This window comes from Halorussus salinisoli, from assembly GCA_005239435.1.
GTDB lineage: Archaea > Halobacteriota > Halobacteria > Halobacteriales > Haladaptataceae > Halorussus > Halorussus salinisoli.
Genome location: SZNP01000006.1, coordinates 226,789 through 282,019, shown reverse-complemented (window position 1 = coordinate 282,019; position 55,231 = coordinate 226,789). Strand labels below are relative to the sequence as shown.

The window sequence follows — 55,231 nt, the reverse complement described above, 5'->3', positions numbered from 1 at the left end:
CGGTGTTGACGGCGATGATGGTGTCTGAACCCTTCATCCCGGCGACGTGCTGGACCGCGCCCGAGATACCGATGGCGAGGTAGACGTCGGGCGTGACGACCTTGCCGGACTGGCCGACCTGCCGGTTCTTGGGAAGCCAGCCGTTGTCCACGATGGGCCGCGAGGACGCGAGCGTCGCGTCGGTCGCCTCCACGAGGTCCTCGATGAGCGGGAGGTTGTCCTCCTCCTCGATACCCCGACCGATGGAGACGATGAAGTCCGCCTCGCTGATGTCGACGTCGCCGCCGCCGACCTCTTCGAAGCCGGTGACGGTCGAACCGGTGTCGGTGTCGATGTCCGCGTCGAACTCCGAAATCTCCGCGTCGCCGACGCCCTCGGCAGTGGGCCACTCCGCGCCGCGGATGGTGACGGCGTACTGGTCGCCGCCGACTTCGACGGTGGTCTCGACCTTCGACCCGTACATCTCGCGGGTCACGGTCAGACCGCCGTCGTACTCGAAGTCCACGGCGTCGGTCGCCAGCGAGAGGTCGAGTCGGTTGGCGACTGCGGGCGCGTAGTCGAGACCGTTGACGCTGTTGGGCATCACCAGCACTTCGGGGTCGAGTTCGGCGTGCAGGGCCTCGACGGCCTGGGCGTAGACGTCGTGGTTGAACTCCTCGCCCTCGGAGACGGTGTGAACGTAATCGACGCCCTCGCGGTTGAGTTCGTCGGCGAACGCCTCGGTGTCGCCGCCGACGACGGCGACGTGGAGGTCGCCGCCGGTCTCGTCGGCGAGTTGACGGCCCGCGGTGACCAGTTCGTAGCTCACGTCGCGGAGGTCGCCGCGGCGGTGTTCGGCGACGGCCAGAATGTCACTCATTCTGCCACCCCCTTCTCGCGGAGGACTTCGGCGATTTTCCCGGCCGTCTCGCTGGCGTCACCCTCGAAGATTTCGGCGTCGCTCTCGCTCTCGGGTTCGTACATCGAACTCAGTGTCAGGTCGCTCTCGACGGCTTCGGCGTCGAGACCGATGTCGTCGAGGCTCTTGGGCGCGATCTCCTTGCTCTGGGCCTGTCTGATGCCCCGGAGGCTGGCGTACCGCGGTTCGTTGATACCGGTCTGAATCGTGAGGACCGCGGGCAGGTCGATGTCGGTGAGTTCCTCGACACCGCCTTCGAGTTCGCGATGGACGTGCGCGACCTGCTCGTCGTGGTCGTAGTCGAGCGCGTTGACGACCGCGCCCCACTGGAAGCCGAGTTCGTCGGCCAGCGAGACGCCCGTCGCACCGAAGGCGTCGTCGCCCGCCTGCACGCCGGTCAGTACGAGGTCGGGGTCTTCCTCCTCGACGACCGCTTGGAGCAGGTTCGTCTTGGTCTCCACGTCGAGCAGGTCGGGTTCCTCCAGCGCGTCGTCCCAGACGCGGACGGCGCGGTCGGCCCCCTTGGCCAGCGCCATCCGGATGGTCTCTTCGGACCGCTCGGGACCGATGGTAACGGTCACGACCTCCTCGGCCGGGCCGTCCTCCTTCAACTGGACGGCCTCCTCGACGGCGTAGTCGTCCCACTCGTTCAGGTCGTACTCGAGGTAGCGCTCGCCTACCTCGGTCCCCTCTATCTCGAAGTCGTCCGCGACTTCGGCGACCTCCTTCACAGTCACCAGGACCTTCATGCGCGAAGAATCGCCGTCTTCGGGGTAAACGTTTACGAAACGCGCGACATCGGGTTGTGGGTTTCCGGTTCGGTCACTCCACGTCCGTAACGTCCTCGTCGGGGAGTATGATGAGGTTCTCCCGGCCGATGCGGAGTTTGTCCACGTCGTCGTTCTCGTCCATCTTCGAGAGGAGTTGGGACACCTTCGCGTTCGACCAGTTGGTCTCCTTGACGATCTGACCCTGCTTCATCCGTCCGTCGTTGCCCCGGAGAAGGCGCAGGACGCGCTCTTCGTCGCTGAGCAGTTCGGTCGCGGGTTCGTCGTCTTCGTCGTCCTCGTCGGTCTCCGGGGGTGCATCGTTCTCGGCGTCCTCCGTGGTCGGGACGGCGGGCGACGACCCGTGGGTTTCGTCGTCGGACTCCCCGACCGGGTCCGGGTCAGCGCCGCGGCGCTGTGCCAGCGCGTACGCACCGAACCCGCCACTGAAGAGGAGGAGTACGGCGAGGAGTCCCCACGTACTCGAAATGTCGGGGAAGTCGGACCCGGTCGGGTTCGTCGTCGGAGTCGCTTCGACGCGGAGCTTGTACGTCGCCGACAGTTCGCTGGCTTCCAGCGACCGGGGTCCTTCGTACCGCAGCATGGTCCCGTTGACGACGCCCTGCGGCGAGTTCCAGACGACGTACCCCGTCGGGGCTTCGACGACCAGCGACTGGTCCTCGGCTAGCGTCGGAAGCCACGTTCCCGACTCGGTACCGAACACGTCGCCGAGGACGATTCGACTCCCGTCGACCTGCGTGAAGTTCGTCCACGTGAACGAAAGCGAGAGGACGCCCACGCTCGCGTTGTCGAACGTGCGTGCCGACCGGTTGACGCGCCGAAGTTCCATCGGGCGGTTTGTGTCCTCGGACGCGCGCTCGACCACGCGCTCGAACGTCGCTTCGCTGAGTCCGGCGTTAGCGTCGCCGTCTTCGTAGTCCGTTGCCAGTCGCTGGAACGCCCGGGTTTCGTTCTCGTCACGGAGAACGAACTGCGCCGTGACGGTCCATCGAGCGCTTCCGTCGTCTCGGAGGGAGACGTACATCTCGGTGCCGTCGCTGACCGTCGCGTTCGAGGCCGTCGCGTTGGCCGCGCCGAGGACTGACGGGGTCTCCGAGACGGCGCGCGCGGCAGGCGCTCGGTCGTCGGCGGAGTGGCCTGCCCCGACTCCGGCGACGGAGCTGACAACGAGGAGGACGACGAGGAGGGCGGCAGATGACCGCATACAATCGCGTGAATGCGCCGACAAGAAAATACTTTCCATCGCGGGATAAAACGTGAGAGCGGTCCGTAAAACGTCTCGACCGTTCTCGGTCGCTCGTCCCTCGTTTCATATTTCCAGGAATATTTTAATGATGGGTGTCCGAATACGTGATGTAATGCGATTCATCCCCGTTATGCTGGCATTACTGCTCGCCCTCTCCCCCGGAGCAGTCGCGATGCAGGCGTCGGCCCCGACCGCGTCCACACCGGTCGAGAGTACGCCCTCGCTCGCCGAAGCCGAGAGTGCTTCGCCCGCCGAAAACAGGACCCTCCGAATCGACGCGAACGGGAACACGACCGCCGTAATGACGCTCGGCATCGAACCCGACCGCGAGGCGATAGACTCGCTGTCGCTCGCGCTCGGTAGCTCACTCGCCATGGACCGCGGCGAGTTCCGAACTCGACTCGACACGACTTCGCTCAATCAGCAGGTCGAGGACGCCGAGTCCGTCGAGAAACGAAAGCAAGTCTTGAACCGGTACCGGTACCGCATCGAGAACCGCATCATCTCCCTGAAAGCCCAGGAGCGTCAGGCCGCGAGAGCGTTCTCGAACGGAACGATATCCGAACGCGAGTTCCTTCGAACGCTTGGCGAGATACACTCGGAAGTCGCCCAGATTCACCGCGCCATCGACGCACTGAAGCGCCACGCGGGCGAGACGAGCTTCGGCTTCGACGACAAGTCGATGAAGACCAAGATGGCTTCGCTCGAAGGCCCCGTCCGCAACGAGGTCAGGAAGGCGTTGCAGGGCCGCACGCAGTCGATTCGGGTTTACGCTGCGACCGCCGATACCGGCGTCGTCCTCGCGACGATAAAGAACGGACAGTACATCCGCGAGGTGTACCGGACCGACAACCGGGACCCGAGCGAAAGCGGCAAGATGTCCTACGAGGAGGCCGAGTCGAAGATAATCGTGCCCGAGTTCTCGTGGGTGACCGAGAGCGAGAACATCATCTCGGGGCGACAGCGACAGTACCCGTCGCTCAACGTCCTCCGCTTCATGTACTTCCACTCGCACGGTAACCTCACGGTCTACGTCGATACGGGGACCGAGAAAATCTATCGCACGTCGCAGTACAAACAGTTGACCGGTGAAACGCCGCTCCCGACGGGACCGTCGGTGAGCAACACCTCGGAGAACGTCACGGTCACGGTCAACCGCACGTACCCCGGTGGACCGCTCCGCGTGAAACTCACGAACGCGACGGGCGCGCCGGTCCAGGGTGACGTTACGGTCGCCGGAGACCACGTCGGCCGGACGAACTCGGACGGCGTCCTCTGGACGCTCGCTCCGGCCGACCAGTTCCGCGTGAGCGCGACCTACGACTTCACGACGGTCAACGTGACGGCGACGCCGGTCGAATCGTCGTAGCACCAAATTCGACTCGTTTTATCCTTTTTAGAGACGCCTATCCCCGTGTTAGAGACGGGGTAATGTTTCTTATCCGACGATATACGCGTCTTCAGGTCGGATCTCCCTCGCGGCCGAAGGTTGAAGGCCGAAGCCGGGACGAACCCTTCCCGTGCCGGACCGCGCCACCTCCCCAGTTCTCGGTATCGTCCTCCTGCTCGTCGTCACCGTGGCGCTCGCGGGGACCGTCGGCAGTGTCGCGTTCGGAACGACGCCGCCGTCGGAGTCGCCGCGCGCCGCCATCGACCTGCGTCTCGACGCCGACGCGAACCGACTCACGCTCGTCCACCGCGGCGGCGACACGTTCGACGTGCGCGACCTGTCGGTCCGGATCCGCATCGACGTCACCGCGCTCGACGCCCAACCGCCGGTTCCGTTCTTCTCGGCGACGGGGTTTCGCCCGGGTCCGACCGGGCCGTTCAACACCGCGACCGATTCGCGGTGGGAGGCGGGTGAAACCGCGAGTTTCGAGCTTGCAGAGACCAACGACCCGCTGATTTCGCCGGGGTCGGAGGTCGTGGTGACGCTTTCGGTGGACGAGTCGGTTATCGCGGAGGTGGACGGAACTGCGTGACTGGCTATCTCGGCCGGGCCGCGCCGTGAAGAAGTCGGAGAAGCTAGCTGCTGTTCGGCCCGGAAGACGGACTACTGTTTGGTCTATTGGACGTGGAGAACTACTCCTCGAGCCAATCGTACCGCGACCGCACAGCACCACACCGGACCGCGATAGCCTCGAACCTCTCCACCCTCCTGCGGTCCTCGTTACACTGCGGTCCTCGTCCGTGGTCAGAGGCACGCTCTGACGAGTCTGCACTCGCTTCGCTCCTGAAGACCTCGCGCGGTTGGCGCGACCTCACACAGCGAGGTCCGCCAGCGCGCGCCGGGAGGTCGGTAGAGGTTGCGCTACGTCAGAAAGGCGGACTTTTCCCGTTCGTCTACTCGTCTTCCGGGGCGCGTGCGACCGTCGTGATGGCGATGTCCGGGTCGTACGTGGGGCCCATCTCGTGGTGTTCGATGTCCACGTACCCCGCCTCGCGGAACATCCGGTCGGCCTCCTCCCGGTCGTAGAACAGCATGATGGCGTTGGCGACCTTCTGCATGACCGAGGACTTCGGGTTGTTCGGGCCGACCACGAGGACCTTCCCGCCGGGCTTGACCACCCGGCGCATGTCCCGGAGGGTGGCGACCGGGTCGGGCCAGTACTCGATGGACCCCGACGACCACACCACGTCGAACGAGTCGTCCTCGAACGGCAGTCGCTCGGCGTCCCCGCGGTAGAAGCTCACGGGGTCGTGCTTGCCGAGTTTGGCCCACGCCTTCTCCAGTTGGTGGACGCTCTGGTCGAGTCCGTGGACGTTCCGGGTGTGTTCGAGGATGCCCTCGGTGGCGAACCCGGTGCCACACCCGACGTCCAGCACTCGGTCGCCCTCCTGAATGTCGAGCATCGCCAGCGCCTCGTCGCGCATCTCCTCGTTCCAGATGAACGGGTTGACGGTGTCGTACACCTTCGAGAGGTACTTGTAGAAGAGCCGCGCCCGGCTCTTGTCTTCGAGGATACCCATTGAGTGACAGTTAGTACCGCCAGCCAAATAATCCTGCCATTCCGTCTCCCGCTCGAAGTGTCGCTTTCCGATGCAGTCGAGAGTGGGTTGTGAACGTACGACATGGCTACAGCGTAGACGAGAAAGTTCGCAAGTAGTTTATAGCCGCTTGCGCAAGATTCGGACGATTAGTATGCCGAGGCCAGAGGTTCTCGAACGAATCAAGGAGGCCGAACAAGAGGCCGACGATATCGTCGCCGAGGCCGAGGAGGAGCGCGAGCAGCGCATCTCCGACGCTCGGAAAGAGGCGGAGGAGATCCGCCGCGAAGCCGAGGACGAGGCGTCCGAGCTTCACGACGAACGTCTCGCCGAGGCTCGCGAGGAAATCGAGGCCGAGCGCGACGAGATTCTCGCCGAGGGCGAGCAAGAGCGTGAGGAACTCGAATCGCGAGCGCGCGAGAACGAGGAGGAAGTAACCGACTACGTGGTAGACCTGTTCGAGGAGGCGGTGCATGCTCAGACCTGAACGAATGAGCAAGGTGTCCGTGACGGGGTCGCGCGCCGTCATGGACGACGTCATCGAGACCGTCCACGAGCTGAATCTGGTTCACCTGTCCGACTACGACGGCTCGTGGGAGGGCTTCGAGCCGGGTGACCCGGTCGAGGGTGCCGAGAAGGCGTCCGAGAAGCTCGTCACCGTTCGCTCCCTCGAGAGCATCCTCGACATCGACGAGGAGGACGCCGGACCGAACCGAATCGTCACCGACGAAGCTCTCGAAGACGAACTCGAATCCGTCCGCACGGAGGTCAACGAACTCGACGACCGCCGGAGCGAACTCGAGAACGAACTCCGCGACGTCGAAGACCGACTCGGATCGGTGAAGCCGTTCGCGGACCTCGGTATCGACCTCGACCTGCTCTCGGGCTACGAGACGCTACAGGTCGCGGTCGGCGAGGCCGACGAGGAGGAAGTTCGCCAGACGCTCGCCGACGCCGACGCCATCAGCGAGTTCGGCACGTTCTCGGGAGACGGCACCGTCGCCGTCTTCGCCTATCCCGAGGACGCCACCGACGACGACGCTCTGGACGAGGTGCTGGTCGGCGTCGATTTCGCCTCGCTGGAGATTCCCGACGCAGAGGGAAGCCCCGAGGAGTACGTCGAGGAACTCGAACACGAGCGACAGAAGCTCGTATCCGAACTCGACAGCGTCGAGAACGAAGTCGAGAACGTCAAACTCGACACGGCCGGCTTCCTGCTCGCGGCCGAGGAGAAGTTGAGCATCGACGTCCAGAAGGCCGAAGCGCCGCTCAACTTCGCCACGACCGAGAACGCGTTCGTCGCCGAAGGCTGGATTCCGACCGACCGATACACCGAGTTGGCCAGCGCCCTCGGCGACGCGGTCGGCGACCGAGTCGAGGTCGACGAACTCGAACGCGCCTCGTACGACGCACACGAGGCTCACGGCCACGAGGAACCCGCGGCGCACGACGAGACTGCCGAGGGAGAGGTCGCCGCCGACGGTGGTACCACGATGGACGACGACCAACCGCCGGTCGTGCAGGACAACCCCGGCGCGGTCAAGCCCTTCGAACTGCTGGTCGAGACCATCAACCGACCGCGGTACTTCGAGTTCGACCCGACGGTCGTCCTGTTCCTGACGTTCCCGGCGTTCTTCGGGTTCATGATCGGTGACCTCGGGTACGGGCTGTTGTACGTGGGCATCGGCTACTGGCTCTACCGTTCCTTCGACAATCCGGCGTTCAAGAGCCTCGGCGGCATCGCGCTGTGGGCCGGTGGCTTCACGGCGCTGTTCGGCGTGCTGTACGGCGAAATCTTCGGCTTACACCTGATTGCCACCCACTTCTGGGAAGGCGCACTCGGCTTCGGAGGCCCGCCCATCAAGAAGGGTCTCCAGCCAGTCAACGCCGACTTCGCGCTGTCGTGGATGACCCTCTCCGTACTCGCGGGGCTGGCCCACATGACGGTCGGATACATCTTCGGCTTCGTCGAGGAAGTCGGCCACGACCCGGTCGACGCCGTCCTCGAAAGCGGTTCGTGGGTCCTGCTGTTCGCGGGTATCTGGACGTGGATATTCAGCACGCAGGTCAGCGGAACGAAGCCGGACTTCCTGTACACCGTGTTCGACGGCGAGCCGTTCGCACTCGGCTTCAGTGGCTTCTCGCCCGAAGTCGGGACCCTCGGTCTCGCCCTCGGCGGCGTCGGGTTCCTTCTCTACCTCGCCGGTGAGGTCAAGCACTTCGGCGGTCCCGGCGTCGTCATCGGAGCGTTGGAGAGCCTCAGCGTCCTCTCGGACGCCCTCTCGTACACTCGGATTGCGGCCGTTCTGCTGGCGAAGGCGGGGATGGCCTTCGCGGTCAACCTCCTCTTCTTCGGGGTCTACGTCACCGGAGAAGGCAGCCACGCGGAGTGGCACTTCGGTCTCGGTCACATGCCCGAGGTCGGCACGATGTACCACGGCCACGAGGTGACGAGTCACATGTTCGGCGGGCTGGTTCACTCCGGCATCGGCGGACTGCTCGTCGGTCTCCTCGTGCTGGTCATCGGTCACCTGCTGGTGCTGGCGCTCGGTATCACCAGCGCCGGTCTGCAGGCGGTCCGTCTCGAGTACGTCGAGTTCTTCGGCAAGTTCTACGAAGGCGGCGGCGAGGAGTACGAACCGTTCGGCTACGAGCGGTCGTACACGACCGAAGACTGACGCTCTGATCGCTTTCCTATTTCGGACGGTACTCCCGACGAAGTGGCTACTTCACGGATTTCGTTTTCCTTTGGTATTTGCTACCACGAGTTGGGGTTTACGGCCCTTCGACGGCCATCCGTCGAACTCTTTTGGGAAGCTTTATGACTCCAGTAGCGGGAAATAGGACTGTCCGGTTACGAGAGCTATAGGAGAACTCCAAACCATGCTCGAACTTGCACCTACATTCGTCGACGCTGTAGCATTGCTCGCACAAGAAGGCGCGGCATCCTCGCCCGCCATCCCGAACAAGGCCGCGGCCGCGCTCGCAGTCGGTCTCGCGGCCCTCGGTGCTGGCTACGCGGAACGCGGTATCGGTAGCGCCGCTATCGGCGCTATCGCGGAGGACGAGAGTCTCTTCGGTACGGGCCTCATCATGACGGTCCTGCCCGAGACGCTCGTCATCCTGGCGCTGGTCGTCGTGTTCCTCGTCCCGCAATAGACCCCTTTCCCCCTCTTATCAATGAGTTTGGACACAGTAGTTGAGGATATTCGAAACGAGGCCCGCGAGCGCGCGAAGGAAATTCGTTCGGAGGGCGACGAGCGCGCAAACGAAATTATCTCCGAGGCAGAGAGCGACGCCGACGAGATTCTCGCGGAGCAAGAACGGGAAACCGAGCAGACAATCGCCCAAGAGCGCGAGCAGAAGCTCTCCAGCGCCAAGTTGGAGGCCAAGCAGAAGCGCCTCGAAGCCCGACGTGACGTGTTGCAGGACGTTCGTGCTTCGGTCGAAGATCGCATCGCCACCCTCGAAGGTGACGACCGCGAGGAACTGACGCGCGAACTGCTCGACGCCGCCAGCGAGGAGTTCGAGGACAGCGACACCGTCCGCGTCTACGGCAAGCCCGAGGACGACGAACTCCTCACCGACATCGTGGCCGATTACGACGGCTACGAGTACGCCGGCGAGTACGACTGTCTCGGCGGCGTCGTCGTCGAGAGCGAGCAGTCCCGCCTGCGCGTGAACAACACGTTCGACTCGGTGCTGGAGGACGTCTGGGAAGACAACCTTCAGGACGTTAGCAAACGCCTCTTCGAGCAATGAGCGTGAAAGAGACGGAGGGAACCTCGAACTACGAGTACGTCACCGCGCGGGTTCAGGCCCGGCGAGCGGCGTTGTTCGACGACGAGGACTACCGGAAACTCATCCGGATGGGTCCCAGCGAGATAGCGCGATACATGGAGGAGACCGAGTACGAGACGGAAGTGAACGCGCTCGGCTCCCGCTACGACGGCGTGGACCTCATCGAACACGCCCTCAATCGCAATCTCGCCAAGCACTTCAACGACCTGCTCCGGTGGGCTGACGGTCAACTGTACGCGCTCATCGCCCGATACCTCCGGAAGTTCGACGCGTGGAACATCAAGACGATCGTCCGGGGTATCTACTCCGACTCCGACAGCGAGGCCATCGAGGAGGACCTCATCTACGCTGGTGAGTTAGACCGGCAGTTCCTCGATCGACTGGTCGAATCCAACTCCATCGAGGACGTCGTCGAGATGCTCGACCGCACGCGTTACGGCGACGCGATCGGGGCAGCGTACGAGGACTACGAGGAGACGGGCGTGCTGATTCCGCTGGAGAACGCGGTCGACCGCACGTACTACGAGGGCCTCATGGCAGGCGTCACCGACAGCGACAACCGAGCGACGCAGTTGTACGTCGAGTTCCTGCAGGCCGAAATCGACTTCCGAAATGCGCGCAACGCGTTGCGCATCGCTCGGACCGGCGCTGACTTGGACCCCGCCGACTACTTCATCGAGGGCGGACAGTTGTTCCGCGCGTCGGAACTGTCCCAGTTGTCCACGAGCGTCGACGAACTGGCGACGTTCATCCGAGACAGTACGTACGGCGACGACCTCTCGGAGGCGCTCGACGAACTGGAGCGCGCCGACAGCCTCATCGGCTTCGAGCACGCTCTAGACGCTGCGCTCCTCGAGTACTCCGACCACCTCTCGCACGTCTTTCCGCTGTCGATCTGTCCGGTGCTGGCCTACGTGTTGGCGAAGGAGCGCGAAGTCGACAACATTCGCGCCATCGCCCGTGGCCGCGAGGCCGGACTGAGCGAGGACGAAATCGAGAACGAACTGGTGATACTATGAGCCAGGAAATCGCAGTCGTCGGCAGTCCGGAGTTCACTACCGGGTTCCGCCTCGCTGGCGTCCGGAAGTTCGAGAACGTCCCGGACGACGACAAGGAAACGGAACTCGACGACGCAGTGACCCGCGTTCTCGAAGACGACGACGTCGGCATCGTCGTGATGCACGACGAGGACCTCGACTACCTGTCGCGCCAAGTTCGACAGCAGGTCGAGACGAGCGTCGAACCGACGATGGTCTCCATCGGCGGCGGCGCGGGAAGCGGCGGACTGCGCGGGAAGATCAAGCGTGCAATCGGTATCGACCTTATGGACGAAGACGAACAAGGTGACAACGAATGAGCCAAGCAACTGAATCCGACACCGTTCGAGAGGACGGCGTCATCGAGAGCGTAAGTGGACCGGTCGTGACCGCCACTGACCTCGACGCCCGGATGAACGACGTGGTGTACGTCGGCGAGGAAGGGCTGATGGGTGAGGTCATCGAGATCGAAGGCAACCTGACGACGATTCAGGTGTACGAGGAAACCTCGAACGTCGCACCGGGCGAACCGGTCGAGAACACCGGCGAACCCCTGTCCGTGGACCTCGGCCCCGGCATGCTGGACTCCATCTACGACGGCGTCCAGCGTCCGCTGACGGTCCTCGAAGACAAGATGGGCGCGTTCCTCGACCGCGGTGTGGACGCACCCGGTATCGACCTCGAAAAGACGTGGGAGTTCGACCCCGAAGTCAGCGAAGGCGACGAAGTCGAACCCGGCGACATCCTCGGCATCGTGCCCGAGACCGAGAGCATCGACCACAAAGTGATGGTTCCGCCCGACTCCGAGGGCGGCGAAGTCGTCGCCGTCGAGGCCGGCAACTACACCGTCGAGCAGACGGTCGTCGAACTCGACACCGGCGAAGAGATTTCGATGCGACAGGAGTGGCCGGTCCGCGAGGCCCGCCCCGCCGAGGACAAGAAGACGCCGCGAACCCCGCTCGTGACGGGCCAGCGCGTGCAGGACGGCCTGTTCCCGCTGGCGAAGGGCGGAACCGCGGCGATTCCGGGTCCGTTCGGGTCCGGCAAGACCGTTACCCAGCAGCAGTTGGCGAAGTGGGCCGACGCCGACATCGTCGTCTACATCGGTTGTGGCGAGCGCGGCAACGAGATGACCGAGGTCATCGACGACTTCCCGAACCTCGAAGACCCGGTCACCGGGAAGCCGCTGATGTCCCGAACGTGCCTCATCGCCAACACGTCGAACATGCCCGTCGCGGCGCGCGAATCCTGCGTGTACACGGGAATCACCATCGCGGAGTTCTACCGCGACATGGGGTACGACGTGGCGCTGATGGCCGACTCCACCTCGCGGTGGGCCGAGGCGATGCGTGAGATTTCCTCCCGACTGGAGGAGATGCCCGGCGAAGAGGGGTACCCCGCGTACCTCGCCGCGCGCCTCTCGGAGTTCTACGAGCGCGCCGGTTACTTCGACAACATCAACGACACCGAGGGATCGGTGACCGTGGTCGGCGCAGTCTCCCCGCCCGGTGGTGACTTCTCGGAACCCGTCACCCAGAACACCCTGCGTATCGTCAAGACCTTCTGGGCGCTCGACGCGGACCTCGCCGAGCGTCGCCACTTCCCCTCGATCAACTGGAACGAGTCCTACTCGCTCTACAAGGAACAGCTCGACCCGTGGTTCGTGGAGAACGTCGCCGAAGACTGGCCCGAACAGCGCCAGTGGGCGGTCGACGTGCTCGACGAGGAGGACGAACTGCAGGAGATCGTCCAGCTCGTCGGTAAGGACGCCCTGCCGGAGGACCAGCAGTTGACGCTGGAAGTCGCGCGGTACATCCGCGAGGCCTTCCTCCAGCAGAACGCGCTCCACGACGTGGACACCAACTGTCCGCCCGAGAAGTCCTACCTAATCATGGGTGCTATCCGGACGTTCAACGACGAGGCGTTCGACGCGCTCGACGCTGGCGTCCCGGTGGACGAAATCACGAACATCGACGCCGCACCGCGGCTGAACCGCATCGCGACGACTCCGGACGACGAGGCCGACGAGTTCGTCGCCGACCTCGAAGACGACATGAAAGAACAGCTTCGAGAGCTCTACTAAACCATGAAAGAGTACCAAACCATTACGGAGATCAGCGGTCCGCTGGTGTTCGCAGAGGTAGACGAACCCATCGGCTACGACGAGATCGTCGAAATCGAGACGCCGAACGGCGACACCAAGCGCGGACAGGTCCTCGAATCGAGCGAGGGTCTCGTCTCGATTCAGGTGTTCGAAGGCACCGAGGGTATCGACCGGAAGAGTTCGGTTCGGTTCCTCGGCGAGACGATGAAGATGCCCGTCACCGAGGACCTGCTCGGTCGCGTCCTCGACGGTTCCGGCAACCCCATCGACGGCGGCCCGGAGATCGTCCCGGACGAGCGACGAGACATCGTCGGCGCGGCTATCAACCCGACCGCACGCGAGTACCCCGAGGAGTTCATCCAGACCGGCGTCTCCGCCATCGACGGCATGAACACGCTGGTCCGCGGCCAGAAGCTCCCCATCTTCTCCGGGTCCGGTCTGCCCCACAACGAACTCGCGCTCCAGATCGCGCGACAGGCGACCGTGCCGGAAGAAGACGAAGCGAGCGAGGACGACGACGGCTCGGAGTTCGCAGTCGTCTTCGGCGCGATGGGCATCACGGCCGAAGAGGCCAACGAGTTCATGGAGGACTTCGAGCGCACGGGCGCACTCGAACGCTCCGTGGTCTTCACGAATCTCGCGGACGACCCCGCAGTCGAGCGGACGGTCACGCCGCGCCTCGCGCTGACCACCGCGGAGTACCTCGCGTTCGACAAGGGCTACCACGTGCTGGTCATCCTCACGGACATGACCAACTACTGTGAGGCCCTGCGCGAAATCGGTGCGGCCCGCGAAGAGGTGCCGGGCCGCCGTGGCTACCCGGGTTACATGTACACCGACCTCGCGCAACTCTACGAGCGTGCAGGTCGTATCGAGGGCCGCGACGGGTCCGTCACCCAGATTCCCATCCTCACGATGCCCGGCGACGACGACACCCACCCGATTCCGGACCTGACCGGCTACATCACCGAGGGACAGATCTACATCGACCGGGACCTCAACTCGCAGGGCGTCACCCCGCCGATCAACGTCCTGCCGAGCCTCTCGCGCCTGATGGACGACGGTATCGGCGAGGGGCTGACCCGCGAGGACCACGGCGACGTCTCCGACCAGATGTACGCCGCGTACGCGGAAGGTGAGGACCTGCGCGACCTCGTGAACATCGTCGGCCGCGAGGCCCTCTCCGAGCGCGACAACAAGTACCTCGACTTCGCCGACCGATTCGAGTCGGAGTTCGTCGACCAGGGCTTCGACACGAACCGCGACATCGGCGAGACCCTCGACATCGGCTGGGACCTCCTCGGGATGCTCCCCAAGGAGGAACTCAACCGTATCGACGAGGAACTCATCGAGAAGTACTACCCCGAAGAAGAAGTCGAAGAAGTCGCGGCGGACTGAGCGCGACTTCGAGTTTTTGAAGTTTCGTTCTTACGGGCGGTCGACTTCGACTCCGAGTGGTTACTCCCTACTCGCCAATCGCGCTGTTTCCTCTGTCGCCCGACGACAGAAATACCGGCTTACCGCCGCCGACCCGGTATCCGACGTCCGCTTCCACGCCGCCGACTGTAAAAGGTTAACCCCCTTGAGCCACAAACTCCCCCTAAGATGGCCAAGGACGTCAAACCCACTCGGAAGAATTTGATGCAGATAGAGGACCGCATCGAACTCTCCGAGCGGGGCCACGACACGCTGGAGAAGAAGCGTGACGGTCTCATCATGGAGTTCATGGACATCCTCGACCAGGCCCAGGACGTTCGCTCGGGTCTCGAGGACAACTACGAACTCGCCCAGCAGAAGATCAACATGGCTCGCGCGATGGAGGGCGACGTGGCGGTCCGCGGTGCGGCGGCCGCACTCAAGGAACACCCCGAAATCACCACCGAGTCGAAGAACATCATGGGCGTCGTCGTGCCCCAAATCGAGTCCAGCAAGGTTCGGAAAGGACTCGACGAGCGCGGATACGGCGTTCTCGGAACTAGCGCCCGCATCGACGAGGCCGCGGAGGCCTACGAGGAACTGCTCGAGAGCATCATCCTGGCGGCCGAGGTCGAGACCGCGATGAAGAAGATGCTGACCGAGATCGAGACCACCAAGCGCCGCGTCAACGCGCTGGAGTTCAAGCTACTGCCCGACCTCAAGGAGAATCAGGAGTACATCGAGCAGAAACTCGAAGAGCAGGAGCGCGAGGAGATCTTCCGCCTGAAGAAGATCAAGGCCAAGAAGGAACAAGAGGAGAAAGAGGAGCGCGAAGCCGCCGCCGCTGCCGATGCCGCAGAAGACGAGGAAGTCGTCACCGCCGACTGATAGAGACGCCGTCGTTCTCCGAGTTTGCGATTCCCTTCACCGACGTTTTTCACTGCTCCGACCGATTCACCGGTATGACCTGTCCCGAGTGCGGCAGCGAACAGTTGGCCTTCCGGGTCCCGGCCGACCTGCGCGACTACCTGCCCGAGGAGACCGAGTGCGTCGCGATTTGCACCCGCTGTCTGCGTCTCGACCCGACCGACTCGGCCCCCGGGGAGACGCCCGACTTCACGCGGATTAGCGACGGGTTCCCCGACGGTGAGACGGGCGTGGCGATGGCGCTCGCGGTCGGACTGCTCGACTCGCTGGCACTGTACCGCGAGGAGCTTTCGGCTCTGCTGGAGCGGGTCGAACGCGAGGGGACCGACCCGCTGCTGGTGCTGGACCGACTGGCGGCCGATTCCGAAATCGAACCCGTTTTCGACCTGTCCCGTCGGCGGACGCAGGCCGAGCAACTGTTGTACGAGTAAGGTGGCCGACGAGATTAAGCCGATCGCAATCGTTCGAACGTTCCATGTCACACCCCGTATTCAATCGCGAGACGCTTCTCGACATCTCGGTGAACATCATCCCGCTGGTCATCCTCGCGTTCTTCATCGCGGTACTGCTCCTCACTTCGCCGTGGCCGTCGTCGCTGTTCATGACCGTAATCGCGCTCGGTCTTCACCTCATCCCGTTGGTCCTGCTCGCGCTCCTGACCTACGTCGCCGCCTACTACATCTGAAGCCAGTGACGGTCGGCAAATCGCCGCCGTCGGTTAGTTTCACTTTCACCGCGGACGGCTCACCTTGATACTACTGCCGGATAAGCTTCGAATATGATAACTCAGTTCGCTCGCGGGGAACGCACGGCCGACGCGGACGACAGGACGATTCTCGACGTGTCCGGCGTCGAGACCGACCGCGTGAACGAGTACGTCGTCGAGTGGTTCCCGGACGTGGGCGACGTGTACCTCGAACGCAAGGGCGGCAAGACGTTCCTCGTCGCCGGGGAGTAGCCGACCCCCGCCGACCGAGTTCGCCGTGGCGGAAGCACCGCGCTGACACGGCGATATTACCGCGAACGAGTGAGCGAGCCGAGGACCGCGCTCACGAGTGCAGTTTGCCGCGCTCGCGAGCTGGTGACGAAGGCTTCTGCTCGACCTTCTGCCGGCACCCGACCGCCTGCGGCGGCCCGAAGACGCGGCAAAAGGTTGGGCCGGAAGGTAAAGGTTTAGGCCGGTCGGCAAGTAGCCACAGACATGCCGGACTGTCCACTCGCCGACGAATGCCCGAGTTTTCAGGAGCGCATCGAGGGAATGGGATGCCAACACTACGGCGACCGCGGCGGAGCCGAGTGGTGCCAGCACTACAACCAACCGATCTCCGAACTCAAGACGGCTCCCGTCCAACCGGGCGAGGAGGTCGTCGTGACCGTCGAGGACATCCACGAGAGCGGTGCAGGCGTCGGCCGGACCGAGGACGGGTTCATCGTCATGGTGGACGGCGTCCTGCCCGACGCTCGTGCGAAGGTGAAGATTACGAACGTCCACAGCAACCACGCTCGCGCCGACGAACTCGAACGCCTGCCGATGGACGACGAGGATTCGGTCGAGTCGGAGACCGAGGACGACGACGAACAGGCCGAGGAAGCCGACGCCGACGACGCCGGCGACGCCGACGCTGACGACGCCGACGACACCGACGACGAGGACGGACCGTCGCGGCCGCAACTCGGAAGCCGCGACAACTTCTGGGGTAGCTAACGCCCGGAGGACCGATCGGTCGCGGCGGGATGGACAGTCCCAACAGCGTTCTCGTCGCGGGCGTCGTACTCCGTTCTGAATGTCGTACTCTCCCCGTGAGCGTTGCACGCCGCGGGTTTTTTCCCGGCGAGTACGTAGAGGCGACCATGAGCGCACGCCACGACGGAGGGTCGCGGACGCGGGAGCGGGCCGCGACGAGCGAAGCGGAGGGTCGACCGTGAGCGACGAGTACGACGTGGACGAGATACTCGACCGCGCGGGATTCGACGCCCAGACCAGCGTCCTGACCCGGCGACAGGCCGAGGTGCTGGCCCTGCGCGAACGCGGAGTCGCACAGGCGACCATCGCCGAGTCGCTGGGTACCTCTCGCGCGAACGTCTCCAGCGTCGAGGCCAGCGCCCGCGAGAACGTCCGGAAGGCCCGCGAGACGGTCGCCTTCGCCGAGGCGTTGCGCGCGCCGGTCCGCATCGTCGTGACCGAAAACACGGACCTCTACGACGTCCCGTCTCGGGTGTACGACGCCTGCGACGAGGCCGGCGTGAAGGTCAACCACGCCGCGCCGGAACTCATGAAGCGCGTGAGCGACGAGGCCGGGGACGCCGTCGAGGGCCGAGAGGTGCACGAGGACCTCCTCATCGGCGTGACGACCGACGGCGAGGTGACGGTTCGGAAGTCGCGGGAAGTCAGTCGAGAGACGTAAATCGGTGTTTTCGAGAATTAATTTTGATTATCTTGACCTTCGATAGTTACTCTTTGTGTTGGAAAAGATGGCTAACTCGGAGCTACCTACTGCAGAGCCAATCAGACCGCACGGAACCGCAACTGCACAACACCGCGGCCGCACGGCACCGTGGCCGCACTGCGCCCCCGTACCTCCGCGCTTGCTCGCCCCTGTCGGTGCTCCATCCGCGTTCCGTTCGCCGAACAGATAGCCGCCACCCCGAGAGCTTTCAACTCGGACTCCGAACCACCGGGTATGGACCTGGGATTAGACGGTAACTCGGCACTGGTAACGGCGAGCTCGAGCGGTCTCGGCCGGGCCTCGGCGAAGGCGCTCGCGGCCGAAGGCGCGAACGTCGCCATCTGTGCTCGCGGCGAGGAGCAGTTGGAAGACGCGAAGGAGGAGATCGACGCGGCTGGCGACGGCGACGTAGTGGCGGTCCCGACCGACATCACCGACCCCGACGAGATAGAGACGCTGGTGGACGCGACGGTCGAAGAGTTCGGCGGCTTGGACCACGTCGTCACCTCGGCGGGCGGGCCACCGAGCGGCCCGTTCCTCGACACGACCGAGCGTGACTGGTACGAGGCCTACGACCTCCTCGTGATGAGCGCGGTCTGGCTGACCAAGGCCGCCCACCCACATCTCGTCGAGGGCGACGCGGGCACCGTGGTCAACGTCACCTCGACCAGCGTCCGGGAGGCCATCGACGGTCTCGTCCTCTCGAACGCGGTCCGGCGCGGCGTCATCGGCCTGATGAAGACGCAAGCCCGCGAGTTCGCTCCGGAGGTGCGAGTCAACGCCGTCCTCCCCGGCGCACACGAGACGCCGCGGATTCAGGAACTCGTGGAGGCCGCCGTCGAGCGCGGCGAGTACGACACCTACGACGAGGGCCTCGTGTCGTGGGCCGACGACATCCCACTGGACCGCGTGGGTCAGCCCCGCGAACTCGGTGACACCGTCGCTTTCCTCTCCAGCGAGCGCGCGAGTTTCGTCAACGGCGCGGCCGTGCCCGTGGACGGTGGCAGGCTCCGGAGCTGACTCAGCTCTCGATTTTCCCGACTATCTGCTCGGCCCGTTCTTCGGCCTCGTCGTCGTCGGTCCCCGCCGGAATCAGGACGCTCTCGACCAGCCAGTCGTCGCTGTCTTCCAGTTTCCCGGTTCGGACTTCGGCCCCCTCGACCTCGCTGCTGGCGGCGTTCTCGGCCCAGTCGGGCGTCCGAATCGTGTCGAACTCGTCGGGGTCGCGGAACCGGACGTGAGTGAAGTCGTCTGTCTTCTCTACGATTTCACCGGCGGGGGTGTCGGACATAACAGCGGGTGTACTACGGACTCGCGTAAAGTTCGAGTGGCCGTCAGAACCGCCCCTGGTCGCGCAACTCCGAAACTATCTCGCGCACGCGCTGGGCGTCGTCCTTCGGCACGACCAGCACCCTGTCGTCGTAGGCTGCGACGACCAACCCCTCGACGCCGACCGCGCTGATGTGCGCGTCGCCGTCGCTCGCCACGACGTTGTTTTCGGCGTCGATGGCGAGACCGTCTCCCAGAATCGCGTTCCCGTCCTCGTCGGTCTCGACTACGCGCTCTACGGCGTCCCACGCGCCCACGTCGTCCCACGAGAAGTCGGCGGGCACGACGTAGGCGTCGTCGGTGCGCTCCATCACCGCGTAGTCGATGCTGACCGACTCGACCTCCCGGAATCCTCGCTCGAAGTCGCCCTCGTCCAGCGCGTCCACGAGCGCCGCGAGCGGGGAGTCGCGGGCCTCCCGGAGCAGGGCTTCGGGCGTCCACGCGAACAGGCCGGCGTTCCAGTAGAAACCGTCCTCCACGAACTGCTCGGCGGTCGCCTCGTCTGGCTTCTCGCGGAACTGCCCGATTTCTGCCCACTCACCCTCCGAAACCCCCGGCTCGATGTACCCGTAGCCGGTCGCGGGCCGAGTCGGTTCCACGCCGAACGCGACCAACCCCCGCGTTTCGACTGCGGCGCGGGCCGCGGTCTTCGCGGACGACTCGAATCCACCGGCGACGAGGTGGTCGCTCGGTACGGCGAGCAGGACGCACTCGCCGACCTGCTCGCGGACGCGGTGGGCGGCGTAGACCAGCGCCGGACCGGTGTCCTTGGCCGCGGGTTCCACGAGGACGCCCGCCTCGGGTACCTCCTCGCGCACTCGGTCGGCGTGGTCGGCCGCGGTCGAGACGTAGATTTCGTCGGCGAATCCGACCCTCGAGACCGTCTGGGAGAGCAGCGAGTCGTCGCCGTCGCCACCGAGCGAGAGGAACTGCTTCGGTCGGTCGGACCTGCTGGCCGGGTAGAGGCGCGTGCCGGTACCTCCGGCCATCACGAGGGCGACGACGGGCCGGTCTATCGTCTCGGTAGCGTCGTTGCCGGTCATCTTACCACGTCTCGATGCGGCCGTCGCGCACGTCTCGCACGCACCCCTCGCAGTCGGGGTGTTCGGGGTCGAAGCAGTCGGGACGGGCCTCTCGGTCGAGTTCGACGGCCCGGCGCTCGGCGTATCGCCGACAGACGATTTTGGCCTTGCCCTCCTCGTCCTGCGGGAGGTCTGCGAGCGCGGTCTGCCTGGCGCTGGCGTAGGCCCGCTTTGCGTCGGCGTACTGCCGCCCGGCGGACCGGATCTTCGACCGGAGGAAGCTTTCGAGACGGTCGTCCATTCGAGTGCGTGTTCGGGGTCGGCGAAGTTAGGTTTGTTCGTCGGGTCGCGCTACGTTTTGTACTTCCGATAGGCGACGACCGAGACCCCGAGAACGACCAGTCCGCCGACTATCAGCGCGCCGCCGAGCGTCTGCTGTCCGCGGAACGCCAAGAGCATGACGCCGAGCGCACCGGCGAAGAGTCCCGCCTGAACCGATACCGCGAGGAGGACGAACGCCCGGAGCGTCTCGGGCGCGGCGCCTCGGAGACCCTTCCGGAGGTCCCGGTCGGCTTCTTCGTCGTCCGGCGACGATGGGTCCAAAAACATCGTTTAGAGTTCCACGTGCGACGACAATAGTAGGGGCGGTCGGTCTCGAATCCGCGATGGCGCTCGCTCTCTCGCCCAGTCCCGTCACCGTCTTCGTCCTAACGCAAGGCGTCTCGACGGGCAAGCGCGGCGGTGTCGCCTCCGCAATCGGAGTCCGTACCGACTCCTCGTTCACACGACCGCGGCCACGCTCGGCCTCGTCGCGCTCCTGCGTGCGTCCGCGCTCGCCCGCACCTCGCCGACGGTCTGCGGTGGGTCTCGGAGTCGGGTCTCGCCGGACTCGGGGCGGCCTTGGCGCTCGAACCCAGGTAAGGCGAAAACGGCTCTGAGCGTACCCGACGGCTTCAGTTTCACTTTCACTCCGGGGACACCGAGGTTTTTATACTATAGGGCACTAACCAGTCGCATGTCTCCCGGAGAAAACGACGCGGAGACTGATACACCATGAGCGATGTGCGCCAGCACGCCGAAGAGATACGAGAACAGTTCTCCGAACACTTAGACCTGACCGCGGACGAGATAGAGGAGCGCCTCGACAACCTCGTCAACGAGTACCGGGTGCCCCTCGAAGAGGCCCGTCGGAGCGTCGTCAGCCACTACCTCGACGAAGCGGGACTCGAACGCGACGACGTCCGCAGTGGCGGCGGCGGTGGCTCCGAGAAAGTCAACGTCGAAGACGTGAACGAGGACGAGCAGTGGCTCGGCCTCACCGCCAAGGTCGTGGACCTCTGGGACCCCCGGAGCGACGCCGTCGGACAGGTCGGCCTGCTCGGCGACGAGACGGGCACCATCAAGTTCACCAAGTGGGCCGACTCCGACCTCCAAGAGTTGGAGGAAGGGGCGGTCTACCGATTCGGAAACCTCGTCTCCGACGAGTACCAGGGCGACTACTCGGTGAAACTCAACCGCACGACCACCATCGAGGAGGTCGACGAGGACATCGAAGTCGGCGACGACACCGCCGAAGTCGAAGGTGCGCTGGTGGACATCCAGAGTGGATCCGGTCTCATCAAACGCTGTCCCGAGGACGACTGTACGCGCGTCCTCCAGAACGGACGGTGTTCCGAACACGGCGAAGTCGAAGGCGAGTTCGACCTCCGCATCAAGGGCGTCTTGGACGACGGCTCGGAGGTTCACAAGATCATCTTCGACAAGGAGGCCACCGAGGACCTGACCGGTATCGGCTTGCAGGAGGCACAGGACATGGCGATGGACGCGCTCGACACGACCGTCGTCGCCGAAGAGATGCGCGAGAAGACCCTCGGACTGTACTACCGCGTCGCCGGACCGACGATGGGCCGGTACCTCCTCGTCGACGAACTGGAGGAACTCGCCGGGCCGACAGACACCGAGGACGTGCTCATCAAAGCGAGGTCGATGTGACATGAGCGAGACACCTACCCGAGAGGTCGCCCGCCGCGTGTTCGCCGGCGAGTTCAACGACGCGACCCACACGTTCAAGGAATCGGACGAGGAGCGCGCCCCGGTGTACGTCCTGCTGCCGACGGGAGAGCGAGCGAATCGCATCTTCGTCGTCGGCACGCTGACCGAGACCGAGGACGTGGGCGAGGACAGCGAGTACTGGCAGGGCCGGGTCGTGGACCCGAACGGCGACCCGTTCTTCGTCTACGCGGGCCAGTACCAACCCGAGGCCGCGAGCATGCTTCGGGAACTCGAACCGCCCGCCTACGTCGCCATCACCGGCAAGCCCCGGACCTACGAGACCGACGACGGCAACACTAACGTCTCCGTGCGGCCGGAGTCCATCACGCGGGTCGACGCCGACACCCGCGACCGATGGGTGGTCGAGACGGCCAAGCAGACGCTCGACCGAATCGAGACGTTCGACGACGACACCAACGAGTACGCGCGGATGGCCGAGGAGCAGTACGACCTGCCGCTCGACCGGTACCACACGCTCGTCATCTCGGCGCTCGAAAGCCTCGAAGACGGGGACGGCGAAACCGGCGCGGCAGACGGCGACGATGCCGAAGACGACGCCGAAGTCGAGCCCGAACCGCGGGCGTAGTCGGCGGTGACGGCGGGACGACGAGGCGCAGGCGAATCGACACGCGACCGACTTTCGGGGGTGATGGGGAGACAGGGGACTACCGAATACGCAGGAGAATCGTAGAACGAACAGCCCAGCGACCGCGCTTCGAAACGCGCCGGGTGGTACCAGCACCCGGACGCTGGGCGTGCCCCAAATTCGAGCAGCCCAATGGCTACGAATACGCCACGATTACAAGAAAGTACCGGGACCGTCACCGGACCGCACGACGGCAGGAACAGCGACGGCGAACTCGACCACCGCTACTGGCGGTGCGAGCGATGCGGCCTCGAAACCACCGACCCGCGACTCCGCGAAGGATGTTTCCGATGCGACGAGCGGGTGAACGACGAGCGAGCGAACGACGGAGCGTGGGAGAATGGTTGACGAGCGCGAGTCGCCGAGCGGCGGGTGGCGCGAGGTGTACCACGAGATGGAGGTCCCCACCGACGTCGAGGAACCCACCCATCCCTGTCCGGACTGCGGTCGGTCGTGTACGAACGTTCTTCGAGACGTGTACGAGTGCGAGGACCACGGCGTCTTCCGCGCGCCCACCGACAACAGCGGGAGCGAGACCTCTCACGCCGACGGAGACGACGCCGACGAGACCGACGCACCGGACCCGGACCGTCTCGACGAGCGGAGAAACCCGACGGGAAAGTCGACTAGAACTGCGTAAACGCGCCGTCACGTACGCCGCGACGAGACGCCGTGCGAACAGTGACGACTCGTACTCTTCGTTTAACAATCGAAAACACGTTCGAAGCAACTAGTAATGTTTCTAACGACCGCAGGTTCGACCCGGGCCGGTCGCTCGGCCGCCGTCGATTACTCGTTCGTTCGTCCGGCCCCGACCACGAGCGTCGGCCGGGACCCCTCCAAGATGACCTGCTGAGTGACGCTCCCGAACAGCGCCTTGCCCGCGGGCGTCCGCCCGCGCGGCGCGAGACAGAGCAGGTCGGCGTCCATCCTGTCGGCCGCGTCGAGGATGGTCCGGGCGGCGGCACCGCTCGACTCGGCGTACTCGACTTCGATACCTTCGTCTTCGAGGAGTTCGGCGGCCCGACGCACTGCCGCGATCTGATGGACCGACGCGCCCTCCGGATTGCTGTCGTCGAAGTCGTGGAACAGCGTCACCGGGACGTCTCCGTTTCGGGGCAGGTCGGCGATGGCTTCGGCCTGTTCGAGCGCGCGGTCCTCGTCGGTGCCGATTGCGGCGAGTATCCGGTACATGTCTCTCGATACGTCTCTCCGCTCCATAAGTCGCCACTCCGACTCCCACGCGCCAAAAACGACCGCAACGCTTTTCGGTTCGGTTCCGCCCGATTTTCAGGTTCTGAGATTCGCTCTCCCGGTTCAAGGGGATGGCCGTGCGAGTATCACACGTGAGGTGAAGACCGATGTCCACTCGCGAACTCGAAACCGAACTGTTCGGACGCCGAACCAACTTCGAATACTCCGAGACGTGGGTCGGGTACGCGCTGTTGGCCCTGCGGGTCGTGATGGGATGGACGCTGTTCTACGCCGGCATCACGAAGGTACTCGACCCCTCGTGGTCGGCCGAGGGATTCCTGCTCCACGCGATTCCGGAGAGCAACCCCTTCGGCGGCGTCTGGGCCACGATGGCCAACGAATGGCTCTGGCTCGTCGACCCGCTGAACCAGTGGGGTCTGACCCTCGTCGGTCTCGCGTTGCTCGCGGGAGCGTTCGTCCGGTGGAGCGCATTCTGGGGCGCGCTGATGATGCTGTTCTACTGGGCGGCCAGTCTCCCCCTCGAACACGCCATCGTCATCGACGACCACGTCGTCTACGCGATGCTCCTGTTCGGCCTCGGCGCGTTCGGCGCGGGCCGCATCCTCGGCCTCGACGAGTACCTCGAAGACGTCGAGTTCGTGAAGCAAAATAAATGGCTCCGGTACCTGATGGGTTGACGGGAGCGTCCCGTCCGACCGCACCACCGGAGCAACTCACGCGAGCGGTTCTTCTAGCGCGTCCTCGACTCGTTCCTCCAGCAGTCCCGACCAGACCAGCGCGTCGGCGCTCTCGATGTCCTCGTGAAGTGGCCGGTCTTCGACCAGCGGCGGGACGACCTCTCGGACCGCCTCGTAGGCCGCCGCGGTACCGACGCCGTGCGCGAGGTCGTCTTGGACGAACTCGGCGGCCTGCGCGCCACAGAGCAGTTCGATGCCGACCACGGTAATCGCGTTCTCGACGGCCGACCGGGCGTCGAAGGCACTCTGGGCGCTCATGCTCACGTGGTCCTCCTGATTCCCGCTGACCGGCGTGTTGTCCATCGACGGTCGCCCCGTCGCGCGATTCTCGTTGACGAGCGCGGCCGCGGTGTACTGGGCTATCATGTACCCGGAACGCAGACCGCTTCCATCGGTCAGGAACGGCGGCAAGTGAGGTTCCTGAACGTTCGGGTTCAGCATCCGATCCACCCGGCGCTCGCAGATGGCCGCCAGTTCGGTGACCGCGTTCGTCAGGTAGTCCAGCGGGAGCGCGAGCGGGTCGCCGTGGAAGTTGCCGCCAGAGAGGACCGCGGCGTTCTCGGTGCCGGAGGCCCGGCCGTCGGTCTCGTCGGCGTCGAAGATGAGCGGGTTGTCGGTCGCGCTGTTCAACTCGACCTCCACGGCCTCTCGGAGGTGGCGTATCGCGTCTCGAACCGCGCCGTGGACCTGCGGCAGGCATCGAATCGAGTAGGCGTCCTGCACCCGGTCGCAGTTGCGATGGGACTCCACGATTTCGGAGTCGGCCGTGAGTCGCTTGACGTTGCGCGCGCTCTCGGCGTGGCCCCGATGCGGTCGGACCCCGGCGATGGAGTCGTCGGCCGCGGCCGTGGTCCCCATCGTCACCTCGGTCGTGAGCGACCCGGCAACGTCGGCCGCCCGGACCGCGCGCTCGGCGTCCACGACCGCGAGCGCCGCGAGACCGACCGTCAACTGGGTCCCGTTGATGAGCGCGATGCCCTCCTTCGCCCGGAGGGTCAGCGGTTCGAGACCGGCGGTGGCGAGGGCTTCGTCGCCCGGCAGTCGCTCGGTCTTCCGTTCGCCGTCGCTCGTCTCGATATCCACTTCGGCCTCGCCTTCCCCGACCAGTACGAGCGCGAGGTGCGCGAGCGGGGCGAGATCGCCGCTCGCCCCGAGGCTTCCCCGCGATTTCACCACGGGGTGGACGCCCTCGTTGAGCATCGCCGCGAGGTGGTCGACCACGACCTCTCGGACGCCGGAGTAGCCCTTGACGAGCGCGTTGAGTCGCCCGAGCAGGAGTGCCCGGACTTCCTCGCGGTCCAACTCTCGGCCTGCTCCGGCGGCGTGGCTCCGGACCAGATTGAGTTGGAGTTGCTCGATGTCTTCGAGGGGGATGCGCTCGTCCACGAGTTCGCCGAAGCCGGTGTTGACTCCGTACACAGCTTCGCCGCTCTCGACCACCTCTTCGACGCGCTCGCGGGCGGTCCTGACCTTCTCTCGGGCCTCGTCGGGTATCACGACCGGGGCGTCCTCGCGCGCGACCGCGGCTACGTCCGCGGGCGCGAGGGACTCGCCGTCGGCCTCGACCACTCCGGACTCCGGGTCGGAGGCCGATTCAGTCACGGTGGACCACCTGCCCGCCCTTCAGCACGGTCTCGACCGCGTTCACGCCGAAGTTGTACGGGACGTGGACGTAGGTCGGCGCGTCGAGAACGGCCACGTCGCCGGGCGACCCCTGCTGGAGCGTCCCGACGTTCTCCGACAAGTCGAGGGCCGCGGCGGCGTTCGTGGTCGAAGCCACGAGGGCCTCGGCCGGAGTCATTCCCATCTCGACGCAAGCGAGCGAGGCCGCGAACCCCATGCTCTGGCTGTAGCAGTTGGGGTTGAAGTCGGTCGCGATCGCCACGTCCGCCCCGGCGTCGAGGAAGGCGCGAGCGTCGGCGTACTCCGCGCCGAGACCGAAGGCCGTGCCGGGGAGCAGGACCGGCACCACGTCGGACTCCACGAGGGCGGCGATGTCCTCCTCGGTCGAGTGGAGGAGGTGGTCGGCGCTCGCGGCCCCGACCTCCGCGGCCAACTGCGTACCGCCGATGTGGGCCAACTCCTCGGCGTGGACTTTCGGCGTCATGCCGGCCTCTCTTCCGGCCTCCAGTACGCGCCGGGACTGCTCGACGTCGAAGACGCCCTCCTCGCAGAACACGTCGCAGAACTCCGCGATGTCCTGCGATTCGACTTCCGGAATCTGTTCGTCCACGACCTCCGCGACGTACTCGTCGGTGTCTCGGCCCTCGGGGACTGCGTGGGCACCCATGAACGTCGGCACCACGTCCACCGGGTGGCGGTCGTCGGCCCGGTCTACGACTTCCAGCATCCGGAGCTCGGTCTCGGTGTCGAGACCGTACCCCGACTTGACCTCCACGGTCGTCGTCCCGTGGGCCAGCATCGTATCGAGGTGGTCGAGGAGGTCGTCGAGCAGTCGGTCGTCGCCCGCCTCGCGGGTCGCCCGGACGGTCCGGAGGATGCCACCGCCCTCCTCGTGAATCTCCTGATACGTCTTGCCCTGGAGTTTGGCCTCGAACTCGTCGGAGCGGTCGCCCGCGAACAGGGCGTGAGTGTGGGGGTCCACGAACCCCGGAACCACGGACTTCCCGCTCGCATCGACCGCGTGCGTCGCGTTCTCGGGCGGGAACTCGCGGGTCACGGGTCCGGTCGGACCGACCCGAGCGACCTCGTCGTCTTCGATTGCGATTGCGGCGTCGGTGTAGATACCGAGTTCGTCCTCGGTGTTCGCCTTGGCGTCCTCGCCGTCTGCCTCCCCGGTTTCGGCGTCGTCACCCTCTTCGAGCGTGACGATTTCGGCGGCGTCGTGGACGACTGCTGTCAGCGTCATGAACGAACCTCCGAGGGCCGGGCACTTAGCAGGTGGGCGATGGCTCGCGCCCCGGCGGTCGCGGTCAGATTCGCTGTTCCGGTCTCCAGCGACGGCGCACACTCCACGACCTCGAATCCGGCGAGGCGGTCCTCCGCACCGAGGAGTCGCAACGCTCGGAACAACTCTCGGGTCGAGATGCCGCCGGGCGTGGGCGCGCTCACGCCCGGCGCGGACGCGGCGTCCAACACGTCCAAGTCCACGCTGACGTAGATGTGGTCCACGTCGCCCATCGCGTCGAGTGCGTGGTCGACTGCGGTCACTTCGTCGTCGCCGACCTCCTCGGCCGTGATCACTTCGTCGCCCTGCTCGCGGACGTACTCGGCGTACTCGGTGGAGGTCTCGAAGTGGCGCGCGCCGACGCAGGCGTAGGCGTCGAGTCCGTCCTCGTAGAGTTGCCGGTAGGGCGTCCCGCTGGTCGGTCCCCGGCCCTCGCGGACCTCCCGCACGTCGAGGTGGGCGTCGAAGTTCACGACGCCGAGGGTGCCCTCGTCCAAGAGCGGGGCGGCGTTCGGGTAGGTCATCGAGTTGTCGCCGCCGAGGAACACCGGGAAGGCGTCGGTGTCGTGGACCCGCGCGGCGATGGTCCGGACGCGCTCTTGGAGGTCGGCGACGGACTGCTCGTCCGGGTCGTCTCGCGGCTCCGCCGTCTGCTCGCGGCTATCGCCGCTCGCGTGGTCCGAGGGACGCTCCGCGTCCCTCGCTACTCGATTATTCGAGGCGCGTTGCGCCTCGCTACCGCCGTCGCCCAGGGTCACGTCGCCGAGGTCCGCGACCGACCCGACCGGTCCGGCGTCGAAGTGGTGGGTCTTGGTGCCCGCGAGGTGCTGGCGGAGGGCCGCCGGCCCCTCGCTCGCACCCTTTCGACCGATGACCGCCCGGTCGAACGGTTCCCCGACCAGCACGGCGTCGAAGCGGTCGGCGTCGTCGATACTTGCGAGTTCGACCACGTGGCCGAACTGTTCGTCGTGGAGGTCGTTTGAGGGTCCCATCCAGTCGAAAGTTGGTCTGCAGTCGGTCATTTCCGGTCCCGCATCGGTACCGCGACGTTCGATTCGTCGGCCTCCGCAACTGCCTCGTCGTATCCGGCGTCGGCGTGGCGAATCACGCCCATTCCGGGGTCGGTGGTGAAGACTCTCCGGGCCTTCTCCGCGGCGAGGTCCGACCCGTCCAGCACGACGTGGTTGTTGGCGTGGAGCGCGTTGCCGATGCCGACCCCGCCGCCGTCGTGGACCGAGACGATGTCGGCCCCGGCCGCGCAGTTCAGGAGGGCGTTCAGAATCGGCCAGTCCGCAATCGCGTCGGAGCCGTCCCGCATCGCCTCGGTTTCCCGGTTGGGACTGGCCACGCTCCCGGCGTCGAGGTGGTCGCGCGTGACGACCACCGGGGCCGAGATCTCGCCGTCGGCAACGAGGTCGTTGATTCGGAGGGCGAACCGCGCGCGCTCGGTGAGGCCATCTTCGTCGTCGCCCGCTTGATAACCCAGCCAGCAGACTCGGGAGGGCAGGCCCTGGAACTCGACCTGCTCCTGGGCGAGGTCTATCCAGCGGTGGAGGTGGTCCTTCTGGGGGAACAACTCCTTGACGGCTTCGTCGGTTCGGTGGATGTCCTCGGGGTCGCCCGAGAGCGCGGCCCACCGGAAGGGTCCCTTTCCGCGGCAGAACAGCGGCCGAATGTACGCCGGAACGAACCCGGGGTAGTCGAAGGCGTCCTCTTTGTTTCGATGTTCTTTCACCTGCCCGCGGATGTTGTTGCCGTACTCGAAGGCTATCGCGCCCTCGTCCTGCATGTCGAGGATACCTTCGACGTGGCGCTCCATCGTGTCCAGACTCTCCGCGACGTACGTCTCGGGGTCCTCGTCGCGGAGTTCGTCGGCTTCTTCGACGGTGTAGCCCGAGGGGTAGTACCCCTCCAGTTCGTCGTGGGCGCTGGTCTGGTCGGTGATGACGTCGGGCACGAAATCGCGTTCGAGCATTCCTTCGAGCACGTCGGCGGCGTTCAGGTGGACGCCCACGGAGTAGGGTTCGCCAGCCTCGGCGGCCTCTCGGGCCTTCTCGATGGCTTCGTCCAGGTCGTCGGTCTTCTCCTGGCAGTACCCGGTCTCGATGCGGCGGTCGATGCGGTCTTCGTCTACCTCCGCGGCGATGCAGACGCCGTGGTTCATCGTGACCGCCAGCGGTTGGGCACCGCCCATCCCGCCGAGTCCGCCCGTGACGACGATCTTGCCTTCGAGGCCCTGGTTGTCGGGGTAGTGCTGCTCGGCCAACTCGGCGAGGGTCTCGTAGGTACCCTGGATGATGCCCTGGGTGCCGATGTAGGCCCACGACCCGGCGGTCATCTGGCCGTACATGATGAGGCCTTTCGCCTCCAACTCGTGGAAGTGCTCCCAGTCGTCCCACTTGCCGACGAGGTTGGAGTTGGCGATGAGGACGCGGGGTGCCTTCTCGTGGGTCTCGAACCGGCCGACCGGTTTGCCCGACTGGACGAGCAGGGTCTCCTCGTCGCCCAACTCGCGCAACTCGGCCACGATGGCGTCGTAGGCGTCCCACGACCGCGCGGCCCGGCCGGTGCCGCCGTAGACCACCAGTTCCTCGGGTTTCTCGGCGACCTCCGGGTCGAGGTTGTTGTTCAGCATCCTGAGCGCGGCTTCCTGTCGCCACCCCTCGCACTCGATGTCGGTACCGGTCGGCGCGCCGCGGTACTCCTTCCACTGGTCGCTGGGTTCGCCGACGCTCCACTCGGCGTCGTCGGTTGCCTGCTCGGTGTCGCCGCGTTCTTCGGTCTGTTCCGGTTGGCCTTCGCTCATACTCCAACGTTCGGGCGCGAGAGCCAAATACCTGAATACCACCTAACGGAGGGTGTTTTAAATACGCGCTCGCGGTCACTTGGTAGCTGACGCCTCTCTCGATGCTTCGCGAGTCGTCACGGTCCACCAGGTTTCGTGCCGTGTCACAGTCAACGGGACGCGACCGGAGCGCCGACAGGCGCGAACGGTCGGGGAGGTACGGGGCGCGGTTGCAGTGTCGTGCGGTGCGGTTGCGGCGACTCCGTGGCTCACGGAGTAGCTAGCCGTGCTGTCTCCTCGGTGTCTCCAGTGGCGGCCTCGCAGTCGAACCACGCGCCGACTCGAACGCAGTCTAAATATCCCCACCCCGCCAACCCCGAGTCAGATGTACGAAGCCGTCCTCGGAATCGAACACCCCGGCGCGTACGCCGACGCCACCGCGGGCACCGACACGACGGTCGAACTCTGGTGCAACGACCACTGCGACCTCCTGCACGTCGGCGGTGAGGGCGCCGAGGCGGTCGTCGCCCACGTCGAGGAGGCGGTCGGCGTCCGCGAGCGCATCGCGGAGGGCGACGAGCGCCTGCTCATCACCGAGGACTGCCTGAAGGAGCGCGACGACGACCCCATCGAGGCGACTCTCGCCGCCCACGACTGCCTGCTCGTCCCGCCGCTCCGGTACGCCGAAGGCCGGAAGTGGTGTCGAGTGCTGGCGCTGGACTCGGAGAACCTGACCGCGTTCTACCGCGACGTGGCGGCCGAGTTCCCGGTGGTCGTGGAGTCGAAGCGCGAAGTCGCGTCGGTCCGGGCCGACCGACCCCTGCTCACGCTCGATTCGGCCCTGCCGGACCTCTCGCCGCGCCAGCGCGAGGCCCTGCTGACCGCGACGGAGATGGGGTACTACCGGATTCCCCGCGACGCGACGACCGCCGAACTCGCGGCGGCGGTGGGCGTCGAGCGCCGGACGTTCGAGGAACACCTCCGGCGCGCCGAGAACAAACTCCTGCAGTCGTTCGCGGAAGCAATCTAAACCGTTCCGAAAGAAATGAAAACACGGTCTTTCTCACCGTATATGTTTCCCGTCTCGGAGCGCGGCGTCGCCACGCTCGTTGGCTACCAGTTCTGCGGGAGTTCGATGCCCGCCTCGTTCAACCGCCGGTTGACCCGCTGGAGGTACTTCGACCGGATGGTCACGAACGCCTCCCGAGAGGGTTGGTCTATCCAGTAACGGGCCTGTATCCCCGCGCGGCCGTTGTCGAGTTCGACCACGCGGACGGTCGGCGTCGGGCGGTCGAGCACGTCGTCGTGGGCCTTCGCCGACTCGACGAGGATAGACGCCACTTCGCCGAGGTCGGCGTCGTCGCCGACGTGAATGGTGTGTGAGATTCGCCGCGGCGACTTGGCGACGGCGTTGACCACGGCGCTGGTCGCGAGTTGGGAGTTCGGCACGGTCAGCAGTTCGTTGTCGAAGGTCCGGACGCGCGTCACCCGGAAACTGATGTCCTCGATGACGCCCTCCTTGTCCTGCCAGCGAATCCAGTCGCCGATGTTGAACTCCGGGTCGGTCACGATGAAGACGCCGCCGACGAGGTTGGCCGCGATGTCCCGACTGGCGAACCCGATTGCGACCGTCAGCGCGGCGACGATCGTCGGCGGAATCGACAGCAGGTAGCCGTAGTCGGCCACGTCGAGCGCGAGGCGGAGCGCGACGACGACGACCACGACGTGAATCACCTTCAGAAACGCGTTCGCGGCGGTCTGCGGGACGTGCCGGCCGTCGAGCACGCGGCCGAGTCCGGGTTCGACGACCCATTTCCCGACCGCGTACGTCGCCGCGAACGTGACGAGGAACTCCAGGACGCTCCACGCCACGCCGAGATACCCGGTCTCCGGTACGTCGGGAAACCCCACCTGCAGTCCGAGGCCAGTCACTCACGGAGCGACGGTCGGAACGGCCCTGAACGTTCCGGCCAGTCAGTACGACTCTTCGACGTCGATGGGACCGCTGAACGCCGAGTAGAGGACGCCGAAGTAGGTCAACACCAGCGGAATCAGGATGGCGGCCCCAGCGGTCAGCAACTCGACGGCGGGCGACCCGATGATGGCCTCCTCGACGGTCAGGCCGCTCCCCGGTTCGACGACGGGGTACATCAGGACCGCGACGAGCGCGACGAACGCGCCGGTCATGCCGCCCGAAGCCCCGAGCGCGACGTAGGGGTGGTCGCGGCGCGCCGCGAGAACGAACCCGACGCCGAGCAGGACCGTGCCGACCACGAGCGCGACCGGAAGCGGCGACAGGAGCGCGTCCCGCAGGGTCGGTCGGAGCGCCAGCAAGACGAGCGCGACCACGACCAGCGCGAGGTAGGCCGCTATCGCGCGAACGCCGTAGTCGGGCATCTCCTCGGCGAGCGGACCGGTGGTCTTCAGTCGGAGGAACGCCGCGCCGGAGGCGACGTTGAGCGCGACGACTGCGAGACCGACGACCAGCGAGGCGAGCGCGAGACCCTCGACGCCGAGGAGCCAGTTCCCGGCGAACACGCCGAGCAGGAACGGCGCGCCGACGCTCCCGACGACGAACGCTCGCCCCCACCACGTCTGCCAGTCGTCGTCCTCGCGCTGTTCGTAGAACTCCGGAGCCATCCCGCGGAGGATGAGCATCCCGAGGACGCCGAACAGCAGGAGGTAGTGGCGACTGAACAGCGCGGCGTACACCGCCGGGAAGGCCGCGAACAGGCCGCCGCCGAAGACGACCAGCCAGACCTCGTTGCCGTCCCAGAAGGGGCCGATAGCCGCGAGGCACTGCTCGCGCTCGTGTTCGCGGCGGTGGCGCTCGCTTTCGGTGGCGCTTTCGGCGACTCGACTCCGGAGGCCGAAGATGGCTCCCACGCCGAAGTCCCACCCGTCGAGAAACAGGAAGACGGCGAGGAATCCGAACACGACGACGAACCAGAGGTCCGAGAGTGCGACCCCGAACCAGACGACTTCGAGCGGAAGCGTCTCAGTCATCGTCACCCGCCCCCGTCGGAGCCGGACTCGGCGCTTGGTCGCGGTCGGAGGTGTCGTCGCGCTCTTTCGGCCCCCGCCGAACCAGTCGCCCGACGACGTAGGTGTACAGCGAGAGCAGGACGAAGTAGCCGCCGACGAACCCCGCCAGTGTCAGAGTCGCCTCGGTGGCCGTGAGTCCGGGGGAGACGCCCGAACTGGTCTTCATCACGCCCTGAATCAACCACGGTTGGCGTCCGACCTCGGTGACTATCCAGCCGAGTTCCACGCCGAGGATTCCGAGTACCGACGACGCCATCAGCGCCTTCTGGAGCAGGCGGTCCTCGAACAGTTCGCCGGTCCACCAGCGATAACCCGCCCAGAACGCGAGCAGCATGAACCAAAAGCCCAAAGCGACCATCGCCCGGAACGACCAGAACACGATGGCGACCGGCGGCGACCCCTCGAACTCGTTCAGGCCGGTGATCTCGGCCTGCGCGTCGCCGCCCGAGGCGAGCCACGAGGCTCCGCCGGGAATCCCGATGCCGAAGATGTCCTTGGCGCGCGGGTTGAGCAAGTCGTCCACGCTGGTCGGGAACGCGACGATGTACTCGGGGACGTAGCTGTCTGTCTCCCAGACCGCCTCCATCGCCGCGAACTTCTGGGGTTGGGTCTCGGCGACGTGACGACCGTAGGCGTCGCCGTGGATGACCTGCAACGGCGCGGTGATGATGAGGACGACCAGCGCGATTTTGAGGGTCGCTCGCCAGAATTCGGCGTCGAGATTCCCCTGGTCCACCACGCCGAGGTGTTCCCGCCGGTAGACGTGGTAGGCCGCCACGCCGGCCATGAACAGCGCGACCGACAGGACTGCGGCGTTCTGCATGTGGACGAACATCCACGGGAAGCGCGGGTTGGCGTAGGCCGCGATGGGGTCGGTCAACAGGACGGTCAACTGACCGCTCTCGCGGGCGACTTCGAACCCGCGCGGCGTCTGCATCCACGAGTTGGCGACCAGAATCCACACTGCCGAGAGCCACGTTCCGAGGCCGACCATGAGCGCCGACAGGAAGTAGAGCCGGTCGGAGACGCGCTCGCGGCCGAAGACGAACACCCCGAGGAAGGTGGCTTCGAGGAAGAACGCCATCATCCCCTCGACCGCGAGGGGGCCGCCGAACAGTTCCCCGGCCGCGGCCGAGAACGCCGCGAAGTTGGTGCCGAACTCGAACTCGAGCACGAGTCCGGTGACGGTACCGACCGCGAAGCTAACTGCGAATATTTTGGTCCAGAACCGCCTGAGTTGCTCGTAGAGCCCCGAACCCGTCCGAATCTCTTTCCAGGTGAAGTAGACGAGGAAGGGCGCGAGACCCATGCTCATCACCGGGAAGATGATGTGGACGATGGTCGTCACCGCGAACTGGAGGCGACTCGCAGTTGCCGGGTCTACCACCGTCTCACCTCCCGTCTCCGCAGTTCTTCCGGTCGGTCGGGAGAACGTACGCGTCTCTCTCGAATCATCACGCTAGCCGATACGGTCTGGACGTTCAATAAGGGCTACTGCATTCCCAGCCGAACGGAATCGGGACGAAAGTCAAGTACGTGGAACTCGTAGAGGGCCGTTCCGGTTAGTCGCGTTTCGTCCGCGTCGTTTCACTTCGGCTACGTCGCCCCGGTCGTCTGACCAATCCTTAAGTAGCATCGCGTGGGACTTATCACCAAGATGGGTAACAAGAACAAAACTATCTCGTTCCGGGTCAACGAGGACTCCTTCGAGACGCTCCGGGAGATAGCCGAGGAGCGCGACCTCTCGCTGTCCGCGGTGTTCCGCGACTACGTGGACCTGCTGGTGGCCCACGACGGCCGGGTGAAAGTCGTCCCCGAGAGCGAACTCGGCGAGGAGGTAGACGACACCGAGTTCCCGCCCAAGGTGGAGGTCCCGAAGAGCTTCGTCCGCGAACACGAGCGACTCGAACTGGAAGCCGAACACCTCCGCGAACAACTCCAGGAGTACAAGCAGTACGTTAGCAACCTCCAGCAGGAACTCGAAGAGAGCGACGACGTGGAGGAGGTGGTCCACCTGGAGGAACTCGACGACGAACTCGACACCGACGACACCTACAGAATCGGGTAGTCGCCGGACGTGAAGTGACCGCTCTCTCGCTTACCCGGAGAGGTGCTTCTTCTTCCGTCGGGCCTCGGCCTCCATCTCGTCGTTGCCCTCCACGTCGGCCAACTCCTCGACTGCTTCGAGCGTCCGGACCGAGTTGTCGAGGAACGAGAGGATGTCACCGGGGTAGGCGTAGACCATGTAGTCGTCGGTCATCACGTCCACGATAGCCTCGGGACCCATCCCCTGTTCGCGCAAACCGAGGAGGTAACGCATGAACTTTCGTTCGGCGCACCCGCAGTAAGGGTTGCTCTGACAGTCGCAGTCGAGGAAGTCCTCCGCGAAGTCGAGGACGCGCTCTTGTGTCGTGTCGTCCAACTGCGCGAGGTTCTCGCCCTGAAACAGCATGTCGAGGGTCGCCCCTTTGAAGGCTCCCTTCGGGATGTTGGTCTCCAACTGAGAGCCGATCTGGCGGTGGTTCTTGACGTAGATTTTGTCGGTGACGGCCACGCTTGGACGGTAATTGGGTGCTGGCGCTGAAAAGGATGTCGTCGTCCGAGTGGACGCTCTACCCCTCGGTTTCGACTGGAGTCTGTGACGATTTGCCAGTATCGCTCGGAGTCGTAACGTATTTTACGTGGAGGCCACTACCCATACGTGCGTGTCCGGGTTGGGGTAGTGGACCATCCTTCAGCCTTGTGGAGGCTGAGACGCGGGTTCGATTCTCGCACCTGGACCTTCTTCCGCGAGCAAACCGGCGAGTACCGCGTAGGGTGAACGGTCGTCGTTCCGACGCCTCCGACTCGTGGGTTCGAGGAGTCTAAACGCGATTCAGACCCTTGCTAAACGAGTCACAACCGCCTCCTTCCACCGGGAACACGGCCCATAACAAAGTCCCGAACCGGCATTAGACGTAGATGCGCCCGGCGGCTTGGGCGCAGAGCGTGCAAGCATACGGCCGACCCCGGCGACGCCGGAGGCTCTGGTGGCGGGCTGGCCTCCCGCCGTCGTGTCACCAACCCTCCCACGAAAGTTCTCGTTCCGGGACGCCGTACAGTCTCGCTATCTCCTTTCGGCTCTACGCGGTAGACGCGACGGATTTCTCTCTCCTCCGATTCTATCTTCGAACCTCCAACTGAAACCAAGGGGTGGTCCGCTTCAAAACTCGTCGAGTCCGGTTTGCACGTCTTCTTCGGCCGCGACCGCCTCGACGACCTCCGGAGCGTCGTTCTCGGGGTCGTTGACCGCCGACGATACGGGATAAGCGTGCATCTCGGAAGCGGGGTAGGGGTCGAGCAAATCGGCGAGTTCGTCCGGGTCGTTCCCCTCGCCGCCGCGAAGCCACCGTCGTTCCTCCTCGCGGTCCAAGATGACCGGCATCCGATGGTGGACCGGTTCGACCACGGCGTTCGGTTCGGTGGTTACGATGGTGAAAGTCGCGCGCTCTCCGTCTCCGCTCGGTTCCCACAGGCCTGCGAAGGCGAAGGGGTCGCGGTTCTCGCGCTCGATGCGGTAGGGCTGTTTGCCCGTCGGGGTCTCCTTCCAGTCGTAGAAGCCGTCCGCGAGGACGAGACACCGACGCTCTGCGAACACTTCGCGGAAACTCGGCTTCTCGGCCAGCGTCTCGGCCCGGGCGTTGACGTGACCCGACGACGGCGAACCGTCGGCCCACTGAGGGACCAGTCCCCACGTCGGGAACCGAATCGCGTCGGCGTTGTCGTTTCGGACGACGGGGTGTTCCTGTCCGGGCGCGACGTTGTACCGGGGTTCCAGCGGCCGGACCGGTTCGGCGTCGAATCGCTCGGCGACGAGTTCGGGCGGAGCGAAGAGCGAAGTTCTGCCACACATGCTATCGAGACGCCCGTTCGCGCTCCTGCACCGGCTGTTCGGCGGGCGTGATTCGGTCGCTGCGACCGCTCTTCTGGATGATGTCGAAGGCGGTCATCAGGTCGGTCCGGGAGACCAGTCCTGCAATTTCGCCGTCGGCGTCGATGACCAGCAGACGTCCGATTCCGTGTTGCTGGAGCTTCTCGAACGCCGACATCGCGTCGTCGGAGGCCGGGATCGTCTTGAGGTCGCTACTCATCACGTCGGCGACGGTGTAGGCGTCGCGCTCGACTTCCGACACCTGCCGGGCGTCGTCGAGCGTGACCATCCCCACGGGTTCGCCGTTCTCGACGACCGGGTAGCCCGTGTGACGCTGGCGGAACATCGTCTCCATGAGGTCGGTGATGGAGGTGTCCGGCGTGACCGTCTTCAGATTCTCTGCGGAGGTCATCACGTCGCGGACGCGCACGTCCTCGAACGCCGCGTTCATCACGGTCTGTTGGGCCTCGCTGGTCGCGCCGATGTAGATGAAGAAGGCGATACCGATGAGGATGAGATTACCGCCGAACAGGCCGAGCAAGCCGAGCAGGATGGCGAACAGTTTTCCTACTTCCGCGGCGGTTTGGGTCGCGTCTGAGAACGGTCGATTCCGGGCCAGAAGCGCACGAAGGACCCGGCCTCCGTCCATCGGGAATCCGGGTAGGAGGTTGAACGCCGCCAGCGTGAGGTTCATCAGCGCGAGGTAGCCGAAGAGGAACCGGAGGGTCGGCAGTCCGGTGGGGACGACGAAGAGAGCGAGATACGAGGCGACCCCGAGCGCGATACTGACCACGGGGCCCGCGATGGCGATGGAGAACTCCTGCTTCCAGTCTTCGGGCTGTTCGGTGAGGCGAGCGATACCGCCGAATATCCACAGCGTGATGGACTCGATGGGGAACCCGAACCGCATGGCCACCACGGAGTGGCCGAGTTCGTGGAGGACGACGCCGACGAACAGCCCGACGGCGGCGACTGCCCCGAGTATCCACTCCAGATTGCCCTCGGTGAGTGCCACCCGGTCGAGGTCCGTTCCCCAGAGCAGATTGAGGTTGTCGACCCAGAGTCCGACCTGTGACCCGATGAGCCACGCGAACACCGGGAGGATGAGCAAGAACGTCAGGTCGAGTTTGATGGGGATGCCGAATATCCGACCGACCGTGAAACTTCTCATACGTGTGCGTTGCCGTGGCAGACTATTAACAGTGGGGGCGACGGGAGCGGACGGGTCGGGTCGAACGAGGAGCGACGGGTCTCGCCACCCGGTTTCACCGACTCGTCAACCGGATTAACTTAGCTCTTGCGGCCAAGCCAAAGTATTCAAGAGGTCCCCTGAGACACAGACGTACAACGTGGCAGACACCGAATATTGCAGACGAACGGCAGTCACCGGACTTTCCGTGTCTCCGACGGACGCCACACGGCTTCGGGAGTTGGTCGAAGAGTGGAAACGCGGTTGCCAACTCGCGGTCAACGAGGCGTGGGGTGTCTGTCACACGAGAAGCGAAGTCCAACAGCTCGCGTACGACCGCTTGCGCGAGGAGACCACTCTGGGCAGCCAGCACGCGGTGTTGGCGACTCATCGCGCGGCCGAAGCGATCAAGCGCGCCAGCCAGCGAAACGGCGAGAAGCCCGAGTTCACCAGTCCGACCGTCGCGTTCGACACCCGGACGATGACGGTGTTCGACGACCGGACGGTGAGTCTCACCACGACCGGCGAGCGCGTCCGATGTGACCTGAAGCTCTCGGCCGACGGCGGCTACCAGTCCCGATATCTCGACGACGAGGACTGGGAGCCGGCCAAGAGTACGCTCTTCTACCGCGACGGGGAGTTCACCTTCCACCTCGGCTTCCGGACGCCGAAGCCCGCTATCGACCCGCCGACCGAGGGCGCGACGGTCCTCGGCGTGGACCTGGGCGTCGAGAACCTCGCGGTCACCAGCACCGCCCGCTTCTTCGACACGGGCGAACTCAACCACCGACGCGAGGAGTTCGAGCGCGTGCAGGCGTCGCTCGAAGCCACCGGCACCAGAAGCGCGGTCCGGACCCTCCGACAGACGGGCAACCGACTCGACCGGTTCGTCCGCCAGCGCCTCCACGAGGTGGCCAACGGCATCGTCGCCGAGGCCGACCGATACGACTGCGAACTCATCGCGTTCGGCGAACTCGGCGAAGTCTACGACCTGCTCCCCGAAGCCGGGCCGCTCCACGAGTGGTTGTTCGACCGACTCCTCTCGTTCGTGCAGTACCGCGCCGCCGAGAAGGGAATCGCGGTCGTGGAAGTGAACCCGGAGTACACCAGCCAGCGATGTATGGAGTGTGGGTTCACCCACCCACAGAACCGGAATCTCGACGAGCGCCAGTTCGAGTGCCTGAAGTGCGAGGCGTCGGCTCACGACGACTACAACGCCGCCAAGAACATCGCGTTCCGATGCGTCCGGCGCGGGCCGTTGTCCTCGCGTGGACTGGGTGCGTCGGCCTGCGCGCTCCGGTCGGGCCTCGTGACGCCCGACGACGGCTTTACGCCGTATGCGGAGATCTCCGAGGCTCCGCGGTCGGACTGAGATTCTCGGTCTGTTTTGGAACTCGCTCCAGTTCCGCGTGCCCGCCAGGTTGCCGATTCGACGCAACTTTTTACGACTCCCTCGCGTACCTACCCGCATGAGTCAGCAGACCAAGCCACTGATTCGCCGAAGCGACGAGGTCGAATACGAAGACGTGGGTGCGGCCGAAGGGATGCGGAAGGGCGTCCTCGTCAGCGAGGACCACGGCGCGCCGCACTTCGCCATCCGGCGATTCGAACTCGACCCCGGCGCGTCGGTGCCCGAACACACCAACGAGGTCGAACACGAGCAGTACGTCCTCTCCGGCGAGTACACCGTCGGCATCGGCGACGAGGAGTACACCGTCACCGAAGGCGACTCGCTACTCATCCCTGCGGGCGTCGTCCACTGGTACCGCAACGAGGGCGACGACCCCGGCGCGTTCATCTGTGCGGTGCCGAACGGCGACGACGAGATAGAACTCGTGGAGTAGCGAGCGATTCGAAACGTCGGACAGCGACTCGAAAAGTAGCGAGATAGTCCCGTTATTCGTACTCCGGGAGCGAGACGAGGGCCTGAATGTCAGCGGAAATCCACGCGTCGGTGGCCGACTGGTCCTGCATTCGGACCGTCGGCTTCCCGTCCGCGTCGTCCTCGATTTCAAGCGTCACTTGTTCGTCGAACCGCTCGGGTAACCGCATGTTGTGTCTCCCCCTCATATCTGGTCGTTCTGTGCGCACTCCGCGCTTACCACGAAGCAGCCTTTGTTATTTGCCGGTTGCCGAGAAGTATCGGCGGAATAACGGTCTGGCTCGATTGTTATTCCGAGCTTAACCCCCGTATGGGCGCGTTTCCACTCGTCTTCCGCGGTTGGAACCACCGCGGGAACTCCCCGACATCGTCCCGGCGAGCGTCGAATGCGTGGTTCCGAACCGCTCAAATACCGCGAGCTATTACCCGTGAACGTGTCGAAGCAGGTCCCGCAGGTGGACGCGCTGTTCCTCCACGAGTCGTCCGGTCACTACGTCGCCGTGGTGAACCGGGACGACGAGCGCGTCTTCCGAGCCAAACTCGAACTGCAGGAGACGAGCGCCGGGCCGCGCCCCGGGAAGTTCCGCGTCAAGCGCGGGACGAGCGAGGAGCCACGAAGCCCCGACCAGTTCGTGGAAATCGCACGCAGAGCCGACCGCATCCGCATCTCTCAACAGACCTCCGCGCAGGGCCGCGAGGAGTTACAGGAGATGCTCGACGCCTACCAACTCGACGCGAAGGCGGTCCGGACCTGTCGGTTCTGCGCGTCGAGCGGCCACTACTCGCCCATCACGAGCGAGACAGCCATCGACGCGGGCGACGAGTACATCTGCCCCGACTGCGCGAAAGAGGAGTTGGAGCGGGAACTCTCGTTCCGAGGCGACCTCACCCGCGAGGCCCAGGACAGGCTCGAAGACCTCCTGCTCGACGTGCAGGACCTCGAACGCATCACCAACCTGCTCAAGGGGCAACTCGACCCCGACCTCACGAAGTTCGACGAGATAAGCGCGAACGTCGAGGACGTGGACAACATCCGAGTCGATTCGCTGAACCTCCATCCGGGCATCCAGAACCTGCTGGAACCCCGCTTCGAGGAACTCCTCCCGGTCCAGAGCCTCGCGGTCCAGAACGGACTCCTCGACGGCGAGGACCAACTGGTCGTGAGTGCGACCGCGACCGGGAAGACGCTGGTCGGCGAGATGACCGGTATCGACCGCGTGCTGAACGGTCAGGGCAAGATGCTGTTTCTCGTCCCTCTCGTGGCGCTCGCCAACCAGAAGCACGAGGACTTCGAGGACGAGTACGGTGACCTCGTGGACGTGACCATCCGTGTCGGCGCGAGTCGGGTCCGTGACGACGGTCACGCCTTCGACCCCAGCGCCGACGTCATCGTCGGCACCTACGAGGGCATCGACCACGCACTCCGGACCGGCCGGGACTTGGGCGACATCGGAACCGTCGTCATCGACGAGGTCCACACCCTCAAGGAGCAGGAGCGCGGTCACCGCCTCGACGGTCTCATCGCGCGCCTCAAACACTACTGCGAGACGCGCGCGAGCAAGCGCGACGAGTACGGCGGTGCCCAGTGGGTCTACCTCTCGGCGACGGTCGGCAACCCCGCAAGCCTCGCCAAGTCCCTGGAGGCCAACCTCGTGGAGTTCGAAGAGCGGCCCGTCCCGCTGGAACGCCACGTCACCTTCGCCGACGGCAAGGAGAAGCCGGATATCGAGAACAAACTGGTCAAGCGCGAGTACGACACCAAGTCCTCGCAGGGCTACCGGGGCCAGACCATCATCTTCACCAACTCCCGGAGGCGGTGTCACGAGATCTCCCGCCAGTTGGAGTACAGTTCCGCACCCTACCACGCCGGACTCGACTACGGCCGCCGGAAGAAGGTCGAGCGAATGTTCGCCGACCAGGACCTCGCGGCGGTCGTCACGACTGCCGCGCTCGCGGCGGGCGTGGACTTCCCGGCCTCGCAGGTCATCTTCGACACGCTCGCCATGGGCATCGAGTGGCTCTCCGTACAGGAGTTCCACCAGATGCTCGGTCGGGCGGGTCGCCCGGACTACCACGACCGCGGGAAGGTGTACGTCCTCGTGGAACCCGACGCGGCCTACCACAACAGCATGGAGATGTCCGAGGACGAGGTGGCGTTCAAACTCCTGAAGGGCGAGATGGAGAACGTCCAGACGCTCTACGACGAGAGCGCCGCGGTCGAGGAGACGCTGGCGAACATCACGGTCGCCGGAAAGCAGGCCAAGCGACTCGGCGACCGGATGATCGGCGAGATTCCGACCAAGCACGCCCTCGGAAAGCTACTGGAGTACGGCTTCATCGACGGACTCCGACCCACCGACCTCGGTCGGGTCGTCACCAGCCACTTCCTCGCGCCCGACGAGGCGTTCAAGATACTCGACGGGATTCGGAAGGACGACGACCCCTTCGAAATCGTGGCCGAACTCGAACTCCACGGCGAGGAGGAGTGAGGCTTCGAGTTCTCTCGTCTGTCTGACGCTCGTCTGCCGGGTTTTAATGTGCGATAGTGCCAAATTTCGTATCAATGGCGACAGCAGACGGTAATCGGCCGCACACGAAACGAGACCTCGCTTACGAGACTCGTCACGACATCGGCGGGGAAGCGTCGCTCAGCGAGACGGTTATCGACGCCGTTGCGACGGCCGAGAACGTGGACCCGACCAGTTGTGACCTCGGACTGTACGAGTCGGTGGACCTCGAAGCACTCGACGCGCTCTTCGACCGCCGGTCGTCGGACGACCACTGGCGGTTCGAGTTCTCCGTCGACGAGTATCTGGTCACCGTCACGGGAGACGGACGGGTCACCGTGTGCGAGAGCCGATAGCTCTCCTTCGCACCGTAGTCGTATGTTTTTTGAACGCTCCACGAATTGTAGTCTGACGTGGTGCTCTCGCTGACGCCGGGCGTCATCGTCGTCTTCTTCGTCATCCTCACGGCGCTGGTGCTGTTCGTCACCGAACCCGTCCCCATCGACATCACCGCCATCGGCATCATGGTGGCGCTGATGGTGCTGGAACCGTGGACGCAGGTCTCGCCCGCGGAGGGCGTCTCGGGGTTCGCCAGTTCTGCGACCGTCACCGTGCTGGCGATGTTCATCCTGAGCTACGGCGTCCAGCGAACCGGCGCGGTCCAGATTCTCGGCCGGAAGATAGCGGCGTTCACGAAGGACGACGAGAGCCGTCAACTCGGCGCGACCATCGGCGTCGTCGGGTCGATTTCGGGATTCATCAACAACACGGCGGCGGTCGCCATCCTCATGCCGATGGTCACGGACCTCGCTCACGAGGGGAAGACCTCACCCTCGAAACTACTGCTCCCGCTCTCGTACGCCTCGATGTTCGGCGGCACCCTCACGCTCATCGGTACCTCGACCAACATCCTGGCGAGCGCGGTCGCCGCCGACCTCGGAGTGGCGGGCGCGCCCTTCTCGATGTTCGAGTTCACTCAACTCGGCGTCGTGGTCGCGATCGTCGGCACCGTCTACCTCATGACGCTCGGCCGGTGGCTCACCCCCGGCCGGATTCCTGTCAGGGACGACCTCACCGAGGAGTTCGAGTTGGAGGAGTATCTGACCGAGGTGACGGTCACCGAAGGCTCGCCGCTGGTCGGCCAAACCGTCGCGAACGCGCTCACCGACACCGACCTGGACGTGGACCTCGTCCAACTCATCCGCGAGGGCCGGACGTTCGTGGAACCGCTCGGTCCGAAGGAGATTCAGACGGGCGACGTCTTCGCGCTTCGGACCGACCGCGAGACGCTCGTGGGTCTCATCGACACCGAAGGACTCCAACTCCTGCCGGAGGTCAGCGTGGACGCCGACGAACTCGAGCGCGGTAGCGCCGACCAGAGCCTCGTGGAGGTGGTCGTCGCACCGCGCTCCTCGCTGGTCGGCGAGACGCTCGCCTCCGCCAACTTCCGCGACCGGTACGACGCCACGGTGCTGGCCCTGCGGCGCGGTCCCGAGTACATCCGCAAGCGCATGGACAACGCCGAGTTGCAGGTCGGCGACACCCTGCTCGTACAGGCCACCCCCGACAGCATCTCGCGGCTGAACGTCAACCGCGACTTCATCGTGGCTCAGGAGATAGAGCGCCCCGACTACCGCGAGTCGAAGATTCCGCTGGCCGTGGGCATCGTCGGGGCCGTGGTCGCGGTGGCCGCGCTCGACGTGCTTCCCATCATGGTGTCGGCGCTCGCTGGTGCGCTGGTGATGGTCGTGACGGGCGTCCTCGAACCACCGGAGGTGTACGACGCCGTGGAGTGGGACGTCATCTTCCTGCTCGCTGGCGTCATCCCGCTGGGCATCGCCATGCAGAAGACCGGCGCGGCCGACCTGATCGCCGACCTGCTGGTGCTGTCGGCCGACTTCCTCCCCGCAATCGCGGTCCTCGGCCTGTTCTACGTCGTGACCGCGGTTCTGACCAACATCGTCAGCAACAACGCCAGCGTCGTGTTGATGATTCCGGTGGCCGTGCAAGCGGCCGCCCAACTCGACGCCAACGCCTTCGCGTTCGTGCTGGCGGTCACGTTCGCGGCCTCGACCGCGTTCATGACGCCCGTCGGCTACCAGACGAACCTCTTCGTCTACGGGCCGGGCGGGTACAAGTTCACCGACTACATTCGGGTCGGCGCACCGCTCCAACTGCTGTTCGCCATCGCTACGACTCTCGGAATCGCGGCGTTCTGGGGCGTGACGTAGCATTCGCATTCGTTCCACCCATCTACACGAGCTCGTAACATAACTGAATGTTTCTTAGAGAAATGTTCTGGTTTCTCTCCCGCCTCGGGTCGAAGCAAACGAAACCCTTTACAGGGACTGCCGCGCTACTAACTGGTGCGGGACCGTGGGGTAGCTTGGTATCCTTTCGGCCTTGGGTGCCGATAACCCCGGTTCGAATCCGGGCGGTCCCATCCCACTTTTTGCTGCACTCGGTCGCTTCGCTCCCTCGTTTGCAAAAACGTGGGGAAAAAGCCGCGGCGTTAACCTTGCGTCACGGCCGGAGGCGTCGAGGCGTCCGGAAAAGAACGGAGAACGCGGTCTACAGTTCTATACAGACGCCGGTCTTGGGCACGCAGACGTGGCGAGTCCAGCCAGCGCGCTTTCGCGTCCGGTAGAAGCGACGGAACGTCCGAATTGCGTACCAGCTAGCGCCAGCGAGGACGACCGCGCCCGTCGCTTTCACGGGGTACGAGACGGCCAGCACCAGTGCGACAGTTCCGAAGAGCATCAGTGCTGACCCCACGAGGGTGTAGCCGAGACTGTGCATCGAGGCCGGGTCCAGCCGTCGGGCCGGATCTTGGTTCGGCGTGTGTCTCATCACGTGTAGACGTAGGGCTGGCATCCTCATAAGTGTAATCTGGATTAGATTTCTGCAACGACGATTACTGAACCTCGTTCCTGTAAAGTCAGATACAGATGTGGCGACACAGCCAGAATTGATACGATGACACGCAGGGCTAGTCGAGTAGTCTGCGTCCGGTGAGAAGTCCTTCGTATCTATCCGTTGTCGCCAGAACCACTTAAAGCGGAAACGGAACGCGCCACACGGGGAAGACCCGTCTCCCGTCGGTAGCCGATTTAGGGAAGGGTTCGCCGAGTTCGAGGAGGAACTCTCGTGCACCGACGCCAATCTCTCAGGCTACCGTTGCCCGAACTCAGTCGGCGCCCTGCACTCGGACCCACCCGCACTGCTCGCAGGTCTCGATTCCGGTCCGGAGTTGTACGCTCCCGTCACACTCGGGGCACGGCGGACGGGCGCTCTCGGTGGGCTCAGTCGTCGTCACCGGTCGTGACCTCCGCGGAGAGTCCTTGCGCCATCTCGATATCTTTCGAGTTGTTCAGCGTCCACGCGGTCCGGTCGGTGACGGCCTCGATGACCTCGCGGGCGCTGGGGTAGCCGTTGCCCGACTTCTTCACGCCGCCGAACGGCAGTTGGACCTCCGCGCCGATACACGGTAGATTGCCGTAGGCGAGGCCGATTTCGGCGTTGTCGCGGTAGTAGTTGATCTGACGGTAGTCCTCCGAGATGACCGCCCCGGCGAGTCCGTAGTTCGTGTCGTTCTGTATCTCGACGGCGCGTTCGATGCCGCCCTCGTATTCGAGGAGCGCGACGTGCGGGCCGAACACCTCTTCGTGGGTGCAACGCAGGTCCGCGTCGGCGTCGGCCTCGTAGACGAACGGGCCGATCCAGTGGCCGTCCTCGTGGCCGTCGGGAATCTCCGCGGCGTCGAGGTCCGTCCGGTCGACGAGGACGTTTACGCCCTCGTCTCTCGCGAGTTCGTTGTAGCTCCGTACTTTCTCGTGGTGGCCCGCCTCGACCAGCGGGCCCATGAACGTCTCCTCGTTGAGGGGGTCGCCGACCGCGACTTCGGCCGCCGCTTCCGCGAAGCGAGCCTTGAACTCGTCGTACACGTCGGCGTGTACCACGAGGCGTTCGGCCGAGACGCAGCGCTGGCCCGTCGTCTTGAACGAAGACATCACTGCGGCGTGGACGGCGACGTCGAGGTCCGCCTCGTCGGTGACGACGACGGCGTTCTTCCCGCCCATCTCGCAGGCGACGCGCTTGCCGGGGTCCGCGGCGACCGACTCCGCGATACCGTGACCGACCTCGGCCGACCCCGTGAACAGCACGGTGTCCACGTCGTCCGATTCCACGATGGCGTTGCCGGCGTCGCCGAAGCCCTGCACCATGTTGAAGACGCCGTCCGGGAGCCCCGCGTCCGCGAACATCTCCGCGACGACGTGGGCGCACTTCGGCGTCTGCTCGGCAGGTTTGAACACGACGGTGTTGCCCTCGACCAGCGCGACGGCCATATGCCAGTACGGGATGGCGACCGGGAAGTTCCACGGCGTGATGCAACCCGTGACGCCGCGGGGCTTGCGCCGCATGTAGGCGTCCTTCGCGGCGATTTCCGAGGGAACGATGTCGCCTTTCGGATGTCGGGCGTCGCCCGCGGCCCACTCGACCATGTGTGCGGCCTCGACCACGTCGGCCTTCCCTTCGGAGATCTCCTTCCCGCACTCCCTGGTCACTATCTCGCCGAGTTCGTCGGTGCGCTCTTTCAGCGCGTGATACACGTCCCAGAGGTACTCCGCGCGGTCGATGCGCGAGAGTTCGCGCCACTCCTCGAACGCCTCGCTCGCGGCGTCGACCGCGCGGTCGACGTCGGCGGGCGTCCCGCGGTGGAACTCGCCGAGCGTCTCGCCGCTCGCCGGGTTCTCGCTCGTGAACGTCTCGTCGCCTTCGCCGGAAATCCATTCCCCGTCGACGTAGTGTCGGTGTGTCTCTGCCACTGCTGTTCCTGTCGTGGGAGAGCGCCAAACTCCCCCTCCGACCATGGACGGGTGGCGGACTCCGACCGGTCGACGTCGCGAGCGACGGTCGACAACCCGACCCACACCGACCATGGTCGGGCCGGGGTTGTGAAAACGGCATACACAAGAACCCACGAGGGCTATACTACGAATGAATCTCGCGGATCAGATCCCGGGGACGCGACTGACGCTCGACCTATGGCACCCGAACTGTTGGGCTATCGAGGCGACCGAACGGACCGGCGGTGGGGTGTTAGCGCATGCCATTTACGACTCGCCGCTGGCCCGCGCCGGGTCGTCCTCGTCGGTTCGCGGCCTGTTCACGGCGTTCGCCGAGGACGACGCCGAGATAGAGAGTCTTCTCGATGCCATCCGCGCGTCCGACCGCGCTGGCGAACTGTTGGAACTACAGGAGCGATTCGGACGCGCTCGCAACGCTCCGGGCAACGTCGTCCGGGAGTTCTTCCTGGAGTACAACCCGGACGACATGGTCTGCCCGACGCTGCTGGAGAACGGGTTCGTCCACAGCGCACCGGTTCGGATAGAGAACGGTAGGGAGGAGTGGCACGTGGGTTTCGCGGGCGAGCGGTCGGAAATCGAAGACGCGCTACGGAACGTCCGCGAACGGGCGAATGCCGAAGTGAGCGTCGACTCTATCACCGCCTCCGACTCGAACGGCCGCTCCCCGCGCGACCAGCGACTCGACACGCTCACGACCACGCAGCGAAAAGTGTTCGAACACGCCCGGGAGGAGGGCTACTACGAGTGGCCTCGCCAGACGTCGACCCGCGAACTGGCGACCGACCTCGACGTCTCGAAGACGACGCTGCTGGAACACCTGCGAAAGGCCGAATCGAAGATGCTCGATCCGTAGTCGTCCGGTTCGGGAGCGACTTCGGGAAACTGACTCGGGACACGGCTACTGCCCAGTTCAGCGACCGACGATGGCCCGCAACGCGAACAGCGCGTTCGATTTCTGCTCCCGAATCCGCCGGTAGAAGTAGGAGAACCACTTGCTCCCGTACGGGATGTACTGGTAGACGTCCGCGTCACGAGCGAGGTCGAACTGTGCCTCTTCGCGGACGCCCATCAGCATCTGTACCTCGTAGGAGGTCCCGTGCTCGTCGTGGAGTCGCTCTGCCAACTCGACCATCTCGGGGTCGTGACTGCCGACGGCGACGCCGTCGTCGAACTCGCGGAACATGAACGACAGACACTCCCGGTACGACTCGTCGACGCGCGCCTTCTTCTCGTAGGCGATCTCCGCGGGTTCGTCGTACGCGCCCTTGACGAGTCGGACCTTGCCGGGGAGGTCGGCGAGTCGTTCGAGGTCGCCGCGCGTGCGCTTGAGGTTCGCCTGCACGCAGACGCCGACCCGACCGTCCGTCTCGCGGGCGTGACGCTCGAAGGCGTCCAGCGTAACGTCGGTCGTCTCGTGGTCTTCCATGTCGATCCAGACGAAGCAGTCGGCGGCCCCGACGATTCGGGCCAAGTTCTCCCGAAAGGCCGCTTCGCTCACTCCCAGGCCGATCTGACTCGGTTTGACGGAGAGGCAGGCGTCCGACTCCCCGTCTGCTATCGACTGCGCGAGTTCGACGTACGCGTCGGCGTCTGCGTCCGCCGCCGCGCGGTCCTCGTAGTGTTCGCCGAGCAGGTTCAAAATGGCGGCTACGCCTCGGTCGTTCAGCCCGTTCACGTGTGCCAGCGCCGCCTCCGGCGTCTCGCCAGCCACGAAGTTATTAGCGATCGGGGGTATCACGAGTCACGCTCTCGACGCAATCCACCTATACGGGCACCCGACCATACTTTTCTTCTCTGGATAGCTGAACGAAACGGGCGAAAACCGGGAATCCTCGACTGCTCGCTACACCTCGACGCCGGCGAAATCGTCTGTCTCATCGGACCCAACGGTGCCGGCAAGTCGACGGTTCTCAAGACCGCTTTCGGCATGCTGACGCCGTGGGAAGGAACCGTCGAGTACCACGGCAGCGAAATCGGAGGTATGGCTCCCGAGGACATCGTTCGGGAGGGAATCGACTACGTACCGCAGACCGACAACGTGTTCGGTTCGCTCACTAACGACGAGAACCTTCGAATGGGCGGTGTCGCCCGTGAGGACGGTCTCTCGGAGGTAATCGACCAACTGTACGAGCGGTTCTCCCTCTTGGACGAGAAGCGTTCGGCGAAAGCCCGTACCCTGTCCGGCGGGCAACGACAGGTGCTGGCGTTCGCCCGTGCGCTCGTGATGGAACCGGACGTGTCGCTCGTCGACGAACCGTCGGCCGGACTCGCGCCCAACACTGCCGACGACGTGTTCGGGCACGTCCAGGCCGTCAACGAGCTGGTCACCGCGATTCTCCTGGTCGAGCAGAACGCCACGAAGGGACTCGGTATCTCCGACCACGGCTACGTACTCGACCAGGGTACCGTCCGATTCGAGGACGTCGCGGCCGACCTCGTGGACAACGAGGCGGTCTCGAAGCTCTATCTCGGCGGGTAGCAGTCCGTCCGCGCGGGACGTTTCCCCCCGTCCGACACGTTCCGTCCGACCCGCCCGCTCCCGGGCGGTTTCACTTTCAGTGCGTTTACGAAACTTCTTACAGGATGAGGAACTAAGAGTGGTTGAATGGCTCGCGCGGAGAATACAGAGCTGATTGATAACTTCGAGCAGTTCTACCGGCGGTACTACAGCGACGAAATCGGGGAACTCGCCCAGAACTACCCGAACGAACAGCGGTCGCTGAACATCGATTGGACCGACCTCTATCGGTACGACGCAGACCTCGCGGACGACTTCGTCTCCCAACCCGAACAGCTACGCGAGTACGCCGAGGAAGCACTCCGCCTCTACGACCTCCCGGTGGACGTGAGTCTCGGGCAGGCACACGTCCGAATCGAGAATCTGGACCAGCAGACCGACATCCGCGAGATTCGCGCTCGCCACGTCAACACGCTGGTCAGCGTGCAGGGCATCGTCCGGAAGGCGACCAACGTCCGACCCAAGATTCAGGAGGCCGCCTTCGAGTGCCAGCGATGCGGCACGCTGACGTACATTCCGCAGAGCGGTGGCGACTTTCAGGAACCTCACGAGTGTCAGGGCTGTGAGCGACAGGGACCGTTCCAGATCAACTTCGACCAGTCGGAGTTCGTGGACTCCCAGAAACTCCGCATACAGGAGAGTCCCGAGGGACTCCGCGGCGGCGAGACGCCCCAGAGCATCGACGTTCACATCGAGGACGACATCACGGGCGAGGTGACGCCCGGCGACCACGTCCGCGTCACGGGCATCCTCCACCTCGAACAGCAGGGGAGCGGTCAGGACAAGTCCGCCGTCTTCGACGTGTACATGGACGGTATCTCGGTGACCATCGAGGACGAGGAGTTCGAGGAGATGGACATCACCGACGAGGACAAGAAGGAGATCGTCGAACTCTCCCAGGAAAACGACATCTACGAGCAGATGGTCGACTCGATGGCACCCGCCATCTACGGCTACGACGAGGAGAAACTGGCGATGATTCTCCAGTTGTTCTCGGGCGTCACCAAGCATCTGCCCGACGAATCCCGGATTCGCGGCGACCTCCACATGCTGTTGATAGGGGATCCCGGTACGGGTAAGTCGCAGATGATTTCGTACGTCCAGAACATCGCCCCGCGGTCGGTCTACACCTCCGGCAAGGGTTCGTCCTCGGCGGGTCTCACGGCCGCCGCGGTCCGCGACGACTTCGGCGACGGCCAACAGTGGACTCTCGAAGCCGGTGCGCTCGTCCTCGCGGACAAAGGCATCGCGGCGGTGGACGAACTCGACAAGATGGCCCCGGACGACAGGAGCGCGATGCACGAGGCGCTCGAACAGCAGAAGATTTCCGTCTCGAAGGCGGGCATCAACGCCACGCTCAAGTCCCGGTGTTCGCTACTCGGAGCGGCCAACCCCAAGTACGGCCGGTTCGACCAGTACGAACCCATCGGCGAGCAGATCGACCTCGAACCCGCGCTCATCTCGCGGTTCGACCTCATCTTCACCGTCACCGACCAACCCGACGAGGAAGAGGACAAGCGACTGGCCGAACACATCCTCCAGACGAACTACGCGGGCCAACTGAACACCCAGCGCACGGAGATGAGCGCTCCCAACATCTCCCAGGAGGAGGTCGACGACGAGACCCAGGAGGTCGCGCCCGCCATCGACCCCGACCTCCTTCGGAAGTACATCGCCTACTCGAAACGCAACTGCTTCCCGACGATGACCGACGAGGCGATGGAGCGCATCCGGGATTTCTACGTCGACCTGCGGACGAAAGGTGCCGACGAGGACGCCCCGGTTCCGGTCACCGCGCGGAAACTGGAGGCGCTCGTCCGCCTCGCGGAGGCCAGCGCGCGCGTCCGACTCTCGGACACCGTCGAAATGGAGGACGCCGAGCGGTCGGTCAAAATCACCCGGTCGTGCCTCCAGGACATCGGCGTGGACCCCGAGACCGGGCAGTTCGACGCCGACGTGGTCGAGACCGGCCAGTCGAAGTCCCAGCGCGACCGCATCAAGAACCTCAAGCAGCTCATCAGCGAAATCGAGGAGGACTACGAGGAGGGTGCGCCCGTCGACGAGGTGATGTCCCGCGCCGACGAGATCGGTATGGAGCAGTCGAAGGCCGAACACGAGATAGACAAACTGAAGCAGAAGGGCGAGGTGTACGAACCCTCGACCGACCACCTGAGGACGACATAGATGGACCGCATAACGGAATAATTCTGTACAAGAGCTGTATAGTCGACTGTGAGCGGTAATTAGAGTGATTCACCTCCAGCGGTTTCGTTCGCTGATTGATTTTCGGACTTTACGCTTTCCCACGCAATCTCGAGGTCGATGAACGAATCCGCACTCGTGTTGGTCACGGTCACGCCCTCGATAATCGGCGTTGCAGTCGTCGCGTTGTCCGCGTCCGGAGGGAGTGTCGTAGTTGGGCCGAGTGCGACGTCACGTGCCTCAAAGGAGACGACGCCGGCGTCGGTCCGGAGCTCCTCCACAGTGTTTGTCGCACCCATTTCCGAGTGGTACGCCCACGCTGCCTGGTGTCGGGCGTCAACGTCAGCGAACGTGTTCCCCGACCCCACTTCGATGTGAATGCCAGCGGGGGGCCGTCCCGGGGATCGACTACCCGGCGGGAGTGTGCCCGTCGTCCCGACGACGCTGACGTTCGAGAACGTGCTGTTCGTGGCAAGGAACACCACGATTCCGGAGTAGCCGTTCCGATTGAAGTTGCCGTCGGCGACCGTCACGTTCTCGACAACGTTCCCAACTGGCTCGTCTACCACACCGAGGCCCCGGAAGCCGTTCCCGGTCGCGGTAACGGTCCGAACCGTGCTCTGGGAGGAGTTCCGTAGGTCGATTCCGCTGAACCCGTTGTCGTTTGCCGCGACGCGTCGGATGCTACTGTCGAAGGAGTCCACCACGTGGACCCCCAGGAACCCGTTGGCGGAGGCCGTGACGTCCCGAATCGTACTGCCGGACGAACCACTGGCCAGCACCCCGACGAGGACGTTCCCGGAAGTCGTGGCGTTCACCACCGTCGAACCGGGCGCGGAAACGAGGTCCACCCCAGCTCCGGTGGCGGTGGCCGTCACGTCCCGGACGACCACCCCTGACGTCTCGCGGGCCCCGATTCCACGGAACCAGTCAGTAACGGTTACGTTCGAGATAGTCACGTTCAAGAGCAGTGCTGAGCCGTCGGGGTGGACGCCGACGCCAATGCCCGTTTCCGGTGGCGGCCCCCGCAACGCGTCCAGCATCTCCTGACGACTGATGTTGCCATCGACTGTGTGGCCGCCGCCGTCGAAGTGGACGTCGATCGCCCGGATTTCGATGCAGATATCCGCGGTACTGTTTTCGATGGATTCTGTGAGTCGATAGGTGCCCGGTTTGTCGATGGTGGTACAGGAGTCGATGACTGTCGCCTGTTGGTGACCGGCTCGGTCAGCGCCCGTGGTTGTCCCCCAGACCGGGGCACTCGCGACGAGCAGGACGAGTACAACAAGTACTGTGGAGAGTGCCCGAAATCTGTTGTTTCGTTCGTTTCTCGCGTCGATTCGGAACACAGACGTGGGTTCGATAGTCTCCGTCTTTGTTATTCGGTCACATGACAGAGGTAATCCACAGTGTCACCGGGTTCACAACGGAAACAGCGGATTTTCTGATGGTATCGCGCGTGAAGCGTACGATCTGCATCACCGACTGTCGTCTGGAGGTCCGTCGGGCAAGAAGGGTTCCGAGGCCGGTACGGAAAGTATTAGTGGACTTGGTGAGAGCCTGATAGCAAGCGCTATCGCATCACATACGGCGTCAGGACTGGGCGACGTGACCGTGACGCGAGGTCGATACAGAGTACCAACCATCACGACTTGATCATGGACCGCATCTCCGCACTCCGCAACATCGAGGACGCGCTGGCCGACTTCGAGTCGGGTGAGACCGACCTCGGCGCGACCGAACGGCGCGTCCTGAACGTCCTCCGGACGTACGCCACCGAGTTCGAGGACGAGGAGTTGACGGCCTACCGGGCGTCGGGTGCGGAGCGTGCAGAGGGACTGGTCGTCGTCGCAGAGTCGCGGGCCCAGGCCCGAAAGCGAGTGACCGACGTGCTCGATTCGGACGAACTAGAGTTCGAGATAGACCAACTCGGTTGACACGTCACGAATTGGGTAATTCAGAGGGGAAAATAAATAAACTAGGTTCCCTTAGAAGAACTCGTTCGGACGTATCACCAATCCAGGGTCGAAACGGGACAAAACGACACTACCGATGCAATCCAAGGGACACGACGAACGAACGTCACTCGAAAGCGACGTCGAGCGAGCGGCCTGCGTCCTGTTGCTCGCGCCGTCGCTGCACTCGGCGACCGACGACGCGTGTCTCGACCTCCTCACGTTCGACGACCCTGCCGAGGGGAACGTCCTCTGGGTCACGTACGCTCGCTCGCCAGACGCGTGTATCAACGACTGGTTGGCACGCGCGGGCAAGCAACCCCGAAACCTGCGGGTAGTTAGCGTCGGCGAGACGACTCGTTCGGCGAAAACGGCCGCGGGTAACGTCACTGGCCCGACGCAGGGCGACGACGTAGTAGTGACCCTCTCGAATCCCGGCGACCTGACCGGTCTCGGAATCAAACTCAGCGAGATTCTCAAGGAGTGGGGCACCGACGGCAACCCGACCGTCGCCTGCTTCGACTCGCTGACCGCGCTACTCCAGTACGGCGACCTCCAGACCGTCTACAAGTTCCTCCACGTCCTGACGGGCCGGTTCGACGCGGCCGACGTGACCGCCCACTTCCACCTCGACCCCGACGCCTGCGACCAGCAGACCGTCAGCACGCTCACGTCGCTGTTCGACACGGTGGTCGAACTCGACGACGGCGAGTGGACGGTACGGAGCAGATAGCGTAATTTTAAACCGGCTACCGGTGCAATCTACTGCCGTGTTGCTGGTCGTCACGTACTCGCAGGCCGCGCGCCAG

Annotated in this window: 61 protein-coding genes and 2 tRNA genes (2 of these 63 running past the window's edge); 37 read left to right on the top strand and 26 right to left on the bottom strand. The window is 64.8% G+C overall.

Features of this window, described 5'->3' with window-relative positions:
- The 3 genes from E2484_RS18240 to E2484_RS18230 form a co-directional block, all read right to left on the bottom strand.
- Positions 1 to 859: the 5' portion of an electron transfer flavoprotein subunit alpha/FixB family protein gene (locus tag E2484_RS18240; RefSeq protein WP_137286611.1), read on the bottom strand. Its footprint begins 92 nt before the window's first position; the window shows 859 of its 951 coding nt (coding positions 1–859); its start codon is at positions 857 to 859; its stop codon lies beyond the left edge, outside the window.
- Positions 856 to 1,647, bottom strand: a complete 792-nt coding sequence (locus E2484_RS18235) for an electron transfer flavoprotein subunit beta/FixA family protein (RefSeq protein ID WP_137286610.1) — start codon at positions 1,645 to 1,647, stop codon at positions 856 to 858. Before E2484_RS18235 ends, E2484_RS18240 begins: the two co-directional genes overlap by 4 nt.
- A gap of 73 nt (positions 1,648 to 1,720) precedes the next feature.
- On the bottom strand, positions 1,721 to 2,890 hold the full coding sequence (locus E2484_RS18230) for a helix-turn-helix transcriptional regulator (RefSeq protein WP_137286609.1): 1,170 nt from the start codon (positions 2,888 to 2,890) through the stop codon (positions 1,721 to 1,723).
- Positions 2,891 to 3,044: 154 nt separating this feature from the next.
- On the opposite strand from E2484_RS18230, the gene E2484_RS18225 reads away from it, so the two are divergent.
- Together E2484_RS18225 and E2484_RS18220 are read left to right on the top strand one after the other, a co-directional pair.
- Positions 3,045 to 4,301, top strand: coding sequence for a DUF7096 domain-containing protein (locus E2484_RS18225; RefSeq protein ID WP_137286608.1), 1,257 nt, complete (start codon positions 3,045 to 3,047; stop codon positions 4,299 to 4,301).
- Between the two features lie 151 nt (positions 4,302 to 4,452).
- Entirely contained in the window at positions 4,453 to 4,914 is a 462-nt protein-coding gene (locus tag E2484_RS18220; protein ID WP_137286607.1) for a type IV pilin domain-containing protein, read from the top strand.
- A 361-nt stretch (positions 4,915 to 5,275) separates the two neighbouring features.
- Here the strand turns inward: E2484_RS18220 and E2484_RS18215 are convergent, their stop codons facing one another.
- Positions 5,276 to 5,902, bottom strand: coding sequence for a methyltransferase domain-containing protein (locus tag E2484_RS18215; protein WP_137286606.1), 627 nt, complete (start codon positions 5,900 to 5,902; stop codon positions 5,276 to 5,278).
- A 172-nt stretch (positions 5,903 to 6,074) separates the two neighbouring features.
- On the opposite strand from E2484_RS18215, the gene ahaH reads away from it, so the two are divergent.
- From ahaH to E2484_RS18140, 15 genes are all read left to right on the top strand, one after another.
- On the top strand, positions 6,075 to 6,407 hold the full coding sequence (gene ahaH, locus E2484_RS18210) for an ATP synthase archaeal subunit H (protein WP_137286605.1): 333 nt from the start codon (positions 6,075 to 6,077) through the stop codon (positions 6,405 to 6,407).
- A complete protein-coding gene (locus E2484_RS18205) occupies positions 6,394 to 8,598 on the top strand; it encodes a V-type ATP synthase subunit I (RefSeq protein ID WP_137286604.1) in 2,205 nt (734 codons plus the stop codon). Before ahaH ends, E2484_RS18205 begins: the two co-directional genes overlap by 14 nt.
- Positions 8,599 to 8,803: 205 nt before the next feature.
- The gene (locus tag E2484_RS18200; protein ID WP_137286603.1) at positions 8,804 to 9,079 is read left to right on the top strand and encodes a F0F1 ATP synthase subunit C; all 276 of its coding nucleotides are present in this window, start codon (positions 8,804 to 8,806) and stop codon (positions 9,077 to 9,079) included.
- A 21-nt stretch (positions 9,080 to 9,100) separates the two neighbouring features.
- A complete protein-coding gene (locus E2484_RS18195) occupies positions 9,101 to 9,682 on the top strand; it encodes a V-type ATP synthase subunit E (protein WP_137286602.1) in 582 nt (193 codons plus the stop codon).
- Positions 9,679 to 10,740 carry a V-type ATP synthase subunit C gene (locus tag E2484_RS18190; RefSeq protein WP_137286601.1) on the top strand — a complete coding sequence of 354 codons (1,062 nt, stop codon included), beginning with the start codon at positions 9,679 to 9,681 and terminating at the stop codon, positions 10,738 to 10,740. Before E2484_RS18195 ends, E2484_RS18190 begins: the two co-directional genes overlap by 4 nt.
- The gene (locus tag E2484_RS18185; protein ID WP_137286600.1) at positions 10,737 to 11,078 is read left to right on the top strand and encodes a V-type ATP synthase subunit F; all 342 of its coding nucleotides are present in this window, start codon (positions 10,737 to 10,739) and stop codon (positions 11,076 to 11,078) included. Before E2484_RS18190 ends, E2484_RS18185 begins: the two co-directional genes overlap by 4 nt.
- Positions 11,075 to 12,841, top strand: a complete 1,767-nt coding sequence (locus tag E2484_RS18180; protein ID WP_137286599.1) for an ATP synthase subunit A — start codon at positions 11,075 to 11,077, stop codon at positions 12,839 to 12,841. Before E2484_RS18185 ends, E2484_RS18180 begins: the two co-directional genes overlap by 4 nt.
- Before the next feature lie 3 nt (positions 12,842 to 12,844).
- On the top strand, positions 12,845 to 14,260 hold the full coding sequence (locus E2484_RS18175) for an ATP synthase subunit B (RefSeq protein WP_137286598.1): 1,416 nt from the start codon (positions 12,845 to 12,847) through the stop codon (positions 14,258 to 14,260).
- 207 nt (positions 14,261 to 14,467) lie between these two features.
- Positions 14,468 to 15,166, top strand: coding sequence for a V-type ATP synthase subunit D (locus E2484_RS18170; RefSeq protein ID WP_137286597.1), 699 nt, complete (start codon positions 14,468 to 14,470; stop codon positions 15,164 to 15,166).
- 74 nt (positions 15,167 to 15,240) lie between these two features.
- Positions 15,241 to 15,636: a DUF6276 family protein gene (locus tag E2484_RS18165; protein ID WP_137286596.1), complete on the top strand. Its 396-nt coding sequence runs from the start codon at positions 15,241 to 15,243 to the stop codon at positions 15,634 to 15,636.
- A 44-nt stretch (positions 15,637 to 15,680) separates the two neighbouring features.
- Positions 15,681 to 15,890, top strand: coding sequence for a DUF6684 family protein (locus E2484_RS18160; RefSeq protein WP_137286595.1), 210 nt, complete (start codon positions 15,681 to 15,683; stop codon positions 15,888 to 15,890).
- 93 nt (positions 15,891 to 15,983) lie between these two features.
- On the top strand, positions 15,984 to 16,163 hold the full coding sequence (locus E2484_RS18155; RefSeq protein WP_137286594.1) for a hypothetical protein: 180 nt from the start codon (positions 15,984 to 15,986) through the stop codon (positions 16,161 to 16,163).
- A 243-nt stretch (positions 16,164 to 16,406) separates the two neighbouring features.
- Entirely contained in the window at positions 16,407 to 16,910 is a 504-nt protein-coding gene (locus E2484_RS18150; RefSeq protein ID WP_137286593.1) for a TRAM domain-containing protein, read from the top strand.
- A 217-nt stretch (positions 16,911 to 17,127) separates the two neighbouring features.
- The gene (locus E2484_RS18145; protein ID WP_321112716.1) at positions 17,128 to 17,610 is read left to right on the top strand and encodes a Tfx family DNA-binding protein; all 483 of its coding nucleotides are present in this window, start codon (positions 17,128 to 17,130) and stop codon (positions 17,608 to 17,610) included.
- Between the two features lie 276 nt (positions 17,611 to 17,886).
- Positions 17,887 to 18,672 carry an SDR family oxidoreductase gene (locus E2484_RS18140; protein WP_137286591.1) on the top strand — a complete coding sequence of 262 codons (786 nt, stop codon included), beginning with the start codon at positions 17,887 to 17,889 and terminating at the stop codon, positions 18,670 to 18,672.
- 1 nt (position 18,673) lies between these two features.
- Here the strand turns inward: E2484_RS18140 and E2484_RS18135 are convergent, their stop codons facing one another.
- The 5 genes from E2484_RS18135 to E2484_RS18115 form a co-directional block, all read right to left on the bottom strand.
- Positions 18,674 to 18,943 (bottom strand): hypothetical protein, encoded by a 270-nt coding sequence (locus E2484_RS18135; RefSeq protein WP_137286590.1) that lies wholly within the window; start codon positions 18,941 to 18,943, stop codon positions 18,674 to 18,676.
- 43 nt (positions 18,944 to 18,986) lie between these two features.
- Positions 18,987 to 19,997 carry a mannose-1-phosphate guanylyltransferase gene (locus E2484_RS18130; RefSeq protein WP_137286708.1) on the bottom strand — a complete coding sequence of 337 codons (1,011 nt, stop codon included), beginning with the start codon at positions 19,995 to 19,997 and terminating at the stop codon, positions 18,987 to 18,989.
- A 28-nt stretch (positions 19,998 to 20,025) separates the two neighbouring features.
- Positions 20,026 to 20,304 carry a DUF7091 family protein gene (locus E2484_RS18125; protein ID WP_137286589.1) on the bottom strand — a complete coding sequence of 93 codons (279 nt, stop codon included), beginning with the start codon at positions 20,302 to 20,304 and terminating at the stop codon, positions 20,026 to 20,028.
- Positions 20,305 to 20,354: 50 nt separating this feature from the next.
- On the bottom strand, positions 20,355 to 20,612 hold the full coding sequence (locus E2484_RS18120) for a DUF7322 domain-containing protein (protein ID WP_137286588.1): 258 nt from the start codon (positions 20,610 to 20,612) through the stop codon (positions 20,355 to 20,357).
- A gap of 171 nt (positions 20,613 to 20,783) precedes the next feature.
- On the bottom strand, positions 20,784 to 20,966 hold the full coding sequence (locus E2484_RS18115; protein ID WP_137286587.1) for a hypothetical protein: 183 nt from the start codon (positions 20,964 to 20,966) through the stop codon (positions 20,784 to 20,786).
- A gap of 90 nt (positions 20,967 to 21,056) precedes the next feature.
- Here E2484_RS18115 and E2484_RS18110 point away from each other — a divergent pair, with 90 nt between their 5' ends.
- The 4 genes from E2484_RS18110 (at position 21,057) to E2484_RS18095 (ending at position 23,341) form a co-directional block, all read left to right on the top strand.
- A complete protein-coding gene (locus tag E2484_RS18110; protein ID WP_137286586.1) occupies positions 21,057 to 21,995 on the top strand; it encodes a replication factor A in 939 nt (312 codons plus the stop codon).
- A 1-nt stretch (position 21,996) separates the two neighbouring features.
- Positions 21,997 to 22,641 carry an RPA family protein gene (locus E2484_RS18105; protein ID WP_137286585.1) on the top strand — a complete coding sequence of 215 codons (645 nt, stop codon included), beginning with the start codon at positions 21,997 to 21,999 and terminating at the stop codon, positions 22,639 to 22,641.
- 192 nt (positions 22,642 to 22,833) lie between these two features.
- Positions 22,834 to 23,049, top strand: coding sequence for a hypothetical protein (locus E2484_RS18100; protein WP_137286584.1), 216 nt, complete (start codon positions 22,834 to 22,836; stop codon positions 23,047 to 23,049).
- Positions 23,042 to 23,341, top strand: coding sequence for a hypothetical protein (locus tag E2484_RS18095; protein WP_137286583.1), 300 nt, complete (start codon positions 23,042 to 23,044; stop codon positions 23,339 to 23,341). Before E2484_RS18100 ends, E2484_RS18095 begins: the two co-directional genes overlap by 8 nt.
- Positions 23,342 to 23,490: 149 nt before the next feature.
- Here E2484_RS18095 and E2484_RS18090 read toward each other — a convergent pair whose 3' ends face one another.
- Entirely contained in the window at positions 23,491 to 23,895 is a 405-nt protein-coding gene (locus E2484_RS18090; RefSeq protein ID WP_137286582.1) for a universal stress protein, read from the bottom strand.
- Between the two features lie 167 nt (positions 23,896 to 24,062).
- Between E2484_RS18090 and E2484_RS18085 the strand changes: the two genes are divergently transcribed.
- Entirely contained in the window at positions 24,063 to 24,593 is a 531-nt protein-coding gene (locus E2484_RS18085) for a DoxX family protein (protein WP_137286581.1), read from the top strand.
- Between the two features lie 36 nt (positions 24,594 to 24,629).
- Here E2484_RS18085 and hutH read toward each other — a convergent pair whose 3' ends face one another.
- From hutH to hutU, 4 genes are read right to left on the bottom strand one after another with little or no spacing between them, the layout of a single operon-like run.
- A complete protein-coding gene (hutH, locus tag E2484_RS18080; RefSeq protein ID WP_137286580.1) occupies positions 24,630 to 26,255 on the bottom strand; it encodes a histidine ammonia-lyase in 1,626 nt (541 codons plus the stop codon).
- Positions 26,248 to 27,522 (bottom strand): imidazolonepropionase, encoded by a 1,275-nt coding sequence (gene hutI, locus E2484_RS18075; RefSeq protein WP_137286579.1) that lies wholly within the window; start codon positions 27,520 to 27,522, stop codon positions 26,248 to 26,250. The genes hutH and hutI overlap by 8 nt, the downstream gene beginning before the upstream one ends.
- Positions 27,519 to 28,583 carry an agmatinase family protein gene (locus E2484_RS18070; RefSeq protein WP_137286578.1) on the bottom strand — a complete coding sequence of 355 codons (1,065 nt, stop codon included), beginning with the start codon at positions 28,581 to 28,583 and terminating at the stop codon, positions 27,519 to 27,521. The genes hutI and E2484_RS18070 overlap by 4 nt, the downstream gene beginning before the upstream one ends.
- Complete coding sequence (gene hutU / locus E2484_RS18065; protein WP_137286577.1) at positions 28,580 to 30,367, bottom strand: urocanate hydratase; 1,788 nt, start codon at positions 30,365 to 30,367, stop codon at positions 28,580 to 28,582. Before hutU ends, E2484_RS18070 begins: the two co-directional genes overlap by 4 nt.
- A 364-nt stretch (positions 30,368 to 30,731) precedes the next feature.
- Here hutU and E2484_RS18060 point away from each other — a divergent pair, with 364 nt between their 5' ends.
- Positions 30,732 to 31,376: a helix-turn-helix domain-containing protein gene (locus E2484_RS18060; RefSeq protein ID WP_137286576.1), complete on the top strand. Its 645-nt coding sequence runs from the start codon at positions 30,732 to 30,734 to the stop codon at positions 31,374 to 31,376.
- An 83-nt stretch (positions 31,377 to 31,459) separates the two neighbouring features.
- Here E2484_RS18060 and E2484_RS18055 read toward each other — a convergent pair whose 3' ends face one another.
- The 3 genes from E2484_RS18055 to E2484_RS18045 are packed head-to-tail and all read right to left on the bottom strand — an operon-like array spanning position 31,460 to position 34,778.
- Positions 31,460 to 32,278, bottom strand: a complete 819-nt coding sequence (locus tag E2484_RS18055) for a mechanosensitive ion channel family protein (RefSeq protein WP_137286575.1) — start codon at positions 32,276 to 32,278, stop codon at positions 31,460 to 31,462.
- A 42-nt stretch (positions 32,279 to 32,320) separates the two neighbouring features.
- Entirely contained in the window at positions 32,321 to 33,352 is a 1,032-nt protein-coding gene (locus tag E2484_RS18050; RefSeq protein WP_137286574.1) for a cytochrome d ubiquinol oxidase subunit II, read from the bottom strand.
- On the bottom strand, positions 33,345 to 34,778 hold the full coding sequence (locus E2484_RS18045) for a cytochrome ubiquinol oxidase subunit I (protein ID WP_137286573.1): 1,434 nt from the start codon (positions 34,776 to 34,778) through the stop codon (positions 33,345 to 33,347). The genes E2484_RS18050 and E2484_RS18045 overlap by 8 nt, the downstream gene beginning before the upstream one ends.
- 270 nt (positions 34,779 to 35,048) lie before the next feature.
- On the opposite strand from E2484_RS18045, the gene E2484_RS18040 reads away from it, so the two are divergent.
- A complete protein-coding gene (locus E2484_RS18040; protein ID WP_137286572.1) occupies positions 35,049 to 35,459 on the top strand; it encodes a ribbon-helix-helix protein, CopG family in 411 nt (136 codons plus the stop codon).
- 30 nt (positions 35,460 to 35,489) lie between these two features.
- Here E2484_RS18040 and E2484_RS18035 read toward each other — a convergent pair whose 3' ends face one another.
- Complete coding sequence (locus E2484_RS18035; RefSeq protein WP_137286571.1) at positions 35,490 to 35,945, bottom strand: DUF5814 domain-containing protein; 456 nt, start codon at positions 35,943 to 35,945, stop codon at positions 35,490 to 35,492.
- Between the two features lie 154 nt (positions 35,946 to 36,099).
- On the opposite strand from E2484_RS18035, the gene E2484_RS18030 reads away from it, so the two are divergent.
- Positions 36,100 to 36,172, top strand: a tRNA-His gene (locus tag E2484_RS18030).
- Between the two features lie 421 nt (positions 36,173 to 36,593).
- Here E2484_RS18030 and E2484_RS18025 read toward each other — a convergent pair.
- Positions 36,594 to 37,283: an SOS response-associated peptidase gene (locus tag E2484_RS18025; protein ID WP_137286570.1), complete on the bottom strand. Its 690-nt coding sequence runs from the start codon at positions 37,281 to 37,283 to the stop codon at positions 36,594 to 36,596.
- 1 nt (position 37,284) lies between these two features.
- On the bottom strand, positions 37,285 to 38,472 hold the full coding sequence (locus E2484_RS18020; RefSeq protein WP_137286569.1) for a CBS domain-containing protein: 1,188 nt from the start codon (positions 38,470 to 38,472) through the stop codon (positions 37,285 to 37,287).
- Between the two features lie 178 nt (positions 38,473 to 38,650).
- Between E2484_RS18020 and E2484_RS18015 the strand changes: the two genes are divergently transcribed.
- Positions 38,651 to 39,862 (top strand): RNA-guided endonuclease InsQ/TnpB family protein, encoded by a 1,212-nt coding sequence (locus E2484_RS18015; RefSeq protein ID WP_137286568.1) that lies wholly within the window; start codon positions 38,651 to 38,653, stop codon positions 39,860 to 39,862.
- 97 nt (positions 39,863 to 39,959) lie between these two features.
- Complete coding sequence (locus tag E2484_RS18010; RefSeq protein WP_137286567.1) at positions 39,960 to 40,334, top strand: cupin domain-containing protein; 375 nt, start codon at positions 39,960 to 39,962, stop codon at positions 40,332 to 40,334.
- 52 nt (positions 40,335 to 40,386) lie between these two features.
- Here the strand turns inward: E2484_RS18010 and E2484_RS25155 are convergent, their stop codons facing one another.
- Positions 40,387 to 40,542, bottom strand: coding sequence for a hypothetical protein (locus E2484_RS25155; protein WP_170977408.1), 156 nt, complete (start codon positions 40,540 to 40,542; stop codon positions 40,387 to 40,389).
- 264 nt (positions 40,543 to 40,806) lie between these two features.
- Between E2484_RS25155 and E2484_RS18005 the strand changes: the two genes are divergently transcribed.
- From E2484_RS18005 to E2484_RS17990, 4 genes are all read left to right on the top strand, one after another.
- Positions 40,807 to 42,861: a DEAD/DEAH box helicase gene (locus E2484_RS18005; RefSeq protein ID WP_137286566.1), complete on the top strand. Its 2,055-nt coding sequence runs from the start codon at positions 40,807 to 40,809 to the stop codon at positions 42,859 to 42,861.
- Positions 42,862 to 42,935: 74 nt separating this feature from the next.
- Positions 42,936 to 43,235: a HalOD1 output domain-containing protein gene (locus E2484_RS18000; RefSeq protein WP_137286565.1), complete on the top strand. Its 300-nt coding sequence runs from the start codon at positions 42,936 to 42,938 to the stop codon at positions 43,233 to 43,235.
- 60 nt (positions 43,236 to 43,295) lie between these two features.
- Complete coding sequence (locus tag E2484_RS17995; protein ID WP_137286707.1) at positions 43,296 to 45,110, top strand: SLC13 family permease; 1,815 nt, start codon at positions 43,296 to 43,298, stop codon at positions 45,108 to 45,110.
- 139 nt (positions 45,111 to 45,249) lie between these two features.
- A tRNA-Pro gene (locus E2484_RS17990) sits at positions 45,250 to 45,322 on the top strand.
- A 128-nt stretch (positions 45,323 to 45,450) separates the two neighbouring features.
- Here E2484_RS17990 and E2484_RS17985 read toward each other — a convergent pair.
- The 3 genes from E2484_RS17985 to E2484_RS17980 all read right to left on the bottom strand — a co-directional run bounded on the left by E2484_RS17985 (position 45,451) and on the right by E2484_RS17980 (position 47,705).
- Positions 45,451 to 45,732: a hypothetical protein gene (locus tag E2484_RS17985; RefSeq protein ID WP_137286564.1), complete on the bottom strand. Its 282-nt coding sequence runs from the start codon at positions 45,730 to 45,732 to the stop codon at positions 45,451 to 45,453.
- Between the two features lie 334 nt (positions 45,733 to 46,066).
- A complete protein-coding gene (locus tag E2484_RS25745; protein ID WP_321112714.1) occupies positions 46,067 to 46,195 on the bottom strand; it encodes a hypothetical protein in 129 nt (42 codons plus the stop codon).
- On the bottom strand, positions 46,182 to 47,705 hold the full coding sequence (locus tag E2484_RS17980; protein WP_137286563.1) for an aldehyde dehydrogenase family protein: 1,524 nt from the start codon (positions 47,703 to 47,705) through the stop codon (positions 46,182 to 46,184). Before E2484_RS17980 ends, E2484_RS25745 begins: the two co-directional genes overlap by 14 nt.
- Before the next feature lie 172 nt (positions 47,706 to 47,877).
- Between E2484_RS17980 and E2484_RS17975 the strand changes: the two genes are divergently transcribed.
- Positions 47,878 to 48,600, top strand: a complete 723-nt coding sequence (locus E2484_RS17975; RefSeq protein ID WP_137286562.1) for a helix-turn-helix domain-containing protein — start codon at positions 47,878 to 47,880, stop codon at positions 48,598 to 48,600.
- Positions 48,601 to 48,657: 57 nt separating this feature from the next.
- Here E2484_RS17975 and E2484_RS17970 read toward each other — a convergent pair whose 3' ends face one another.
- Positions 48,658 to 49,485, bottom strand: coding sequence for a proline dehydrogenase family protein (locus E2484_RS17970; RefSeq protein WP_137286561.1), 828 nt, complete (start codon positions 49,483 to 49,485; stop codon positions 48,658 to 48,660).
- Positions 49,486 to 49,545: 60 nt separating this feature from the next.
- Between E2484_RS17970 and E2484_RS17965 the strand changes: the two genes are divergently transcribed.
- Both E2484_RS17965 and E2484_RS17960 read left to right on the top strand, forming a co-directional pair.
- Positions 49,546 to 50,226 (top strand): ABC transporter ATP-binding protein, encoded by a 681-nt coding sequence (locus E2484_RS17965; protein WP_394347932.1) that lies wholly within the window; start codon positions 49,546 to 49,548, stop codon positions 50,224 to 50,226.
- A 126-nt stretch (positions 50,227 to 50,352) separates the two neighbouring features.
- Entirely contained in the window at positions 50,353 to 52,449 is a 2,097-nt protein-coding gene (locus E2484_RS17960; protein ID WP_137286560.1) for a minichromosome maintenance protein MCM, read from the top strand.
- Between the two features lie 59 nt (positions 52,450 to 52,508).
- Here E2484_RS17960 and E2484_RS17955 read toward each other — a convergent pair whose 3' ends face one another.
- Positions 52,509 to 53,816 carry a right-handed parallel beta-helix repeat-containing protein gene (locus E2484_RS17955; protein ID WP_137286559.1) on the bottom strand — a complete coding sequence of 436 codons (1,308 nt, stop codon included), beginning with the start codon at positions 53,814 to 53,816 and terminating at the stop codon, positions 52,509 to 52,511.
- Positions 53,817 to 54,125: 309 nt separating this feature from the next.
- Here E2484_RS17955 and E2484_RS17950 point away from each other — a divergent pair, with 309 nt between their 5' ends.
- The 3 genes from E2484_RS17950 to E2484_RS17940 form a co-directional block, all read left to right on the top strand.
- On the top strand, positions 54,126 to 54,404 hold the full coding sequence (locus E2484_RS17950; RefSeq protein ID WP_137286558.1) for a DUF7854 family protein: 279 nt from the start codon (positions 54,126 to 54,128) through the stop codon (positions 54,402 to 54,404).
- Between the two features lie 115 nt (positions 54,405 to 54,519).
- A complete protein-coding gene (locus E2484_RS17945) occupies positions 54,520 to 55,155 on the top strand; it encodes a DUF7504 family protein (RefSeq protein WP_321112712.1) in 636 nt (211 codons plus the stop codon).
- A gap of 37 nt (positions 55,156 to 55,192) precedes the next feature.
- Positions 55,193 to 55,231: the start of a DUF7855 family protein gene (locus tag E2484_RS17940; protein WP_137286704.1), read on the top strand. The gene runs 300 nt beyond the window's last position; the window shows 39 of its 339 coding nt (coding positions 1–39); the start codon lies at positions 55,193 to 55,195; its stop codon lies beyond the right edge, outside the window.

What these genes read in the sequence shown, in the direction of transcription:
- E2484_RS18235 (WP_137286610.1), bottom strand. Translation starts at nt 1,647, where the DNA reads ATGAAGGTCCTGGTGACTGTGAAGGAGGTCGCCGAAGTCGCGGACGAC.
- E2484_RS18230 (WP_137286609.1), bottom strand. Translation starts at nt 2,890, where the DNA reads ATGCGGTCATCTGCCGCCCTCCTCGTCGTCCTCCTCGTTGTCAGCTCC.
- E2484_RS18225 (WP_137286608.1), top strand. Translation starts at nt 3,045, where the DNA reads ATGCGATTCATCCCCGTTATGCTGGCATTACTGCTCGCCCTCTCCCCC.
- E2484_RS18215 (WP_137286606.1), bottom strand. Translation starts at nt 5,902, where the DNA reads ATGGGTATCCTCGAAGACAAGAGCCGGGCGCGGCTCTTCTACAAGTAC.
- ahaH (WP_137286605.1), top strand. Translation starts at nt 6,075, where the DNA reads ATGCCGAGGCCAGAGGTTCTCGAACGAATCAAGGAGGCCGAACAAGAG.
- E2484_RS18205 (WP_137286604.1), top strand. Translation starts at nt 6,394, where the DNA reads ATGCTCAGACCTGAACGAATGAGCAAGGTGTCCGTGACGGGGTCGCGC.
- E2484_RS18200 (WP_137286603.1), top strand. Translation starts at nt 8,804, where the DNA reads ATGCTCGAACTTGCACCTACATTCGTCGACGCTGTAGCATTGCTCGCA.
- E2484_RS18195 (WP_137286602.1), top strand. Translation starts at nt 9,101, where the DNA reads ATGAGTTTGGACACAGTAGTTGAGGATATTCGAAACGAGGCCCGCGAG.
- E2484_RS18190 (WP_137286601.1), top strand. Translation starts at nt 9,679, where the DNA reads ATGAGCGTGAAAGAGACGGAGGGAACCTCGAACTACGAGTACGTCACC.
- E2484_RS18185 (WP_137286600.1), top strand. Translation starts at nt 10,737, where the DNA reads ATGAGCCAGGAAATCGCAGTCGTCGGCAGTCCGGAGTTCACTACCGGG.
- E2484_RS18180 (WP_137286599.1), top strand. Translation starts at nt 11,075, where the DNA reads ATGAGCCAAGCAACTGAATCCGACACCGTTCGAGAGGACGGCGTCATC.
- E2484_RS18175 (WP_137286598.1), top strand. Translation starts at nt 12,845, where the DNA reads ATGAAAGAGTACCAAACCATTACGGAGATCAGCGGTCCGCTGGTGTTC.
- E2484_RS18170 (WP_137286597.1), top strand. Translation starts at nt 14,468, where the DNA reads ATGGCCAAGGACGTCAAACCCACTCGGAAGAATTTGATGCAGATAGAG.
- E2484_RS18165 (WP_137286596.1), top strand. Translation starts at nt 15,241, where the DNA reads ATGACCTGTCCCGAGTGCGGCAGCGAACAGTTGGCCTTCCGGGTCCCG.
- E2484_RS18160 (WP_137286595.1), top strand. Translation starts at nt 15,681, where the DNA reads ATGTCACACCCCGTATTCAATCGCGAGACGCTTCTCGACATCTCGGTG.
- E2484_RS18155 (WP_137286594.1), top strand. Translation starts at nt 15,984, where the DNA reads ATGATAACTCAGTTCGCTCGCGGGGAACGCACGGCCGACGCGGACGAC.
- E2484_RS18150 (WP_137286593.1), top strand. Translation starts at nt 16,407, where the DNA reads ATGCCGGACTGTCCACTCGCCGACGAATGCCCGAGTTTTCAGGAGCGC.
- E2484_RS18140 (WP_137286591.1), top strand. Translation starts at nt 17,887, where the DNA reads ATGGACCTGGGATTAGACGGTAACTCGGCACTGGTAACGGCGAGCTCG.
- E2484_RS18135 (WP_137286590.1), bottom strand. Translation starts at nt 18,943, where the DNA reads ATGTCCGACACCCCCGCCGGTGAAATCGTAGAGAAGACAGACGACTTC.
- E2484_RS18125 (WP_137286589.1), bottom strand. Translation starts at nt 20,304, where the DNA reads ATGGACGACCGTCTCGAAAGCTTCCTCCGGTCGAAGATCCGGTCCGCC.
- E2484_RS18120 (WP_137286588.1), bottom strand. Translation starts at nt 20,612, where the DNA reads ATGTTTTTGGACCCATCGTCGCCGGACGACGAAGAAGCCGACCGGGAC.
- E2484_RS18110 (WP_137286586.1), top strand. Translation starts at nt 21,057, where the DNA reads ATGAGCGATGTGCGCCAGCACGCCGAAGAGATACGAGAACAGTTCTCC.
- E2484_RS18105 (WP_137286585.1), top strand. Translation starts at nt 21,997, where the DNA reads ATGAGCGAGACACCTACCCGAGAGGTCGCCCGCCGCGTGTTCGCCGGC.
- E2484_RS18100 (WP_137286584.1), top strand. Translation starts at nt 22,834, where the DNA reads ATGGCTACGAATACGCCACGATTACAAGAAAGTACCGGGACCGTCACC.
- E2484_RS18095 (WP_137286583.1), top strand. Translation starts at nt 23,042, where the DNA reads ATGGTTGACGAGCGCGAGTCGCCGAGCGGCGGGTGGCGCGAGGTGTAC.
- E2484_RS18090 (WP_137286582.1), bottom strand. Translation starts at nt 23,895, where the DNA reads ATGTACCGGATACTCGCCGCAATCGGCACCGACGAGGACCGCGCGCTC.
- E2484_RS18085 (WP_137286581.1), top strand. Translation starts at nt 24,063, where the DNA reads ATGTCCACTCGCGAACTCGAAACCGAACTGTTCGGACGCCGAACCAAC.
- hutI (WP_137286579.1), bottom strand. Translation starts at nt 27,522, where the DNA reads ATGACGCTGACAGCAGTCGTCCACGACGCCGCCGAAATCGTCACGCTC.
- E2484_RS18070 (WP_137286578.1), bottom strand. Translation starts at nt 28,583, where the DNA reads ATGACCGACTGCAGACCAACTTTCGACTGGATGGGACCCTCAAACGAC.
- hutU (WP_137286577.1), bottom strand. Translation starts at nt 30,367, where the DNA reads ATGAGCGAAGGCCAACCGGAACAGACCGAAGAACGCGGCGACACCGAG.
- E2484_RS18060 (WP_137286576.1), top strand. Translation starts at nt 30,732, where the DNA reads ATGTACGAAGCCGTCCTCGGAATCGAACACCCCGGCGCGTACGCCGAC.
- E2484_RS18050 (WP_137286574.1), bottom strand. Translation starts at nt 33,352, where the DNA reads ATGACTGAGACGCTTCCGCTCGAAGTCGTCTGGTTCGGGGTCGCACTC.
- E2484_RS18040 (WP_137286572.1), top strand. Translation starts at nt 35,049, where the DNA reads ATGGGTAACAAGAACAAAACTATCTCGTTCCGGGTCAACGAGGACTCC.
- E2484_RS18025 (WP_137286570.1), bottom strand. Translation starts at nt 37,283, where the DNA reads ATGTGTGGCAGAACTTCGCTCTTCGCTCCGCCCGAACTCGTCGCCGAG.
- E2484_RS18020 (WP_137286569.1), bottom strand. Translation starts at nt 38,472, where the DNA reads ATGAGAAGTTTCACGGTCGGTCGGATATTCGGCATCCCCATCAAACTC.
- E2484_RS18010 (WP_137286567.1), top strand. Translation starts at nt 39,960, where the DNA reads ATGAGTCAGCAGACCAAGCCACTGATTCGCCGAAGCGACGAGGTCGAA.
- E2484_RS25155 (WP_170977408.1), bottom strand. Translation starts at nt 40,542, where the DNA reads ATGCGGTTACCCGAGCGGTTCGACGAACAAGTGACGCTTGAAATCGAG.
- E2484_RS18000 (WP_137286565.1), top strand. Translation starts at nt 42,936, where the DNA reads ATGGCGACAGCAGACGGTAATCGGCCGCACACGAAACGAGACCTCGCT.
- E2484_RS17975 (WP_137286562.1), top strand. Translation starts at nt 47,878, where the DNA reads ATGAATCTCGCGGATCAGATCCCGGGGACGCGACTGACGCTCGACCTA.
- E2484_RS17960 (WP_137286560.1), top strand. Translation starts at nt 50,353, where the DNA reads ATGGCTCGCGCGGAGAATACAGAGCTGATTGATAACTTCGAGCAGTTC.
- E2484_RS17950 (WP_137286558.1), top strand. Translation starts at nt 54,126, where the DNA reads ATGGACCGCATCTCCGCACTCCGCAACATCGAGGACGCGCTGGCCGAC.
- E2484_RS17945 (WP_321112712.1), top strand. Translation starts at nt 54,520, where the DNA reads ATGCAATCCAAGGGACACGACGAACGAACGTCACTCGAAAGCGACGTC.